This window comes from Streptomyces actinomycinicus (genome assembly GCF_016741775.1).
Lineage (GTDB): Bacteria > Actinomycetota > Actinomycetes > Streptomycetales > Streptomycetaceae > Streptomyces > Streptomyces actinomycinicus.
The window spans coordinates 113685-171355 of the sequence record NZ_JAERRK010000017.1; the positions used below are offsets into that span (position 1 = coordinate 113685).

A 57671-nucleotide genomic window follows, 5' to 3' on the forward strand; every position below is an offset into this window, starting at 1 on the left:
ACCGCGACCAGCGCGAGGATCCGCGGATCGCCGTCCTTGCTCCTGATCGCCGCGTCGGTGACGCCGTCCAGGGCCGAGTACGACGACGGCAGGTAGACGAAGACCGCGACCGCGACCAGCGCCAGGGAGATCACCGCGGAGATGAAGAAGCCGCGGTTGATCGCCGTCATGCCGCTGCGGTCGGCGCGCCGCGGGGCGACCGCGAAGATGCCGATCATCGCCGTGAGCACGCCGATGGCGGGCACCAGCAGCGGGAACGCCAGTCCGGAGTCGCCGAAGGCGGCCTTGCCGAGGATCAGTGCGGCCACCAGGGTCACGGCGTACGACTCGAAGAGGTCGGCCGCCATGCCCGCACAGTCGCCGACGTTGTCGCCCACGTTGTCGGCGATGGTCGCGGCATTGCGCGGGTCGTCCTCCGGAATGCCCTGTTCGACCTTGCCGACCAGGTCGGCGCCGACGTCGGCGGCCTTGGTGAAGATGCCGCCGCCCACACGCATGAACATCGCGATCAGGGCGGCGCCGAGGCCGAAGCCCTCCAGCACCTTCGGAGCGTCGGCCGCGTACACCAGCACCACACAGGAGGCACCCAGCAGGCCGAGGCCCACCGTGAACATGCCGACGACGCCGCCCGTGCGAAATGCGATCTTCATCGCGGTGTGCGAGACGGTGGTGAGATCCTTTTGCGGTTCACCTTCCGCCGGAGTGGCTTCCCGGGCCGCCGCGGCGACCCGGACGTTGCTGCGCACGGCGAGCCACATGCCGATATAGCCGGTGGCCGCCGAGAAAACCGCTCCGATCAGGAAGAACAGCGACCGTCCGGCACGCTGGTTCCAGTCGTCCGCGGGCAGCAGCAGGAGCAGGAAGAACACGACGACGGCGAATACGCCGAGCGTGCGCAGCTGCCGGGCCAGATACGCCTTGGCGCCTTCCTGGACCGCCTCGGCGATCCGTTTCATGCTTTCGGTGCCCTCGCCGGCCGCCAGCACCTGACGCACCAGGATCCCGGCGACCACCAGAGCGGCCAGGGCGACCGCCGCGATGACGGCCACGAGGATCCGGTTGTCGTCGGTCAGGACCGCGGCCGCGAGGGATGTGGGACGGCCAAACTGATAGGGGGTAGAAAGCCCCGCCATTCGTCCTCCTTGACGCTTGGGCTGAGCTCAAGATGTGGACGGATTGTAGGTAGCCGCGAGTGATCTAAACAGGGGACGGTAAACGGAATCAGCCTTCTTGTGCTCTTCAGCAAATGATCGAGTCGCGCCACGGAACCCGAAAGAGGTAATGCCTTAAAAGCATTGACGACCGCATTGACGCTTGATCAAATTATCACGCTATTGATCGTGAATTCCTTCACGAATAGCGGGAGGGTCCGGAAAACGCGACAAGGGCCCTGCTCAGCAGGGCCCTTGCGGAGAGTGCGCGGAGACGGGGCGTCGGCTCAGACGAGCGCCGTGGCCGGCGGGGTCGTCGGCCAGGTCATGCGGATCAGGCCGCCGTTCTGCCCGGTGGTGACCTCCACGTCGTCGACGAGGCCGCTGATGACCGCGAGGCCCATCTCGTCCTCCTCGACCTCGGCGTCGCCGTCCTGCCCGGCGGACGTGTCCCCGCCCGGAACGGCGTGCGGGGCCTCGTCGCCGACCTCGATGGAGAACTGTTTCTCCTCTTCGATCAGCGCCACCTTCACGGGTGCCGTGACGCCGCTGATCTGGTGCAGTCCGACGGCACGGGAGCATGCCTCGCCCACGGCGAGCCGCAGCTCGTCCAGGACGGCCTCGTCCACTCCGGCCCTGCGCGCCACCGCTGCCGCCACCAGCCGGGCGGTCCGGACGTGCTCGGGCAGCGCGCTGAAGCGGAGTTCGACGGTGGCCATGCATCCCCCTCGCGACTACGGGCGTGCGGTCGGGGGTGGGGCCGCCGAGCGCCCGCACCCCCTGGTGTAGTTCTGTGCCGGCACCGATCACGGACCGGACGGGACCGCCCGGCGGCCGGGCCCCGCAGGAGCCCGGCGCCGGCGACCGGTCCGTCGTCAGTCGGTGGCCGCCACTGCTTCCTCGACCGAGGTGTGGATCGGGAACACCTTGGTGAGGCCGGTGATGCGGAAGATCTTGAGAATGCGCTCCTGGTTGCAGACCAGGCGCAGCGAGCCCTCGTGGGCACGCACTCGCTTCAGGCCACCGACCAGCACGCCGAGCCCGGTGGAGTCGAGGAAGTCGACGCCCTCCATGTCGACGACGAGGTGGAAATTGCCGTCGTTCACCAGCTCGACCAGCTGCTCGCGCAACTTGGGCGCGGTGTATACATCGATTTCGCCACCGACCTCGACGACCGTACGATCGCCGACGGTACGGGTCGACAGGGACAGGTCCACGGATCCTCCAGCACCTTGCTATCGAGCGGTCGCCCCTCGGGCACCTCGGCTTGCGGCCCCCGGGACGCATCGCCAGCCGCGATGGCATTCAATCACTTACCGGCAGGCGTGCACGACGCCTTGGCTCCATTGTCCGTCACGCCGGTGACACACTCGGTGCCGATGGCCAAGAATCACCGATCCGATCGATCCCCGGCTGACCCGGTCTCCCGCCCGTCTCCGGGCACGGTCCTGGACCGGCTCGCCTCCGGGCCGAGCCGGTCTGCGCGCATCACTCATACGGAGCACTTGCCCCCGCGCACGGGCCGCCATGCCGTCTGGCCTGATCGGATTCGGTCCGAAGTGATCGCAGCCGTTCAGGCATGCGGCATCGAGCACCCCTGGGCGCACCAGGCACTGGCCGCCGAGCACGCCCTGGACGGCGATTCGGTGGTCGTCGCCACCGGCACCGCCTCGGGCAAGTCCCTCGCCTACCTCGCGCCCGTCCTGTCCACCCTTCTGGACGGCTCCGAGGCTCCGAACGGCCGAGGCACCACCGCCCTCTACCTGGCTCCCACCAAGGCACTCGCGGCGGACCAGTGCCGTTCGGTGAAGGAACTTTCACAACCTCTCGGCACATCCGTACGGCCGGCCGTGTACGACGGCGACACCCCGTTCGAGGAACGCGAGTGGATCCGCCAGTACGCCAACTACGTCCTCACCAACCCGGACATGCTGCACCGCGGCATACTCCCGTCCCACCCACGCTGGTCCTCCTTCCTGAAGTCGCTCCGGTACGTCGTCATCGACGAGTGCCACACCTACCGCGGCGTCTTCGGCTCGCACGTCGCCCAGGTGCTGCGCCGCCTGCGCCGCCTGTGCGCCCGCTACGGCTCCTCCCCCGTGTTCCTGCTGGCCTCGGCGACCGCCGCCGAGCCCGCGGTCGCCGCCCGGCGGCTGACCGGCCTGCCGGTCGTGGAGGTCGCCGACGACGCCTCCCCGCGCGGGGAACTCATCTTCGCCCTCTGGGAGCCCCCGCTCACCGAACTGCAGGGCGAGAAGGGTGCGCCCGTTCGGCGTACCGCCACCGCCGAGACCGCCGACCTGCTGACCGACCTGACCGTGCAGGGCGTCCGCTCGGTCGCCTTCGTACGCTCCCGGCGTGGCGCCGAGCTGATCTCGGTGATCGCCCAGGAGAGACTCGCCGAGGTGGACCGATCCCTGGCCCGGCGTGTCGCGGCCTACCGCGGCGGCTACCTCCCCGAGGAACGCCGCGCCCTGGAACGCGCCCTGCACTCTGGGGAACTCCTCGGCCTCGCCGCCACCACGGCCCTGGAGCTGGGCGTGGACGTCTCGGGCCTGGACGCGGTCGTGATCGCCGGCTACCCGGGCACGCGCGCCTCCCTGTGGCAGCAGGCGGGCCGCGCGGGCCGCTCCGGCCAGGGCGCCCTCGCGGTCCTGGTCGCCCGCGACGACCCGCTGGACACCTTCCTCGTCCACCATCCGCAGGCCCTGTTCGACCGACCGGTGGAATCGACGGTCCTCGACCCCGACAATCCGTACGTCCTCGCCCCGCACCTCTGTGCCGCCGCCGCGGAGATCCCGCTGACCGAGGAGGACCTGGATCTCTTCGGGCCCGCCTGCACGGACGTGCTGCCGCAGCTGGAGGCCGCGAAGCTGCTGCGCCGGCGGACGCGGGCGTGGCACTGGACGCGCCGGGAGCGGGCCGCCGACCTGACCGACATCCGCGGGGCCGGCGGGCGTCCGGTGCAGGTCGTGGAGGCCGACACGGGCCGGCTGCTCGGCACGGTCGACGCGGGCGCCGCGCACTCCACGGTCCACGAGGGCGCGGTCCACCTGCACCAGGGCCGCACCTACCTGGTGCGCCGGCTGGACCTGGAGGACTCGGTGGCCCTGGTCGAGCAGGCCGACCCGCCGTACTCGACGGTGGCCCGCGACACCACGTCGATCTCCGTCCTGGAGACGGACACCGAGATCCCCTGGGGCGACGGACGCCTCTGCTACGGCTCCGTCGAGGTCACCAACCAGGTGGTCTCCTACCTCCGCAGACGCCTCATCACCGGCGAGGTCCTGGGCGAGACGAAACTCGACCTCCCTCCTCGTACGCTGCGCACACGCGCGGTGTGGTGGACGGTCACGGAGGACCAGCTGGACGAGGCCCGGATCATCCCGGAGATCCTCGGCGGCTCCCTGCACGCCGCCGAACACGCCTCGATCGGCATGCTGCCCCTCTTCGCCACCTGCGACCGCTGGGACATCGGGGGCGTGTCGGTCCCCCTGCACCCCGACACGCTCCTGCCGACGGTCTTCGTCTACGACGGCCATCCCGGCGGCGCGGGCTTCGCCGAGCGTGCCTTCCACACCGCCCGCGCCTGGCTCTCCGCCACCCGCGAGGCCATCGCCTCCTGCGAGTGCGAGGCCGGCTGCCCCTCCTGCATCCAGTCCCCCAAGTGCGGCAACGGCAACGACCCGCTGCACAAGAGGGGCGCGGTACGGCTCCTCACGGTGCTGTTGCGGGGGGCGCCGGAGGAGGAGCCGGAGTACCGGCAGACGGAGGAATCCGCTTCGGAGCAGGGGCCAGGGAGCCATCCGACGGAGGAAGCAGTTCCGGCACAGGGACCAGGGAGCCATCCGACGGAGGAACCAGCTCCGGCACAGGGGCCAGGGAGCCATCCGAGGGAGGAACCAGCTCCGGCACAGGGGCCAGGGAGCCATCCGACGGAGGAACCAGCTCCGGCACAGGGGCCAGGGAGCCATCCGGCGGAGGAAGCAGTTCCGGGGGAGGCGCCCCGTCCTTGAGTGTGGGCGTCAGGGGCCCCGCCGGACCCGCTCTCGCCCGCACCTCGGCCGCGAACGGCCCCCTTCCCGCGGCCACGGTCACCTCGGAGATCTCGCCCATGACCGCGCAGCGCACCAGCCGCACATCCTGGGCCACCGCCAGCCCCTCGGCCCGGGCGCAGGCCGCCGCCCCGCCCTCGGCCCAGTGGTCGGCCGCCGCGAGCGCCGCCAGATCCGCGCCGCCGGCCGCCCGGTGCCGGACGACGACGGCCTGGCCGAGGGCGAGCACCGCGCCGAACACCACGCACAGCACGGCGACGGCCCCCAGACTCCAGACGGTCGCCGAGCCCTGGTCCGAGCCCCACCGCCGCCCCCGCCCCCGCTTCGGGCCCCCGGGCCTGCCGCCGCGCGGCCCCGCCCGGCCCGGCTCGTCCGCGCGCCTCATGGACCGCCTCCCCCGGTCCCCACCGTGTCCTCAGCCAGCGCCACGGCCTCCTCCCGTACCTCGAACGGCAGCCCGCTCAGCACCGGTGGTCTGGCCACCACCGTCACCCGGACCCGGTCGCCCTCGCGTGCGACGCTCACCCGCGCTCCCCGCGGTGCGCCGTCCCGGGCCACCGTCACCACCGCGTCGGCCGGATCCTGCCGGGCGGCGGCCCGGGCGCCCGTGCGGGCGGCGTCCACGCACTGGATCTGTGCCGCCACCACGAGCAGCCCCCAGACCAGCGCCATGGTGAACGCCACCAGCACGGACAGCACCACGGCCGTCTCCGCGGTCACGAACCCGCGGTCCCGGTCACGCCGGTCACATGCGCGCACTGAGGGCCTTCTTCACGATGGCCTGCAGCTCCGCCCGGACCTGGCCGCTGGTGACGACCTCGTAGAGCAGCAACGCGAACCCGACGGCCGCGATGATCCCCATCGCGTACTCGGACGTCACCATTCCGGCGTCCTGACGGCACGCCCGGCGCATGCGCAGCGCGCCTGCCCTGAACTTCCTGAACATCTCAACCCCCGTGGGTCTCGGATTCGTTGTCGATCGATTTCGGTACTCGGCCGATGTCCGCGTGCGGTGCTCCTCCCGTTCGCCTCACCTCCCTCCCAGCACCCCGCCCGCCAGTCCGATCACCACGGGCAGCACGCCGAGGGCGATGAACGCGGGCAGGAAGCACAGCCCGACCGGCGCGGAGATCAGTACGGCCGCCCGGCGCGCCCGGGCCGTCGTGGCGCGGGCCCATTCCGCCCGTGCGTCCGAGGCGAGGCGGGCCACCGGCCCGGCCGCGGGCAGACCGGACTCGTCCGCCCGCTCCAGCAGCCGCGCCAGAGCACCGGCGCCGGGCAGCGTCGCCAAGCCGCGCCAGGCGTCAGCCGGTTCGCCGCCGAGCCGGACCTCCGCCGCACCCCGTGCGAGCGCCTGCCCGACGGGCCCGCCGAGGGCCTCTCCCACCGCATGAGCGGCGATCACCGGTCCGGCACCGGCTGCGATACAGGCAGCCAGCAGGTCGGCGGCGAGGGGGAGTTGGCGGGCCGCAGGGGTCGTGTCGGCCGCCGCCGTCTGCCCGGCCGAGGTCTGCCGTTCCCGCCACCGCCACAGCGCCACGCCCACACCGAGCCCCAGCAGAATTCCGGTGAACCCGCCGACCAGCACCCCTGCGCCGAAGGCCGCGCCCGCCGGTGGCAGCCAGCGCCGTACAACACCTGGCACGGTGAACGACGCCCCGGACGGAGGGAGTTCGAGACCCATCAGCTCGGCCATCCGGCGCCGTGCCCGCCGCCGGCGCCGGACCAGATCCAGTCGCCGGACACCCCAGCCGAGGACCAGCACGACGATCCCGGCCATCCCCAGCCTGTGGACGACTTCCCCGCTCATACCCGCTGCCCTTTCCGCATCTTTCGGACTTTCCGCCCATCCCGGCCCCATCGACCACCACACCGACCACGCCCTCGGCCACCCATCACCCCGCCGCCCTCGTCGTCGCCGTCACCCTCGCCCTCGCCCTCGCCGTCGCCGTCACGGTCGCGGTCGCGGTCGCCCACACGGCACCACTCACCCCCTCCACGCAGCCACCGCTCACTCCCCCTCCGCCCCGCTCACAGCCACCGCTCACTCCCCCTCCGCCGCCCGCACGATCCGTGCGGCCCACCACATCCCCGCGGCCTCGAACACCGCCCCGGCCACCAGGCAGCCGAGCCCGGCTCCGCTGTGCAGCAGGACCCGCAGCGGGTCGGCGCCCATGGCCGCGCCGAGGAGGAGGCCGAGGGCGGGCAGGCCGGCGAGCAGCACCGCGGTGGCCCGGGCACCCGCCAACTGGGCGCGCAAATCGGCACGCTGGTCCCGCTCGGCCCGCAGTGCTCCGTCCAGCCGGTCCAGCCCGGCGGCGAGTCCGGCGCCCTGGTCCACGGCGACCCGCCAGCACGCGGCGAGTCCGAGCAGGCCCTCGGCCCCCGGCTGCCGGGCCGCCACGGCGAGCGCGCCGGGCACGTCCCCGCCGAACCGTGCCGCCGCGACCACGGCCGCCTGCGCGTCGCCGAGTCCGTCGGAGTCCCGCGCGGCCCGCAGCAGCGCCTCACCGGGCTGCCGTCCCACCCGCACCTCGCCGGCGAGCGCACCGCACAGGGTGATCACCGCGTCCGCCCGCCGGTCCCGGGCGTGCCGGGCCCTGCGGGTCAGCCGCATCCGCCGCAGCACCGGGACTCCGGCCGCCCCCGCGGCAACCGGAATCACCGAGGAACCCAGCAGGCCGATCGCCAGCCCGGCGACGAGCGCCCACCACTCGGGTCCGCACCGCCCGCGTACCCGCCGCAGCTCGGCGAGGGCTTGTTCCCAGGCGGGCGGCCCGGCCGGCACCGCTCCTCCGCCGGCGAGCAGCAGCCGCGCCCGCCGCATCCCGTAGTGGCGCCCGCCCAGCAGCCAGACCAGCGCGCCGAGACAGACCAGCGCGGTCCCCGTCGACGTCCCACCGCTCACGTCGTCCACCCCTCCCCCTCGTCCCCCGACTCGTCGGCGGTGCCGAGCAGTTGCCGCAACCGCTCCCACCCCCGCTCCCGCACGAACTCCCGCTCGCCCCAGCACAGAGCCGGCACCGTCCGCACCAGCCCGTCGGCGTCCCGCTCCAGCACATGCACCTCGGCGATCCGGCGCCGCCCGGACCGGTCCCGTACGAGATGCACCACCACGGAGAGGGCGGCCGCCAACTGGCTGTGCAGCGCGGCCCGGTCCAGTCCGGCGGCCGTGGCCAGCGCCTCCAGCCGGGCCGGCACGTCCGCGGCGGCGTTGGCGTGAACCGTGCAGCACCCGCCTTCGTGTCCCGTGTTGAGGGCGGCGAGCAGATGCACGACCTCGGGTCCGCGCACCTCGCCCACGACCAGCCGGTCCGGTCGCATCCGCAGTGCTTGCCGCACGAGGTCCTCCAGGGTGACCAGCCCGGCGCCCTCCTGGTTGGCGGGCCGGGTCTCCAGCCGGACGACGTGCGGGTGGTCCGGTCTCAGCTCGGCCGAGTCCTCGGCGAGCACGATCCGCTCGCCCGGTCCGACGAGCCCGAGCAGGGCGCTCAGCAGGGTCGTCTTGCCGCTCCCGGTGCCACCGCTGACGAGGAAGGACAGCCGGGCCGCGAGGAGCGCCCGCAGGATCCGGTCGCCGCCGGGCGGCACCGTGCCGGCCGCGACGAGTTCCTCGACGGTGAAGGCCCGGGGCCGTACCACCCGCAGGGCCAGGCAGGTGCAGCCGACGGCGACCGGGGGCAGCACCGCGTGCAGCCGGGTGCCGTCGGGCAGCCGGGCGTCCGCCCACGGCCGGGCGTCGTCCAGCCGGCGTCCGGCCACGGCGGCCAGCCGCTGCGCGAGGCGTCGTACGGCCGCCGCGTCGGGGAAGGAGACGGGGGTCAGTTCCAGGCCGCCTCCGCGGTCCACCCAGACCCGGTCCGGGCCGGAGACCAGGACGTCGGTCACCTCGGGGTCGGCGAGCAACGGCTCCAGGGGGCCGGTGCCGACGAGTTCGGACCTCAGGTGCTCCGCCGCGCCGAGGACCTCGGCGTCACCGAGCACCCGGCCCTGTTCGCGCAGGGCCTGGGCCACGCGCGCGGGGGTGGGTTCGGCGCCGCTCTCGGCGAGCCAGCGGCGGACGCCGTCGAGCAGGGCCGCGCCGTCGGTCCGGTCGAGGCCGGGGAGGGTCATCGGGCGCCTCCCGCGTCGGCCATGGCGCGCTCCCAGAAGTTCACGCAGAAGCGGGCGAGCGGGCCGCGGCCGGTGCCGGCCGGGGGTTTCGGGCCGCCTCGGGGGCGCAACAGGGCCGGTTCGACGGGCACCTCGCCGGCCAGCGGCAGCCCGAGCAGCCGTGCCACCTCCCGGTCGTCCAGGCCGGGCGGGTACGGCCCGCGGACCACCACCCGCAGGTCGCGCACGACCATGCCGACGGCCGAGGCGACCCGTCCGGCGGCGGCGACGGCGCGCAGTTCGGCGGGGACGACGACCAGGGCCAGGTCGAGCTGGGCGAGTGCTTCGGCGACCCCGTCGTCCAGGCGCCGGGGCAGGTCGACCACGACGGTGCCGCCGCGCCGCCGTGCGGCGGCCAGCACGGCGCGCACCGCCTGGGCCGGAACGGCGACGCAGTCGCCGCGGTCCCAGCTGAGCACGCGCAGGGAGTGCAGTTCGGGCAGCGACTCCTCCAGGGCGCCGCCGCCCACCCGGCCGCGGGAGGCGGCGAAGGCGGGCCAGCGCAGCCCTTCGGCGCTCTCGCCGCCGAGGAGTACGTCGAGTCCGCCGCCGAGCGGATCGGCGTCCACCAGCAGGGTGCGCAGTCCTTCACGCGCGGAGGTGACGGCGAGCGCGCACGCGAGCGTGGACGCGCCGGCCCCGCCCCGCCCGCCGATCACTCCGACGGTGAGCGCGGGGCGGCCGATTCCCTCGGCCACGTCGGCGATGCGGTCGACCAGCCACTGCTCGCCGTCGGGGAGCATCAGGACATGGTCGGCGCCGATCTCGACGGCTCGTTTCCACACCCCCGAGTCGTCCTGATCCCGGCCCACCAGCACCACTCCGGGCCGGCGCGCGGCCCCGCGCACCCGGCGGGCGGCGTCGTCACCGACCAGCACGAGCGGGGCCGCCTCCCAGCCGTCCCCGGATTCCGGTACGCCGTGATGGACCTCGGGCGTGGCGCCCGCCGCGGCGCACAGGCGCAGCAGGTCGTCCAGGATCACGGCGTCCTCGGTGACGATGAGCGGCCGTCCGGGCCGGCCTCCGGTGCCGGGTGGCGGGTCGTGGGTGACGGTTCCGGTCACGGGTGTTCCCCCCTTCGCTGCGTGGGCCGCGCAGCCCCTGCGGCCCCGCGATTCCCAAAGGTGTGAAGAACCGGCAAGCGGCTCCATATGAACGGCCGATAGGAACCGGCCATACGCGCCTCGGCAATCGGAACCGGCCATGAACTCGGCCCGGCCGGGGCGCACTGGAATCACGGTGCAGCGATCCGCGAAATAATGTGGATCTTGGTTGAAAACTGTGGACAAGCCGGGCCCTGTGAATATCTCCATCACCCATACCGGTGACCCTTGTACTGATACGCGTGCGACTTCCACAGAGCAGCGTGGCGATTACACTGCGTAACAGATCATGGACATGCCGAAGCCGCGGACAGCGGGGCACAGGGCCGGCCACAGGACCGCACGAAGAAAGAGGAGGAGCCGGAAAACCCGTCCGGACATGCGACGACCCCCGCCGGGGGGGAGAGCGGGGGTCGTCCCCACGGCCGACTCGGGGGGGGGAGGAGTCGGGCCGGGTTAGCACGGTCGCGAACGATCCGTGACTTCCATGGTGTACCCGAGAGCCCTCTCAGGCAAACCCACGCGCCACACCTTACGCCGAATGGTGGGCGCCTATGCTCAAGGGCGTGGAAAACCACTCCTTGCCCCGCGCAGCAGCCTTCTTTGACCTGGACAAGACGGTCATTGCGAAGTCGAGCACGCTCACCTTCAGCAAGTCCTTCTACCAAGGCGGGCTGATCAACCGCAGGGCCGCGCTGCGTACCGCATATGCCCAGTTCGTCTTCCTGGCCGGCGGCCTGGACCACGACCAGATGGAGCGCATGCGCGAGTATCTGTCCGCACTGTGCCGCGGCTGGAACGTCCAGCAGGTGCGCGAGATCGTCGCCGAGACGCTGCACGAGCTGATCGACCCGATCATCTACGACGAGGCCGCCTCGCTCATCGAGGAGCACCACACGGCCGGCCGCGACGTCGTGATCGTGTCCACCTCGGGCGCCGAGGTCGTCGAACCGGTCGGCGAGCTGCTGGGCGCGGACCGCGTGGTCGCCACCCGCATGGTCGTCGGCGAGGACGGCTGCTTCACCGGCGAGGTCGAGTACTACGCCTACGGCCCGACCAAGGCCGAGGCCATCCGGGAACTGGCCGTCTCCGAGGGATACGACCTCGACCGCTGCTACGCCTACAGCGACTCGGCGACCGACCTGCCGATGCTCCGGACGGTCGGGCACCCGCACGCCGTGAATCCGGACCGGGCCCTGCGCCGCGAGGCGCTCGCGCACGGCTGGCCGGTGCTGGAGTTCCGCCACCCGGTCCCGCTCAAGAAGCGGCTGCCCGCGCTCTCGGTGCCGCCCCGCCCGGCACTGGTCGCGGCGGCGGCCGTAGGAGCGGCAGCGGCGACCGCCGGCCTCGTCTGGTACGCCAGCAAGCGCCGCAGCACGGCCTGAGCCGCAGCCGTTTCACCCCGTTTGAGCGTGTAAGTAAAGAAGTGCGGGCAGGGGTTCCGCTTGCTCCCCGCTCGCGGTACAAAGAACTTAGGCCCGCGAGACCAAAGGACATCCGAGAGGATCCCCTACCACTACGCAGTTGGCCCCACGGACCCAGCATGAACATCGGGCACCCACGCGACGTCGACCCGTCGATTACGGGCCAGCCGCACCAGGTGACGGGCAAAGCATCCCGGCCTGATGGGCACATATCGAGGACGCTTGGTAACCGGGTGATCATGCCAGCGGCGGTACGAGAAATCGTACCGCCGCAACCCGTTTCCGGGGTCCGCCCTTCCGGACCACCCTCCCCGGGTCCGCCCTTCCGGGGTCCGTCCTGACGGGGGCCTTCAACTCCGAGGTCCGCCCTGACGGGGTCCCTCCTCAGGCAGCGCCGCGCTGCAGGGCCTCACACACCGCCGTCGACTCGCGCACGCCCAGCTCGATCGCCCGGCCGCAGTGCGCGATCCATGCCGCCATGCCCTCGGGGGTGCAGGAGACGTATCCGTCCAGCGCGGCCAGGTAGGAGGCGCGGCCCAGTTCGGCGTGCCCGACCTCGGCCGGACAGACCGCCTTCGGGTCCAGGCCGCTGCCGATCAGCACGATCCGCTCGGCCGCACGCGCCACCAGGCCGTTGTGGGACGCGAAGGGACGCAGCGCGAGCAGCTCGCCGTGCACCACCGCGGCCGTCACCAGGGCGGGCGCGGAGGTGCCGGCGATAATCAGGTCCGCGAGGCCCTCCAGCCGCCCCGAGACCTCCTCGGCGGCCGGCAGCGGCAGCTCGACCAGCGGCTCGTCCACCGCCTCGCCCGCCTGACGCGGCCGGCCGACCTGCTCCTCCTTGCCCGCCGCGGCCACCAGATGCAGCCGGGCCAGCACCCGCAGGGGCGACTGGCGCCAGATGGACAGCAGCTGTCCCGCCTCGGCGGTGAGCCGCAGGGCCGCCCCCACCACACGGGCCTCCGGGTCGGCGCTGAAGTCGGTGCGCCGCCGCACCTCCTCCAGGGCCCAGTCGGCGCCGGACAGCGCGGCCGAGCCCCGGGCGCCGCGCAGGGCCGCCTCGGAGGTGATGGCGTTGCTGCGCCGGCGCATGATCCGGTGCCCGTAGACCCGGTCCACGGCCTTGCGCACGGACTCCACGGACTCGGCCACGCCGGGCAGCGCGCCCAGGGCCGCGAGCGGATCGGCGTTCGCGCCTGTCGTACTCATGAGTACGACCCTACGCATCCCGTCGGCGGACCCCACGAAGGAGTGGTCTTCTTCACTCTCGTGTGACACGTACAGCTATCACACCACTACGCTTGGTGAACATGAAAATTGCTTTCGTCGGGAAGGGCGGCAGTGGCAAGACCACGCTCTCCTCCCTCTTCATCCGCCACCTCGCGGCGGCCGGCGCTCCGGTGGTCGCCATCGACGCCGACATCAACCAGCACCTCGGCCCCGCCCTCGGCCTCCATGAGACGGAGGCGGCGGCACTGCCCGCCATGGGCGAGCGGCTGCCGCTGATCAAGGACTACCTGCGCGGCAGCAACCCGCGCATCGCCTCCGCCGCGACGATGATCAAGACGACCCCGCCCGGAGAAGGCTCGCGGCTGGTGCAGGTGCGGGAGCCCAACCCGGTCTACGACGCCTGTGCGCGCCCGGTGGAACTCGACGGCGGAGCCGTCCGTTTGATGGTCACGGGCCCCTTCACGGACGCCGACCTGGGGGTCGCCTGCTACCACTCCAAGACGGGAGCGGTGGAGCTGTTCCTGAACCATCTCGTCGACGGTCCCGACGAGTACGTCGTGGTCGACATGACGGCCGGTTCGGACTCCTTCGCCTCCGGCATGTTCACCCGGTTCGACATGACGTTCCTCGTCGCCGAGCCGACCCGGAAGGGGGTCTCCGTCTACCGCCAGTACAAGGAGTACGCCCGCGACTTCGGCGTCGACCTGAAGGTCGTCGGCAACAAGATCCAGGAACAGGACGACGTCGACTTCCTGCGCGCGGAGGTCGGGGACGACCTGCTCGTGACGGTCGGGCGCTCGGACTGGGTGCGCGCCATGGAAAAGGGCCGCCCACCCCGGTTCGATCTCCTGGAGGAGCCCAACGCCCGTGCGCTGCAGACCATGCGGGCCGCGGCGGACGCCACCTACGAACGGCGTGACTGGGAGCGCTACACCCGCCAGATGGTGCACTTCCACCTGAAGAACGCCGAGTCCTGGGGCAACGAGCGCACCGGGACCGACCTGGCAGCGCAGGTCGACCCCGGCTTCGTGCTCGGAGAGGGCGTGGCAACCCCTGCCTGACGCCTACGCCTTGTCCGCCGGCGCCCCGGGCACCCCCCTGGGCGCCGGGGCCGGCCGGCCGGACAGGAAGGACGCCCAGCCCTGCCGGGGCGCCTCGCCCACGTTCAGGGTGCGCAGTTTCGCCAGGACGCGCGGGTCCTGGGCGTCCAGCCAGTCGGCCAGTTGACGGAAGGAGACACACCGCACGTCAGGCTTGCCGCAGACCTCCTTCACCACGTCCTCGACGGCCCGCATGTAGGTGCCGCCGTTCCAGGACTCGAAGTGGTTGCCGATGATCAGGGGCGCACGGTTGCCGTCGTAGGCCCGGTAGAAGCCCTTGAGGAGACCGTCACGCATCTGGTCGCCCCAGTAGTCGAACATGTCGGGGTCGCCCTGGGTCTCGGTGCCGGACTGGTTGACCATGAAGTTGTAGTCCATGGTCAGTTGCTCATAGGTGTGGCCGGGGAACGGCACCAGTTGCATCGACAGATCCCACAGGCCCCGCTTCTTCTCGGGCCACACCTGGTCGTCGACCCCGCTGGAGTCGTAGCGGAAGCCCAGCTCGCGGGCGGCCTTCATGAAGTTCTTCTGCCCTTCCAGGCAGGGGGTACGGCCGCCGATCAGCTCCTTGTCGTAGTCGAAGGGCAGCGGGTCGGCCTTCAGCCCGGCGTTGGACTTCCAGGACTTGACGAACTTCTTGGCCTGGGCGATCTCGCTCTTCCACTCGTCCACCGACCAGGTGCCGACCCCGCCGTCGGGTCCGCAGAAGTGACCGTTGAAGTGGGTGCCGATCTCATTGCCCTCCAGCCAGGCCTGCCGTACCTGCTCGAGGGTGTCGGCGATGCCCTGCTCGTCGTTGAAGCCGATGTCGGAGCGGCCCGGCGAGTGCTGCGGCGGCTTGTAGAGGTCACGTTTCTCCTCCGGCAGCATGTACACGCCGCTGAGGAAGTACGTCATGGTCGCGTTGTTCTCCTTGGCGACCTTGCGGAAGTGCGAGAACAGCTTCTGGCTGTCCTCGCCCGCACCGTCCCAGGAGAACACGACGAACTGCGGTGGCTTCTGACCGGGCTTGAGCCGCTCGGGGCTGGACAGATTCGGCTGGGAGCCGGTGTACGCCGTCGATCCGTCGCCGATCGGCCGGAACACGCTCCCCGGCGCCGGTGCCCCCTGCTGCGGGCCGGACGCCCCTTCCTTCGTGCCGTCGGAGCCGGTCGAGCAACCGGCCAGCGACGCCGCACAGGCCGCGGCGACCATGGCGCCGACGGCGATCCTCTGGGTGGCGGCCATGTTCCGCCCACCTTCTTCCTTCTCTCAAGGAGACGCTGACGAGGGCCGTTTCAGGTGATGTGCCGGGCTTGTCCCGACAGCGCCGCCAAGGTCGCACGGGACGGAGAAGGAATTAGTACGACAAGCCGATGAAATGCTCGCTTCACCCCGGCGAGTGATCGTGCAACCCATTTGCCCCGAAAAACTATGCTTTGCCTTTACTTCGCATTACGGTTCTTTTACCGAACGTGATCCATCCCGCCACTGCACGCCGTGACCCACGGCCGCGACCGAGCCCCGCCCCATCACCGCGGGTTCCACCCAGTCCGCGACCGCGCCGCCCCGGAGGAGACGGGAACATGTCCGCCTGCGCACCCCCACACACCCACCCCCACCCGCCGCACCGTCCCGCCCCGGGACCCCGCCGCTTCCCCCTCGAGGGAGCCGATCTGTCCGCGGCCGTCGCGGTCTTCCTGATCGCCCTGCCTCTCTCCCTCGGCATCGCCCTCGCCACCGGCGCCCCGCTCCAGGCCGGCCTCGTCGCGGCCGCGGTCGGCGGAATCGTCACCGGCCGGTTCGGCGGCTGCCCCTTGCAGGTCAGCGGCCCCGCCGCCGGGCTGACCGTGGTCACCGCCGACCTGATCCACCGTTACGGCTGGCGGGCCACCTGCGGCATCACCGTCCTCGCCGGCCTCGCCCAGCTCGCCCTCGGCTGCCTGCGGGTGGCACGCGGCGCGCTGGCGGTCAGTCCGGCCGTGGTGCACGGCATGCTCGCCGGCATCGGCATCACCATCGCCGTGGCCCAGCTGCACATCGTCCTCGGCGGCAGCCCGGACAGCTCCGTCCTGGCCAACCTGCGTGCGCTGCCCGCCCAGTTGGCCGATCTGCACCCGGCTGCCGTGTCGATGAGCGTGCTGACCCTGGCCCTGCTGCTGGCCTGGCCCCGCCTGCCCGGCCGTGTGGGACGGATGCTGCGCGTGGTGCCGGCCGCGCTCGTCGCCGTCGCCGGAGCCACCGCGACCGCCGCCCTCGCCGGGCTGACCCTGCCCCGGGTCGACCTGCCGTCCTGGCGCAGCCACGCGCTGGCCGGGCTGCCCGAGGGCCCGGTGTCCGGTGTCGTCGCCGCCGTGCTCACCACGACCCTGGTGTGCAGCGTCCAGTCGCTGCTCGGCGCGGTGGCCGTGGACAAGCTGCTCGCCGCCCGCCCCGGCCCGCAGTCCCGCGTCCGCCGCTCCGACCTGAACCGCGAGCTGCTGGGCCAGGGCGCCGCCAACATCGTGTCCGGGTCGCTCGGCGGGCTGCCGGTCGCGGGGGTCGCGGTGCGCAGCACCGCGAATGTGAACTCAGGGGCGGTGAGCCGGAACTCCACGATGCTGCACGGCGTTCTCGTAGTAGTCGCCGCGCTGCTGATGGTCCCGGTCCTGGAGGAGATCCCGCTCGCCTCCCTCGCCGCCCTGGTGATGGCCGTCGGCATCCAGATGGTGTCCCTGCACCACATCCGCACGGTGACGCGCCACCGCGAAGTGCTGGTCTACGTCGCGACCACACTCGGCGTGGTGTTCCTCGGCGTCCTTCAGGGCGTACTCCTCGGGGTCGCCGTGGCAGTCGCCGTCGCCCTGCACCGCCTCACCCGCACCCGCATCACCCACGACGAGAAGGAAGGAGTGCATCGTGTACGCGTCCGAGGCCAGCTGACCTTCCTCGCGGTGCCCCGGCTCAGCAGAGCCCTGCATCTCGTACCCCAAGGCGCCCACGCCGTCGTGGAGTTGGACGGATCGTTCATGGACCACGCGGCGTACGAGTCACTGCAGGACTGGCGCAGCACGCACACCGCACGAGGAGGTACGGCCGAGCTGGCGGGCCGGCGTGGCGGAATCCGGACCAGCGAGCAGGTCCCGGCGACCGAGTGCCAATGCCGTCCCTGGACACCCTGGCGCAATCACCAGTCCTGCTTCGCCGGCTCCGCCGCCGCCCCGGCAGGGCGGGAAGCCGCCCATGAACTGGCCCGTGGCATCAGCTCGTTCCAGCGGAACACCGCACCGCTGGTACGGGAGGAACTGGCGCGGCTCGCCCGGGAGGGCCAGCGTCCGTCCCAGCTCTTCCTCACCTGCGCCGACTCCCGGCTCGTCACGTCGATGATCACCGCCAGTGGTCCCGGTGACCTGTTCGTCGTCCGCAACATCGGCAACCTGGTGCCGCCGGCGGGCGAGGAGCACGGTGACGACTCGGTGGCCGCCGCCATCGAGTACGCGGTGGACGTACTCGGGGTGCGCTCCATCACCGTGTGCGGTCACTCCGGGTGCGGGGCGATGCAGGCCCTGCTGGCCACCGGCGCCGGGGACGGGGGCACCCCGTTGCAGCGGTGGCTGCGGCACGGGCTGCCGAGCCTCGCGCGGAGCGCGGGCGAGCGCCACGGCAGGCCCCGGCTGGCCGGGCGGGAACCGGCGGACGCGGTGGAGCGGCTGTGCCTGGCCAACGTGGTCCAGCAGCTGGCGCATCTGCGGGCCCACGGTCCGGTCGGAAGGGCGCTGGCCAAGGGCGAACTGGAGCTGCACGGCATGTATTTCCACGTGGGTGAGGCCCAGGCGTACCTGCTCGCGGAGACGGAAGGAGCAGCGGGGTTCGAACGCGTCACGGAGGGCGCGGCCGGAGGTGTCCGGCAGGACGTGGGCGGGGATGTCCGCCAGGACGTCGACGGAGGTGATGGTCAGGACGTCGACGGAGGTGTCGGGCAGGAAGTGGGCGGAGGCGTCGGGCGGGGCGTGGGCACGGTGGAGGAGGCGCGCGGGGGGAGGTGAGGAGGCGCGCGGGCGGGGGTGTGCAACCAGCCGCAGAAAGGTCTAAACCAATTTTCCGGTCGACCCTTGTCATCGGCCCCCCGCGTCTGATGAGCTGTGGCCTGGGACACAACGGACACCCTTGGAATGGGAGATGTCGTGAGCAACGAGAGCCTGGCCAACCTGCTCAAGGAAGAACGCAGGTTCGCGCCGCCCGCCGACCTGGCCGCGCACGCCAACGTCACCGCGGAGGCGTACGAACAGGCCAAGGCTGACAGGCTCGGCTTCTGGGCCGAGCAGGCCCGCCGGCTGACCTGGGCCAAGGAACCGAACGAGACGCTGGACTGGTCGAACCCGCCGTTCGCGAAGTGGTTCAGGGACGGCGAGCTGAACGTCGCGTACAACTGCGTGGACCGGCATGTGGAGGCCGGGCACGGGGACCGCGTCGCCATCCACTTCGAGGGTGAGCCCGGCGACAGCCGCGCGATCACCTACGCGGAGCTGAAGGACGAGGTCTCCAAGGCCGCCAACGCGCTGCTGGAGCTGGGCGTGCGGAAGGGCGACCGGGTCGCCATCTACATGCCGATGATCCCGGAGACCGCGATCGCGATGCTGGCCTCGGCCCGGATCGGCGCCGCGCACTCGGTCGTCTTCGGCGGCTTCTCGGCGGACGCGCTCGCGACCCGCATCCAGGACGCGGACGCCAAGGTCGTCGTCACCGCCGACGGTGGTTACCGGCGCGGCAAGCCGTCCGCGCTCAAGCCGGCCGTCGACGAGGCGGTCGAGAAGGCGGGCAACGTCGAGCACGTGCTCGTGGTACGCCGGACCGGGCAGGAAGTGGTCTGGAACGGCGAGCGGGACGTGTGGTGGCACGACCTGGTCGGGCGCCAGTCATCCGAGCACACCCCGGAGGCGTTCGAGGCCGAGCACCCGCTGTTCATCCTCTACACCTCCGGCACGACGGGGAAGCCGAAGGGCATCCTGCACACCTCCGGCGGCTACCTCACCCAGGCGGCGTACACCCACTGGGCGGTGTTCGACCTCAAGCCGGAGACGGACGTCTACTGGTGCACGGCCGACGTCGGCTGGGTGACCGGGCACTCGTACATCGTCTACGGGCCGCTGGCCAACGGCGCGACGCAGGTCATGTACGAGGGCACGCCGGACACCCCGCACCAGGGCCGCTTCTGGGAGATCGTGCAGAAGTACAAGGTCACGATCCTCTACACCGCGCCGACCGCGATCCGGACGTTCATGAAGTGGGGCGACGACATCCCCGCCAAGTTCGACCTGAGCAGCCTGCGTGTCCTGGGCTCGGTCGGTGAGCCGATCAACCCCGAGGCCTGGGTCTGGTACCGCAAGCACATCGGCGCCGACCGGACGCCCGTCGTGGACACGTGGTGGCAGACCGAGACCGGCGCCATGATGATCTCGCCGCTGCCCGGCGTCACCGAGGCCAAGCCCGGTTCGGCGCAGCGCCCGCTGCCCGGCATCAGCGCGACCGTCGTCGACGACGAGGCGAACGAGGTGCCGAACGGCGGCGGTGGCTACCTGGTGCTGACCGAGCCGTGGCCGTCGATGCTGCGCACGATCTGGGGTGACGACCAGCGGTTCATCGACACGTACTGGTCCCGCTTCGAGGGCAAGTACTTCGCCGGTGACGGGGCGAAGAAGGACGACGACGGGGACATCTGGCTGCTCGGCCGGGTGGACGACGTGATGCTGGTCTCCGGGCACAACATCTCCACCACGGAGGTGGAGTCGGCGCTCGTCTCCCACCCCTCGGTCGCCGAGGCGGCCGTCGTGGGCGCCGCGGACGAGACCACCGGGCAGGCCATCGTCGCGTTCGTCATCCTGCGCGGTACGGCCTCGGAGGACGACAAGCTCGTCGGCGAGCTGCGCAACCACGTGGGCGCCACGCTCGGCCCGATCGCCAAGCCCAAGCGGATCCTGCCGGTGGCGGAGCTGCCGAAGACCCGCTCCGGCAAGATCATGCGGCGTCTGCTGCGCGATGTGGCCGAGAACCGCCAGCTCGGCGACGTCACCACGCTGACGGATTCCACGGTCATGGACCTCATCCAGACCAAGCTGCCCGCCGCCTCCAGCGAGGACTGAGCACCCGGCGGCGGCGGAGCGCCCGGCGAGGACCGGGCGCCCGGCCGCGGCTGAGCGCCCGGAAGGACTGAGCGGCACCCCACGGGGCACCCGGCGAACGCGCCGGGTGCCCCGTCTGTGTCTACGGTGAAGCTCAGCGGATCCGGTCGGCGCGACTTTTAGGTAAACTAAACAAAGCGTCCGCAACGCGATGACACAGGTGCGCCGGGAAGTCTGGTCGGCATGTGAGTTCCGCCTACCCACCGGAGGTCTCCCGTGACCGCGCCCCGCACCCGCAGCACAGCCGCCCGCAAGGTCCTGGGACGCCTGTCCCTGCCCGAGCGGACGTTCGTGGCGGACGCGCTGCGCACCGAGACCGTCGGCGGCGTCCTGCTGCTGCTCGCCGCCGTGGCGGCACTGGTGTGGGCGAACATCCCCGCCCTGCGCGACAGCTACGCGAGCGTCGGTCACTTCCACCTCGGCCCCGGCGCCCTCGGCCTGCACCTCTCCGTCGCCCACTGGGCCGCCGACGGCCTCCTCGCGGTGTTCTTCTTCGTCGCCGGCATCGAACTCAAGCGCGAGCTGGTCGCGGGTGACCTGCGCGACCCGAAGGCGGCCGTGCTGCCCGTCGTGGCGGCGCTGTGCGGAATGGCCGTACCGGCGCTCGTCTACACCCTGACCAACCTCACCGGCGGCGGCTCCACCCAGGGCTGGGCGGTGCCCACCGCCACGGACATCGCCTTCGCGCTCGCCGTGCTCGCGGTCATCGGCACCTCCCTGCCCAGCGCCCTGCGCGCCTTCCTGCTCACCCTCGCGGTGGTCGACGACCTCTTCGCGATTCTGATCATCGCGGTCTTCTTCACCGAGCGGCTGAACTTCGCCGCGCTCGGCGGAGCCGCCGCCGGACTTGCGGTCTTCTGGCTGCTGCTGCGCAAGGGGGTGCGCGGCTGGTACGTGTACGTGCCGCTCGCCCTCGTCATCTGGGCCCTGATGTACAACAGCGGCGTGCACGCCACCATCGCCGGCGTCGCCATGGGACTGATGCTGCGCTGCACCACCCGGGAAGGGGAGGAGCACTCGCCGGGTGAGCACGTCGAGCACCTGGTGCGGCCCCTGTCGGCCGGACTGGCCGTACCGCTGTTCGCGCTGTTCAGCGCCGGTGTGTCGATATCCGGCGGGGCGCTCACGGACGTCTTCACCAAGCCCGAGACGCTCGGCGTCGTACTCGGCCTGGTCGTCGGCAAGGCGGCCGGCATCTTCGGTGGCACCTGGCTGACGGCACGCTTCACCCGCGCACAGCTCAGCGAGGAACTGGCGTGGGCCGACGTCTTCGCCGTGGCGTCGCTCGCCGGGATCGGCTTCACCGTCTCGCTGCTCATCGGCGAGCTGGCCTTCGCGGGCGACGACGTGCTGACGGACGAGGTGAAGGCGGCCGTCCTCACCGGGTCGCTGATCGCGGCGGTGTGCGCGACGGTCCTGCTGAAGCTGCGCGACGTCAGGTACCGCAGGCTGTGCGAGGAAGAGGAGCGCGACGAGGACCTCGACGGCATTCCGGACGTCTACGAGCAGGACGACCCCGCATATCACCTGCGCATGGCGCGGATCCACGAGCGCAAGGCCGCAGAACACCGGCGCCTCGCCGCCGAGCGGGCGGCCGAAGCACGCCACGGGCTTGCGGAAGTGCCGGGCGGGGCAGGCGAGGAGGGCGACCGTCCGGCATGATCTGACGAGACGGTACAAATCAAGGCGGCCGCACGAGCAGCACGGCCGGACGGACGGCCACGCGGCAGGACGGCCGGACGGACGGTCACGCGAGCCCACCGGCCGGCCAAAGGTTCGTACAAGCGTCACGACCGTCCAAAACTGCACATTTGTAGCACGAGACACCTCTAAGGGAGAACGCGATGAGCGCACCCGACGGCAGCCCGGTCGGCGCCGAACGCAGCATCGGCCAGCTGTTCGCCTCGGCGACGACCGAATTGTCGGCGCTGGTGCACGACGAGATCGCGCTGGCCAAGGCCCAGCTGAAGCAGGACGTGAAGCGCGGCGCGACCAGCGGCGGCGCCTTCTCGCTGGCGGGCGCGGTACTGCTGTTCTCCCTGCCGATGCTCAACTTCGCGCTGGCGTACGGCATCCGCACCTGGAGCGGTTGGAACCTGGCGGTCTGCTTCCTGCTGTCGTTCGCGGCCAACGTGCTGGTCGCCGGGCTCCTCGGGCTCATCGGCGTGGTGTTCGCGAAGAAGGCCAAGAAGAGCCAGGGCCCGCAGAGGGTTGCGGCCTCCATGAAGGAGTCGGCGAGCGTCCTGCAGAACGCCAAGCCGCATCCGCGCCCGGAGCTGCCCGAGGACCGCGGCCCCGCGGCCATCGAGGCTGTGGCACGCTCGTCGTCATGACGGACCCAGCCGCCCTCTCCCCCGTACGGATCGACCTGCCGGACGGGACGCCGGTCACGCACCGGGACGTCGCGGCCAACGGCGCGCGCTTCCACATCGCCGAACTCGGCGACGGCCCGCTGGTACTGCTCCTGCACGGGTTCCCGCAGTTCTGGTGGACCTGGCGGCACCAGCTGACCGCGCTCGCGGCCGCGGGCTACCGGGCGGTGGCGATGGACCTGCGGGGCGTCGGCGGCAGCGACCGCACGCCCCGCGGGTACGACCCCGCCAACCTCGCGCTGGACGTCACCGGTGTGATCCGCTCGCTCGGCGAGCCGGACGCCGCGCTGGTCGGCCACGACCTCGGCGGCTATCTGGCGTGGACGGCGGCGGCCATGCGGCCCAAGCTCGTCCGGCGCCTCGCCGTGGCGTCGATGCCTCACCCGCGGCGCTGGCGCGCGGCGATGCTCCGGGACGCCCGGCAGACCGCCGCCAACTCCTACATCTGGGGCTTCCAGCGGCCGTGGCTGCCGGAGCGTCAACTGACCGCGGACGACGGCGCGCTGACCGGCCGGCTGATCCGGGAGTGGTCCGGGCCGCGACCGCCGGAGGACGCGGACGTGGAGACGTACCAGCGGGCCATGTGCATCCCGTCCACCGCGCACTGCGCGATCGAGCCGTACCGCTGGCTGGTGCGTTCGCTGGCCCGCCCGGACGGCGTGCAGTTCTACCGCAGGATGAAGCGTCCGGTGCGGGTGCCGACGCTGCATCTGCACGGCTCGCTGGACCCGGTCACCCGGACGCGCAGTGCGGCCGGTTCGGGCGAGTACGTCGAAGCGCCGTACCGCTGGCGGCTGTTCGACGGTCTCGGCCACTTCCCCCACGAGGAGGACCCGGCGGCCTTCTCGACCGAACTGATCAGCTGGCTGAAGGATCCGGAGCCCGACCGGTGAGGCTGCGGTGGACGTCACCCGGACGTGTGACCGTACGGTGACGGACCGATGCGTGGAGTACCCGGTTCCTGAACACTTGTCCCCCGAACGGCCACATGCCTGCCGCATAGGCCAATTGGGGGGCGCCCAGGCGGTTATCGACCTTCGGGTGGGGGCACACGTCGGGGTATGGGCTGGACGCACGACTACAGTGACGCACCCCGCAACCGCCGCTCGGCCTCAGGCCTGAGCACGCCTCAGCGAGGCACACCGCAGCTCGCGGAAGCGGACCTGCGGGTGGGAATTCCGCGCATCCTGCGCCGCCGGGCCCGCTGGGTCTCGGTACGCCTGCGTCACCCGCGCGGCTGAGCACCACCGCACCCTTACAGGGCGCAGCTGTCCGTGCCCACCTGCTCGTTGGCCGTGCGGCCCTTCTCGATGTCGGGCCGGATCTCGTCCGCCGTCAGGGCGTAGCCGGTGTCCGCGTCGTCGAGGGACTTGGCGAACACCACGCCGTACACCTTGCCGTCAGGGGTGAGCAGCGGGCCGCCGGAGTTGCCCTGGCGGACGGTCGCGTACAGGGAGTAGACGTCGCGGCGGACCGTGCCACGGTGGTAGATGTCCGGGCCGTTGGCCGTGATGCGGCCACGCACCCGGGCGGCGCGCACGTCGTAGGAACCGTTCTCCGGGAAGCCCGCGACGATCGCGCCGTCACCGCCGGTCGCGTCCCGCTGGGTGAACTTCAGGGCGCTCGCCCTGAGGTCCGGTACGTCGAGGACGGCGACGTCCCGTTTCCAGTCGTACAGGACGACCTTCGCGTCGTACTTGCGGCCCTCACCGCCTATCTGTACGCGCGGCGCGTCGACTCCGCCGACCACGTGCGCGTTGGTCATCACCCGGCGGTCGGCGAAGACGAAGCCGGTGCCCTCCAGGACCTTGCCGCAGCTCTGGGCGGTGCCGGTGACCTTGACGATGGAGCGCTGGGCGTGGAGGGCGACCGCGCTGTGGGCGAGGGCCGGGTCGGGCGGCTGGACGTCCTTGATCGGCTCGTTGGAGAACGGGCTGAAGACCTGCGGGAAGCCGTTCTGCGCGAGCACCGAGGAGAAGTCCGCGAACCAGGTGTCGGCCTGCGCGGGCAGCGCCCGGGAGACCCCGAGGAGCACCTTGGAGCCGCGGACCTCCTTGCCGAGGGTCGGCAGGGTGGTGCCGGCCAGGGCGGAGCCGATCAGCCAGGCGACCAGCAGCATCGCGACGACGTTGACGAGCGCGCCGCCGGTGGCGTCCAGGGCGCGGGCCGGGGACCAGGTGATGTGGCGGCGCAGCTTGTTGCCGAGGTGGGTGGTCAGGGCCTGGCCCACGGAGGCGCAGACGATGACGACGACCACGGCCACGACGGCGGCGGTGGTGCCGACCTCCGCCTTGTCGGTCATGGCGTCCCAGATCACCGGCAGCGTGTACACGGCGACGAGACCGCCGCCCAGGAATCCGATCACCGACAGGATGCCGACGACGAAGCCCTGGCGGTAACCCACCACCGCGAACCACACGGCCGCGACCAGCAACAGGATGTCCAGCACGTTCACCGCTTCAGGCCTCGCCTACTCACTTCGGTCCCCCGCGGCCCCGCCGGGGGCGGGGGCCCGTCCCCCGGACAACACAGCACGGGGATCACCCTGTCATGCGTGCCAGTCGAGCGGGACCTGCTTCTGCCGGTCCCAGGGGCGCTCCCAGCCCGCGTAGTGGAGCAGGCGGTCGATCACTCCGGCCGTGAAACCCCAGACCAGAGCCGATTCGACCAGAAATGCCGGGCCCCGGTGGCCTCTGGGGTGGACGGTGGTGGCGCGGTTGGCGGGGTCCGTGAGATCCGCCACGGGAACGGTGAAGACCCGCGCGGTCTCGTTCGGGTCGACGACGCCGACCGGGCTGGGCTTGCGCCACCAGCCGAGCACCGGGGTGACGACGAAGCCGCTGACCGGGATGTAGAGCCGGGGCAGCACGCCGAAGAGCTGCACGCCGGAGGGGTCGAGTCCGGTCTCCTCCTCGGCCTCGCGCAGCGCGGCCCGCAGCGGGCCGTCGCCCTGCGGATCGCCGTCCTCCGGGTCCAGCGCGCCGCCCGGGAAGGAGGGCTGGCCGGCGTGCGAGCGCAGGGAACTCGCGCGCTCCATGAGCAGCAGTTCGGGGCCGCGCTGCCCCTCGCCGAACAGGATGAGCACGGCGGACTGCCGCCCTGAGCCGTTCTCCGGCGGCAGGAAACGGCTCAGCTGGATCGGCTGGACCGTCTCGACGGCCCGCACCACGGGCTCCAGCCAGCCCGGCAGCCCCTCCTTGCTGAGCGCCACCGGTCCGCCCTGTGTGTCACTGGCCCTCGTCATCGCCACCCCCGTCGCTCTGCCCCGTCCAACGCCCGAGGGCCCCGAGATCGTTCCGTCACGCGGCCCCCAGCGGCGGTGCCGCCCTGCCGCCCGCGTCGAGGTAGGCCTGCGGGGGCTTGAGGCGCTGTCCCGGGAAGCCGCCCTTCTCGTACTTCAGCAGCTTCTTCGCCTTCTCCGGGTCGGTCTCGCCCTCGCCGTAGGCCGGGCAGAGCGGGGCGATGGGGCAGGCGCCGCAGGCGGGCTTGCGGGCGTGGCAGATACGGCGGCCGTGCCAGATGACGTGGTGGGACAGGTCGGTCCACTCGCTCTTGGGGAAGAGCGCGCCGACGGCGGCCTCGATCCGGTCGGGGTCGGTCTCGCCGGTCCACCGCCAGCGCCGGACCAGCCGCTGGAAGTGCGTGTCCACGGTGATCCCGGGCCGGCCGAAGGCGTTGCCGAGGACGACGAAGGCCGTCTTGCGGCCGACGCCGGGCAGCTTCACCAGGTCCTCGAGCCTGCCGGGCACCTCGCCGCCGAACTCCTCGGAGAGGGCCTTGGAGAGCCCTATGACCGACTTGGTCTTGGCCCGGAAGAAGCCACAGGGCCGCAGGATCTCCTCGACCTCCTCCGGATCGGCGGCCGCGAGGTCCTCGGGGGCGGGGTACCTGGCGAAGAGCGCCGGGGTGGTCTGGTTGACGCGCAGGTCGGTGGTCTGGGCCGACAGCACGGTGGCGACCAGCAGCTGGAAGGGGTTCTCGAAGTCCAGCTCGGGGTGGGCGTACGGATACACCTCGGCCAGCTCGCGGTTGATGCGGCGGGCGCGGCGCACGAGAGCGGTGCGGGACTCGCCCGTGGGGGGCTCGACGGCGATCTTCTCGACCGCAGCCGTCTTCTTCACGACCGCAGCCGTCTTCTTCACCACCGGAGCCGTCCTCTTCGCACCCACGGCCTTCTTGGCAGGCACGGTCTTCTTGGCGGCGGCCTTCCTGGCGACCGGTTTGTCGGGATCGGCCTCCTTGGCGGCGACCTTCTTCACGGGCTCGGCCTTCTTCGCGGCGGCCTTCTTCACGGGCTCGGCCTTCTTCGCGGCGGCGGCAGTCTTTTTAGCCGATTTGCCCGTATTATTACTTCCTCCAGCAGCGTGTTCGCCCACAGCGGAATCGCGACGTACAACCACCCGCCCAGCCCCCTTGGCCTGTGCTCTCACCGGCGATTTGGACACCCGGCCAGCCTAGAGCCAGGCACCCGCATCCGCCCCGGACCCGGGATACCGGTCCCCGATTGGACCCCTGACGCTTACCCCGGGACACCTGTGCGGCATCCTTGTGACAGATCACACTGTTTGGACCGTCCGGCAAAATGGGGAACACGGTCCCCTGGCACACCGGGGGAAAGATCCCCTGAGCAGGTCGACAAGGAGAGAACTCGTGGACGACGTTCTGCGGCGCAACCCGCTCTTCGCGGCTCTCGACGACGAGCAGGCCGCGGAGCTTCGCGCCTCCATGGGTGAGGTGACCCTCGCACGCGGCGACTCCCTGTTCCACGAGGGCGACCCCGGGGACCGGCTGTACGTCGTCACCGAAGGCAAGGTCAAGCTGCACCGCACCTCACCCGACGGACGCGAGAACATGCTCGCCGTCGTCGGCCCCGGCGAGCTGATCGGCGAACTGTCGCTGTTCGACCCCGGCCCGCGCACGGCCACCGCGACCGCGCTGACCGAGGTCAAGCTGCTCGCCCTGGGACACGGCGACCTCCAGCCCTGGCTGAACGCCCGCCCCGAGGTGGCCGGCGCCCTGCTGCGCGCCGTCGCCCGCCGTCTGCGCAAGACCAACGACGCCATGTCCGACCTGGTCTTCTCCGACGTCCCGGGCCGCGTGGCGCGCGCCCTGCTGGACCTCTCGCGCCGCTTCGGCGTGCAGTCCGAGGAAGGCATCCACGTCGTCCACGACCTCACGCAGGAGGAGCTGGCCCAGCTGGTCGGCGCCTCCCGCGAGACCGTGAACAAGGCACTCGCGGACTTCGCCCAGCGCGGGTGGCTGCGCCTGGAAGCGCGGGCCGTGATCCTGCTGGACGTCGAGCGGCTGGCCAAGAGGTCGCGCTGACCCACCCCGGGGCCCCGCCCCGAAGCCCCGCTCCGGCCTCGCCTCGCGACGCCGGACGGGGCTTTCTGCTGCCGCCACGGCCGCCGTACGTCGCCCGGGCCGGACCCCGCGTCGCCCGGATCGAACCGCGCGTCACCCAGACCGAACCGCGCGTCACCCGGACTTGAGCCCCGGCCGCCGCGGCACCGGCCCGGTTAGATCAGCCCGTGCTCGCTGAGGTAGTCCAGCTGGGCCCGTACCGACAGTTCCGCCGCCGGCCACAGGGAGCGGTCCACGTCGTAGTAGACGTGGGCGACGACCTCGGCCGCGGTGCGGTGACCGTTCTCGACCGCGGTCTCCACCTGGGCGAGCCGGTGGGCGCGGTGGGCGAGGTAGAACTCGACTGCTCCCTGGGCGTCCTCCAGGACCGGCCCGTGGCCCGGCAGGACGGTGTGCACGCCGTCGTCGACGGTGAGGGACCTCAGGCGGCGCAGCGAGTCCAGGTAGTCCCCGAGACGGCCGTCGGGATGCGCCACGACCGTCGTACCGCGACCCAGGACGGTGTCGCCGGTCAGCACCGCCCGGTCGGCCGGGAGGTGGAAGGACAGCGAGTCAGCGGTGTGCCCCGGCGTCGGTACGACCCTCAGCTCCAGGCCGCCGACGGAGACGACGTTCCCGGCGGCCAGGCCCTCGTCGCCGAGCCGCAGCGCCGGGTCGAGGGCACGCACGCGCGTACCGGTCAGCTCGGCGAACCGGGCGGCGCCTTCGGCGTGGTCGGGGTGGCCGTGGGTGAGCAGGGTCAGGGCTATGCGCTTGCCGGCCCGCTCGGCCGTGTCGACGACGTTGCGCAGATGGCCTTCGTCCAGGGGACCCGGGTCGATCACCACCGCCAGGGCGGAGTCGGGCTCGGCGACGATCCAGGTGTTGGTGCCGTCCAGGGTCATCGCGGAGGCGTTCGGCGCGAGGACGTTGACGGCCCGTTCGGTGGCCGGGCCCGAGAGGACCCCGCCCCGGGGCTGGCCCGGCAGGGCAGCTGCGTCGGTCATGCGGGACCTCCCCCGGTCGTCTCGGCAGCCGTGTCCGCCGTCGTCCGCACGCTCGTCCGCCCAGCCGCCCCTTCGGCTGTCTTCCCCGCCGTCCCTTCGGCTCCCTCGACAGCCATCCCCTCAGCTGTCTCCCCAGCCATCCCTTCGGCTGTCTCCCCAGCCATCCCTTCGGCTGTCTCCCCAGCCATCCCCCCGGTCGTCTCCGCCGTCGGGACGTGCTTGGTGAACTCGTCGTGTCCGGGCCAGGACAGGACGATCTCGCCGGCCTCGAGACGCGCGCGGGCCAGCACCGGGGTCATGTCGCGCGCGGGCGCGGCGGCCAGGGCCTCGGCGGCGGTGGCGTACGGCAGCAGCTGGCGCAGGGTGGCGATGGTGGGCGGCATCATCAGCAGCTCGCCCTTGTCGTAGCCGGCGGCGGCCTCCTCGGGGCGGATCCACACCGTGCGGTCGGCCTCCGTGGAGGCGTTCCGGGTGCGCTGCCCCTCGGGGAGTGCGGCCACGAAGAACCACGTGTCGTAGCGGCGGGCCTCGAACTCCGGGGTGATCCAGCGGGTCCAGGCGCCCAGCAGGTCCGAGCGCAGCACCAGGCCGCGCCGGTCCAGGAACTCGGCGAAGGACAGCTCGCGCGCGACCAGGGCGGCGCGGTCGGCCTCCCAGTCGTCGCCTGTGGTGTCGCCGACGACCGACTCCGGACCGGGCCCGGCGAGCAGCACGCCGGCCTCCTCGTAGGTCTCCCGCACGGCGGCGCAGACGATCGCCTGGGCGCCCGCCTCGTCGACGCCGAGCCGCTCCGCCCACCACGCGCGCGCGGGGCCGGCCCAGCGGACCTGGCGGTCGTCGTCCCGCGGATCGACACCGCCCCCGGGATACGCGTACGCGCCCCCGGCGAAGGCCATGGAGGCGCGTCTGCGCAGCATGTGGACGACCGGACCGGAGGAGGTGTCCTTCAGGAGCAGCACGGTGGCCGCACGCCGAGGGGATACCGGGGTGAGTGTGCCGTCCGCGAGCGCGCGGATGCGGTCCGGCCACTCCGGGGGGTACCACTGACCGTTCGCCATGGCCGGAGGCTATCCCGTGTAGGGCGAATGTTCGAGAGGTACCGAGGTCAGGGCCCCGGCGCGGGGCTACGGGACCAGCTCGACCTGGATCTCGACCTCGACCGGGGCGTCCAGCGGCAGCACCGCGACGCCGACCGCGCTGCGGGCGTGCACGCCCTTGTCACCGAGGACCTCGCCGAGCAGTTCGCTGGCACCGTTGACGACGCCGGGCTGCCCGGTGAAGTCGGACGCCGAGGCGACGAAGCCGACGACCTTCACCACGCGCGCGATGCGGTCCAGGTCACCGACGACGGACTTCACGGCGGCCAGGGCGTTCAGCGCGCAGGTGCGGGCCAGCTCCTTGGCCTCCTCCGGCGTGACCTCGGCACCCACCTTGCCGGTGACCGGCAGCTTGCCCTCCACCATCGGCAGCTGGCCGGCGGTGTAGACGTACACGCCGGACTGCACGGCCGGCTGGTACGAGGCCAGCGGCGGTACGACCGCCGGAAGGGTCAGGCCCAGTTCGGCCAGCTTGGTCTCGACCGTGCTCACGCCTGCTTCTCCCGCTTCAGGTAGGCCACCAGCTGTTCGGGGTTGTTGGGCCCGGGTACGACCTGGACGAGCTCCCAGCCGTCCTCGCCCCAGGTGTCCAGAATCTGCTTCGTGGCATGGACGAGCAGCGGCACGGTTGCGTATTCCCACTTGGTCATGGGCCGACTGTAGCTGCTGTGACGCACGGGACAGGTGGCCGACCGCGACCGGTGTTATCCACAGCCTCCCGCGTGGCTGTCCGCCGGACTGGTTAGTCTCGAAGGCGTGAGCAGGCTCCAGGTCGTCAGCGGCAAGGGCGGGACCGGAAAGACGACGGTCGCCGCCGCCCTCGCGCTGGCCCTCGCGACCGAGGGGAAGCGGACGCTTCTCGTGGAGGTCGAGGGTCGGCAGGGCATCGCACAGCTCTTCGAGACGGAGGCGCTTCCCTATGAGGAGCGCAAGATCGCGGTCGCGCCGGGCGGCGGCGAGGTGTACGCCCTCGCCATCGATCCCGAACTGGCCCTTCTGGACTACCTCCAGATGTTCTACAAGCTCGGCGGCGCGGGCCGCGCGCTGAGAAAGCTCGGCGCGATCGACTTCGCCACCACCATCGCGCCCGGCCTCAGGGACGTCCTGCTGACCGGCAAGGCGTGCGAGGCGGTGCGCCGCAAGGACCGGTCGGGGAAGTTCGCGTACGACTACGTCGTCATGGACGCCCCGCCGACCGGCCGCATCACCCGCTTCCTGAACGTCAACGACGAGGTGGCGGGCCTCGCGAAGATCGGCCCGATACACAATCAGGCACAGGCCGTGATGAGGGTGCTGAAGTCGCCCGAGACGGCGGTGCACCTGGTGACGCTGCTGGAGGAGATGCCGGTCCAGGAGACCGCCGACGGCATCGCGGAGCTGCGTGCGGCGCGGCTGCCGGTGGGCAGGGTCATCGTGAACATGGTCCGCCCCGAGGTGTTGGACGCGGCGGATCTGGAACTCGTACGGACCGTGGGGCGTTCATCGGTTGCACAGGCGCTCTCGGCCGCCGGTCTGGGCGGGGCCCGGCGGGGCGGGAACGCGGAGAAACTGGTCGACCCGCTGCTGGCACAGGCCGCCGAGTACGCCGAGCGGTACGCGCTGGAGCAGGAGCAGCGCGCGGTCCTCGGCGAGCTGGGTCTGCCGCTGAACGAACTGCCGCTGCTCGCCGAGGGCATGGACCTCGCGGGCCTGTACGAACTCGCCACCGAGCTGCGGAAGCAGGAGTTGTCATGAGTCCGGACCGGGCGGGGGCGCGGGAGGCGCCCAGCGAGCTGAAGACGGCCGGGGAACCGACGACGGCCGGGGAACCGACGACGGCCGGGGAACCGACGACGGCCGGGGAACCGACGACGGCCGGGGAGCCGAGGACGGCGGAGGCGCAGGAGGCGGCCCGCCGTCTCTCCCCCGCGCGCGTGCTCGACATCGACCTGCTGCTGGACGACCCGAAGACGCGGATCGTGGTGTGCTGCGGCTCGGGCGGGGTCGGCAAGACGACGACCGCGGCGGCCCTCGGCCTCCGGGCGGCCGAGCGGGGCCGCAAGGTGGTCGTGCTGACCATCGACCCGGCCAGGCGGCTGGCCCAGTCGATGGGCATCGACTCCCTCGACAACGTGCCGCGCAAGGTGAAGGGCATAGAGGACCAGGGAAAGGCATCGCGGGGCGACACGGCCGAGGAGGACGGCGGGCGGCCGGCGGCCGGTGAGCTGCACGCCATGATGCTCGACATGAAGCGCACCTTCGACGAGGTCGTCGAGGCGCACGCGGACCCCCAGCGGGCGGCCACGATCCTGGCGAACCCCTTCTACCAGTCGCTCTCGGCGGGCTTCGCGGGCACGCAGGAGTACATGGCGATGGAGAAGCTGGGCCAGCTGCGGGCCAGGGACGAGTGGGACCTCATCGTGGTGGACACCCCTCCGTCCCGCTCCGCGCTGGACTTCCTGGACGCACCCAAGCGCCTCGGGTCGTTCCTGGACGGCCGGCTGATCCGCCTGCTCACCGCCCCGGCCAAGCTGGGCGGACGCGCGGGCATGGCCTTCCTCAACGTCGGCATGTCGATGATGACGGGCACGCTGGGCAAGTTGCTGGGCGGTCAGCTGCTGAAGGACGTGCAGACCTTCGTGGCCGCGATGGACACCACGTTCGGTGGTTTCCGTACGCGCGCGGACGCCACCTACAAGCTGCTCCAGGCACCCGGCACCGCGTTCCTGGTGGTGGCGGCCCCGGAGCGGGACGCACTGCGCGAGGCCGCGTACTTCGTGGAGCGGCTGGCCGCGGAGGACATGCCGCTGGTGGGTCTCGTGCTCAATCGGGTCCACGGCAGCGGCGCCGGCCGGCTGTCGGCCGAGCGGGCGCTCGCCGCCGCGGAAAATCTTGAGGACCCCCGCATTGTGGATCAGGGGGACGGGAAAGCTGGACTTCGTAACTCTCCCGACACGTACGGCAGTTCACAACCTCCCGCATCCGAGGCCGCAGGCACCGCGACCGAGGAAGGCTCCCCCGCCGACGCGGAGCGCTCTGTCGACCAGCTCACCGCGGGCCTGCTGAGGCTGCACGCCGAACGCATGCAGCTGCTCTCGCGCGAGCAGCGCACGCGTGACCGCTTCACCGCCCGCCACCCCGAGGTGGCGGTGGTCGAAGTGCCCGCACTGCCCGGCGACGTCCACGACCTCGCGGGCCTGCGCGACATCGGGGACAGACTGGCGGCCGGACGGCCGGAGCACACGTAGGCACGCACATGGCATGCGTGGACGCACACGGCACACGTGGGCGCACAGGGCGGACGTCCGCGCGGAGGCGCGGGCGACTGCCAGAAGTGGTGGGGCTTCCGGGCTCTGGCGGGACCAGGCCGGAGCGATGTGCCCCTGGCGTGTGCCGGAGGGCGGTGCCCTCAGCTCACCGCCGCGTAGTTCTCGTACACCTCGTCGCTGTCGAGTGGCACGATGCCGACGCCCCGCTCGTACTCCGAGCGGGCGGTTTCCAGCAGCCTGCGCCACGAGGTCACGGTAGGCCGCCGGCGCAGCAGTGCGCGGCGCTCCCGCTCCGTCATGCCTCCCCAAACGCCGAATTCGACGCGGTTGTCCAGCGCGTCTGCCAGACACTCGGTGCGTACCGGGCATCCGGTGCACACCGCCTTGGCCCTGTTCTGCGCTGCTCCCTGAACGAACAGTTCATCCGGATCGGTAGTGCGGCAGGCAGCCTGCGCACTCCAGTCGGTTACCCAGCCCATACCGGCGCCGTCCTCTCCCGAATCGAGGCTCCCCCACGGCGGCAGCGGCATATTCACCGCCGCCAGTTGAGGACGTTACGGAAGGTGGGGACAGCGCAACACCCCCTTCGGGCCCAATCTTGAATGGCCCGAACGGACTATGGGTAAGCGGCAGATCACCCGCGGGAGTGAGCTGGCGACATGCGCGACCATCCCGGCAAACCGGGACAGCTGTGGTGCGCCACACCGGGCGCCAGGCGACACACGAGGCGGATTCGGACACGTCCCCCTCAGGCAGCGGGCACGTCGTCTTGCGTTTTCCTGGCCGCGTCCGGAACGATTCGGGGTCGCCGGACGTATGCATACGTGACCGCACTGCTGTGACAGTTGAGAGCAGCTTAGGCCAAGGCCTGCGCGCGTGTCCGGCGAATGGGAACGTAGGCGTGCTGCTTTGCCGTGCCGTGACGCGGACCGGCACAACCCGGCGGCTCCCGGGCGGGACATCACGATCCGGCAATCGGAACATCCCGAGAAGCGGTCGCTCCATCGGAACGCTCAACAGTACGGATTAGGCTGCCCTCATGCCAAAGAAGCGCTCGGGCGGTGGTCTGTCGACCATGCAGCAGGCCACCAAGTTCCTCGGTGTCAGTGTGCTCGCCGGTGCCGTCATGGCGGGCATCGCGCTGCCTGCGGCCGGCGTGCTGGGCCTCGCGGCCAAGGGCTCGGTCAAGGGATTCGACGAGATCCCGGCCAACCTGAAGAGTCCCCAGCTGAGCCAGCGCACCACGATCCTGGACAACCAGGGCAACCAGATCGCGACCGTCTACTCCCGCGACCGTACGGTCGTCGATCTGAAGGACATCTCGCCGTACATGCAGAAGGCGATCGTCGCGATCGAGGACTCGCGCTTCTACAAGCACGGCGCGGTCGACCTCAAGGGTGTCCTACGCGCCTTGAACACGAACGCCCGGGAAGGTGGTGTCGCCCAAGGCGCCTCCACCCTCACCCAGCAGCTCGTGAAGAACTACTTCATCGAGGAGGCCGGTGACGACCCCACGAAGGTCGCCGAGGCCACCCAGCAGACACTCGGCCGCAAGATCCGCGAACTGAAGTACGCGATCCAGATCGAGGACAAGCTCGGCAAGAAGAAGATCCTCGAGAACTACCTGAACATCACCTTCTTCGGCGAGCAGGCCTACGGCGTCGAGGCGGCCTCCCAGCGCTACTTCTCCAAGCACGCCAAGGACCTGAACCTGCAGGAGTCCGCGCTGCTGGCCGGCATCGTGCAGTCCCCGAGCCGCTACGACCCGGTCAACGACGAGGCGGAGGCCACCAAGCGGCGCAACATCGTGCTGCAGCGCATGGCGGAACTCGGCAACATCTCCCAGCGGGAGGCCGACCAGGCCAAGGAGAAGCCGCTCGGCCTGCACACCAGCCGCCCCAAGAACGGCTGCATCACCGCGACGAAGAGCGCCGGCTTCTTCTGCGACTACGTCCGCGACATCCTGCTGACCGACCCGGCCTTCGGCAAGACCAGGGAGAAGCGGGCCAAGCTCTGGAACCAGGGCGGCCTGACGATCCGGACCACACTCGACCCGCAGGCCCAGCGGTCCGCGCAGGCCTCGATAAAGGACCACGTCTACAAGAGCGACGCCGTGGCCACCGCCGCGACCATCGTCGAGCCCGGCACCGGCAAGATCCTCGCCATGGGCCAGTCGCGTCCGTACGGCGTGAACACCAAGAACCACGAGACGACGATCAACCTGTCCGTGAACCAGGACATGGGCGGCGGCGCGGGCTACCAGCCCGGTTCGACGTTCAAGCCGATCGTCGCCGCGGCGGCCATCGAGGGCGGGAAGTCCCCGGGGCAGGAGTACTCGTCCCCGTACGAGATGCCGTACCCGAGCCCGGTGAACGCCTGCAACGGCAAGGTCTGGCGGAACAACCCGAACAAGCCGGAGAAGCTGAAGAACGAGAACGAGTCCGAGCGCGGCCCGTACGCCATGGAGGAGGCGACCGCGAAGTCGGTCAACACCTACTACGTGCAGCTGATCAGCGACATCGGCATCTGCCCGGTCATCGACATGGCCAAGAAGATGGGCGTGGCCCGCGCCGACGGCCGCAAGATCGACCAGGCTCCCTCGATCGCGCTCGGCACCCAGGAGATGTCCCCGCTCACGATGGCGAGCGCGTACGCCGCCTTCGCCTCGCGCGGGATGTACTGCACCCCGATCGCCATCGAGTCGATCACTCAGAAGGTCGGCAGCGAGCACAAGTCCCTGGCGGTGCCGAAGTCGACCTGCTCGCGGGCGATGTCGGAGAACACCGCCGACACCATCAGCACGCTCCTGAAGGGCGTGGTCGAGGACGGCACGGGCCAGGAGGCCGGTCTCGGCAGCCGGGCGAGCGCGGGCAAGACGGGTACGACGGACGAGCGCTTTGCGGCCTGGTTCGTCGGCTACACCCCGAACATGGCGGGCGCGGTGTGGGTCGGCGACCCGCAGCACAAGCGCCGGATGGTCAACATCACCATCGGTGGTGTCGGACACGACAAGGTCTACGGCGGCCAGGTGCCGGGCCCGATCTGGCGCGACATGATGAACGGCGCCCTGGAGGGCAAGCCCGCGCCCGAGTTCAATCTGGTCGACCTCCCCGAGGACACCCACGAGGGTGATGATCAGGGAAAAGGCGACCGGGGGGAGAACGGCGGGACCAACGGGGACCCGGGACAGGTGATCGGAGGACTGATCGGCGGCCTGACCAACGGGGGCACCGGTGACGGTGGCACCGATGGCGGCACCCCGGGCGGCGTGACCGGCGGCGACACCGGCGGCACCTTCCCGACGCCCACGTTCTCCATCCCCGAGAACTTCATCCAGGGCCAGGGCAACGGCGGCAACAACGGCAACGGCATCGGGGGCCGCCGGGGTTAGCGACTCCGCGCAGCGCCGGAAGCGCCGGAAGCCGACACGACAGCGGGGCCGCACCTCTCTCGGAGGGAGGTGCGGCCCCGCGGCCGTCTCAGCGGAACCGAACCGAGCCGGACCGACCTAGCCGGACCGACCTAGCCGGACCGACGGAGCTGTGGCTGTACCGGCGCATCGGCGTGACGGCGTGCGGTGCACCGGTGTACGGCACAGCGGTGCCTCTGGGTGACAGCGTGCGGTGCACCGACGTACGGCAAAACCGTGCACCGGGGTGACTGCGTGCGGTGCACCGGCGCACCGGTCAGGGAGTCTCAGCCCTGGAGGAGCTTCTTCACCACCGTTGCGACCCGGCCGCCCTCGGCCTGGCCGGCCACCTTCGGGTTCACGATCTTCATGACGGCACCCATGGCCCGCGGCCCCTCGGCACCGCTCGCCTTGGCCTCCTCCACGGCCTGGGCGACGATCGCCTCCAGCTCGTCGTCGGAGAGCTGCTTGGGCAGGTACTCGGCGAGCACCACACCCTCCGCCTTCTCCCGCTCGGCCTGCTCGGCACGACCACCCTGCGCGAAGGCGTCGGCGGCCTCACGGCGCTTCTTCGCCTCGCGGGTGATCACCTTGAGGACCTCGTCGTCGGACAGCTCCCGCTTCTCCTTGCCCGCGACCTCCTCCTTGGTGATCGCGGCGAGCGTCAGCCGCAGCGTCGAGGAGCGCAGCTCGTCGCGCTCCTTGATCGCGGCGTTGAGGTCGTCGTGCAGCTTCGACTTGAGCGTGGTGGTCATGGTCACGATTGTCGCAGGTGCACTGCCGCCCGTGCCCGCTCATTTATCCGGCGGCCGTTCTCGCGTATCCGGCGGCCGTTCTCGCGGCGGTCAACCGGTCTGACACGATGGACACATGCGCGCGCGATACGGAGTTCCCCTGGGAATCGTGGCGGCCGGCGCCGCCGGCCTGGTGTATGCAGCGGGTTTCGAGGCCCGCTCCTTCCGCCTGCGACGGGTCACCGTCCCCGTCCTGCCCCCGGGCATGCGCCCGCTGCGCGTCCTGCAGGTCTCCGACATCCACATGGTGGGCGGGCAGCGCAAGAAGCAGCGCTGGCTGCAGTCGCTGGCCGGCCTGCGCCCGGACTTCGTGATCAACACGGGTGACAACCTGTCGGACCCGGAGGGCGTCCCCGAGGTCCTGGACGCGCTCGGTCCCCTGATGGAGTTCCCCGGTGCGTACGTCTTCGGTTCCAACGACTACTACGGCCCCAAGCTCCGCAATCCCGCCCGCTACCTGCTGGAGAAGGCGAGCGGACGCCACGGGCTGAACGGCAACGCGCCGGCGGTCGGCGCGATCCACAATCCGTGGGAGGACCTGCGGGACGGGTTCGACGCGGCGGGCTGGCTGAACCTGACGAACACCCGGGGGGCGCTGAAGATCGAGGGCGTCTCCATCGAGCTGACCGGCCTGGACGACCCGCACATCAAGCGGGACCGGTACGCGCGGGTGGCCGGCGGGCCCTCGGAGTCGTACGACTTCTCGCTCGCCGTGGTCCACGCCCCGTACCTGCGGGTACTGGACGCGTTCACCGCGGACGCCTATCCGCTCATCCTGGCCGGCCACACCCACGGCGGCCAGCTGTGCATCCCCTTCTACGGCGCCCTGGTCACCAACTGCGACCTGGACACGGACCGCGTGAAGGGCCTCTCCACGCACACGTCCGAGGGCCGTACCTCCTACCTCCACGTCTCAGCGGGCTGCGGCACGAACCGCTACACCCCGGTGAGGTTCGCCTGCCCGCCGGAGGCGACGTTGCTGACGCTGGTGGGGCGGGAGTAGCGCGGACCGGGACGGCAGACGGCGGGGGAGCCGGGCGACAAGGGCTGGGGGCACGTAACCGCCTGGCGCGGACCTGGACGGCAGACGGCGGGGGAACCGGGCGGCAGGGGCCGGGGGCACGTAACCGCCTGGCGCGGACCTGGACGGCAGACGGCGGGGGAACCGGGCGGCAGGGGCCGGGCGGACGTAACCCGCCTGGCCCAACCCACGTGGCTGTGCCCCTTCCACGTTCCTAGCGTGAGGAGCATGACCGCTCCGATACCCAGGGAGATCCCGGACCTGCCCGCGGTCCCCGGTCCACCCCTGCTGCTCCCCGCGCCGGTGCCGGCCACCGCGGTGGTGCCGCCGATCCGCCACCCCCTGACCGCGGTGTTCCGTCTCGTGATCGCCGTGACGGCGGCCGGCGGCGTCGCCCTGGAACTGCTCCTGGGCAGCCCGGCCCGCATCCTGAGCTACTTCAGCGTCCAGGCCAACGTCCTGGTGGCCATAGTCATGCTCATGTCGGCGACGAGGGCCTGGCGGGCCCGCCGCCCGCTCCCGTCCGCCGTGACAGGCGCCACGCTCCTCTACGCCGTGATCACGGCCCTCGTCTACCACCTGCTCCTGGACCACACGACGCCCCCCTTCTCCATGACCGGAGCGACGACGGTCCCCGAGCGCTGGCACGCCCAGTGGGCGGCACTCCAGGTACTCCACACGCTGGTCCCGGCGGCGGCCGTTCTGGACTGGCTCCTCCTCACCCCAAGGGCCCGTCTGCGCCTCCGCCAGGCCGCGGCCTGGCTGCTCTACCCCTTGGCGTACCTGGTCTTCACCCTGGGCCGGGCCGCCTTCTTCCCCCCGACCAGCCCGTCGCGCTACCTCTACCCCTTCCTGGACGTGACGGCCCACGGCTACCGCAGCACCCTCGCCAACGCCCTCCTCCTCGGCCTCGCGATCTACGCCCTGGCCGTCCTCTTGGTAGCCCTCGACCACACCCGCCCGGCCCCGTCCCGCCACCGCCGCTAAACCGGATTTCGTCTACAGCCACCGGTGGGCTAAAGTAAACGTCGTCGCCGCGAGAAGCAGCGACATCGGGGTGTAGCGCAGCTTGGCAGCGCGCTTCGTTCGGGACGAAGAGGTCGTGGGTTCAAATCCCGCCACCCCGACAGCCAAGTAGCAGGTCAGAGAGCCCTTACCGATTCGGTGAGGGCCCTCTGGCTTTGCTGCGTGTCTACCTGCGTGACTACAGCCAGGAACCAATGTGGCGACGCGGCTACGCCACCCCTGGGGCAGTGAAGGAGACTGTGATGCCCCCTCGCCGTGCCTACTCCCAGAGCCGTACGGCGTAGTAGACCGCCTGCAAGGTGCGTGCCGCTACGGCGCTGACGTCACGCAGCCTCTTGATGTTCCGGATGAGGCGAACCGCCCTGATCTGCTTCCCGGACAAGCCCCCCCCCCTCAATCCGTGTGATCTATACGGTTGGAAAGCAGGACCTCAGCAGCGCCATACCACCGGAATGGCTGCGCACCGCCTCGCCAGAGGAGGGAAGCGTGGTCACCGATGTCATCGGCAGTGACGTACCGGGGAACCTGTCGTGTCGGCCATCCCGGGTAGACACCCACGCCTCGTGCGGCTATCCAGCCGACCCTGGTCTGGTCAGGGTCAACAACGAACAGATCGCCGTATCCAGCAGGCAGAGAGAACCTGTCGACACCCAACACAGACCACCGGCTCCCTTTAGAGGTTTCCCGGAAAGACACCTCAATGACCTGAGGGCCCGTGTGGCTGAAGAGAAACGCGTGAGCAGAGCCGACTTCCCGCGTGTCACCGCCGTCGCATGGAAGCCACGGAACCGGATCACCAGGCGAGTCGGGATCCCAGTCGTCTGGCCATCCATACCGCCCGTAGGCATACCTGCTGGACCAGGACGGCGGGAGGGAGGCGTCGGCGGGATGCCGCGGCCCGTTGAATGCCTGGACCAAGAGACGGTGATAGCTCATGTCGCCCGTCGCCCGTCGCCAGCGTCACACGTGTCCGCTCGGGACCTGCTGTGCAGTGGATCAGACCCCACTCGCCTGGACTCGGTGCGAGAGCCTGCCGCGCGCAGAGGGCTGCATAGCTGAGGCCCTGCCGCACTGCGAACGCACGCGTCACTTCCGAGTGTTCATGTGGAACGAGTCTGCCGATGTCGATGGACATGCGGAAACCGGCCCTTCGCTCAAGCGGCACCGTTTCGGCGCCGGCGATGTCGTAGAGCTTGACCCGGGCGTGGCCGTCACCGCCACCGACCCGAACAGCGAAGCGCCAGCTGCATCACGATGAGCAAAATGACATGTGACCTGGACCTTTATCACCTATCACGGAGCCCCGAGAGGGATTCTGCAGGGCGGTTCGTAGCTTTACTTCACCCGGACGTGTGTACGACCGCCGTCTCCCAACCCTTAGGTTCTTTACTCCTCCGTGACAAGGCGGCTCTGAGGACGCCATCGCCTCCGAAAGAGAGGAGCGCCCATGGTCTGCGAACCTCGACTTGGCACCGGGCCGCCGACCCGAAAGCGGTAGCGGTGGCCCCGCGGCACGCCATGCCTATCGGTTCGTGTCAGTACTGAAGATTCCATCCATGACCACGGCCCCGGTCTGGATCACGGGCCGGATCTGCTTCCGGTAGACCTCCTCCGTCACGGCCGTTCCGGAGTGGCCGACGAGCCTGGAGATCACTTCCAGTGGGACACCCCGGTCGGACAGCAGGGACACGAAGCCGTGCCGGAGCTCCCGGGGCGTCCACTCATCGGCGTTGATCCCGTCTATGCCCTTGAGCGCCTGGCGGAAGGCGCGGCGGACGTCGGCCGCGTCCAGCGGCTTGCCGACGGCCGAGGAGAAGACCAAGCCGTGTTCCTCCCACTCCGCATCAGCGGCGAGCCGGTCCCAGCCCTGATCCTCGAATTGCTGCCACAGGGCATCCACGCAACGGGCTGGCAGGGCGAGCGTGCGCCGAGACTTCCGGGTCTTGGTGTCCCCACTCCTCCGTACCGACCGCCAGACCGCGATGTGCGGAGGCTGCGGCGGGTCGAGGTCCGGCCGGCCCTTCAGGAAGACGTGGTCCCAGGTGAGCGCCCGCAGCTCCTCGGTGCGGGCCCCGGTCAGCAGGGCGACGACGATGTACGCGTACATCGAGGTCCCTTCGGCGCCCTTGAGCACGGCCTCGGCCTGGGCGAAGGTGAGCGCCTTGGACGGACGCCCCGCCTGCCCCCGGGGCACGAGCACAGCTCGACGACGTTGCGCTTCACCTTGTCCCGCGCCATGGGCCGCTTGACCGCACGGTTGAGACAGGAGTGGATTCCCTGGAGCGTGCGCGTGCTGAGCGTCTTCGCTTTGGTGGCCAGCCAACGGTCTACGTCATCCGCGCTCAGCTCACGCAGCTTTCGCGCGCCGAGCGATGGAATCACGTGCTTCTCGCTCAAGAGCCTCACGGTCTCGGTCTCGACGGTGCTGCGGTCGAGGCCGGCTAAGCCGTACGCCAGCCAGTCCGTCACAGCGTCCTTGACCGTGTAATTGGTGGGCGCGATGGCGAGGCCGTCTTCGTGGTCCCGCAGCACCTCCTTTAGCTTGCTCTTCGCCTCGGTCTTGGTCGTGCCACTCCCCCGCTTCACGATCCGCTTGCCGCTCGGGTCGAACCCAAGGTTCGCCGTGGCGATCCACCGCTGTCTCTTCTCGTCCCAGTGCAGACCGCCATCCCCACGGCTACGACGCTTGGTCATCAGGCGGCCTCCGCCAGCTGACTCTGGATGAAGTCGCGCACCGCGTCGGCCGGGATGCGGCGAGCGCCGTCAACCTTGAGTTGAACCCACGGTGCCATCGCTGCCACGACGGTTTTCGAGATCGCATGTCAGTTGACGTCAGAGCCCGCCCGCCCAAAGGGCTTTGATGATTGCCGCAGGCACCAATGCGAGCTCGCGGTTCTACTGGTCATCGCCGTGCACTCACGGCAGTTGAGGGGTCAATCACGCCCACTAGGCCATAAGTGGACACAACACACACCGGTCGCTACGGTCGAATTACAGGCGCCGCAAGTGCAGGAGTGTCCCCGGCGCGCATGGGGAAGTTGGCGTCGCAAGCCGGAATCCACCGGCCCGCATGGTGCCCACCGCATCGCGGTGTAGATACCGCTCCAGGGACAATCCACCCACGGGATCTGCCCTGGCCAGGTCGAGGCGCCATGTGGGCGTTCCATCTCGAAGGAGAGGAAAGCTATGCGCACGAAGCGAATCATCGCGGTCATGGCGGGCCCCCTCGCCGCAGCGGCACTGACGTTCTCGCCAGCGCTGACGGCTCAGGCGGCAGCCGCCACCCAAGCGCCGGCGGCATCCGCCCCGCAGGCCCCCGAAGCCCAGAGCCCGGGCAAACGGGGTACGGCAGACGGGACAGCAGCCGGGACTAAGGATGGCAAGCAATGCGATTGGGGAAAGAGGGATAACCCCGAAGCAAAGAAGAGCGTCTACAAGAAGGCGAGGGACTACCAGACGTACGAGGCTGCCTATGAGGCGGCCTATACAAAGGCCTACGAAGCCGTCGACAACGCCTGCGACCCGAACGAAGACTAGCGTTCATTGCCCGCAGGGGTGGCGGACACCCCCCGGATTCCGCCACAGGCGGGTGCCACGGAGGAGTGTAGTCGTGCCACTCTCGGGCCAGAACGGACGGGGACTCACGGGGACTCGGCGGCAACAACGGTGAACACACGCGAACTTGCCCCAGGACAGGTCTTCGCAGATCACGCTAGTAACCGCCCAGCCTCGCTCCTAACGCGGTGCTCCTTTGGCTGGATCACCGACCGCTACGGCAGCGGCAAGGTGACCACGGAGTCGGTTAGCTGCCTCAAACGTCATCTCTGGAAAAAGCGCCGCTTGCCCGCCTGCTCCGTGCCGGCGACGAGGCCCGTTCTGAAGCAAGATCCTCGTAGTGTCGGCATCGGGAAGACGGCCCCCGAGGCCGTTGGCGACGAGGCCAGAGATCTGGAAGCGCACAAGTTGATGACTAGACATGGAAGCATCCTGGCGCTCTTCAGCCCTCAAGTCAGGTACTTGACCGTTTGCCCAGGATCAGTGCCAAACTGACCGCAAGCGATCGCAGTTTCCCAAGCTGGGAGCCTTGATCGGTCGAGGCCCACGACGGTTCTCGACGTGCTCACCCGCGTACGCCCGGTTCACTCGATGCACCCGGCTATGCGCCCTGCCCCTGTGTAGACAGGGTGGCTCAGGCTGGATGCCCGGATCCCAGGCGGACCAACGGGAGGGGAAGGGGACATGGGTGAGTGGAAGCAGGAGAAGTGCGGTTGGCCGACGGACCGAGGCAGCTGCCGCAACAAGACGATGAAAGGCACGTCGCGTTGCTACCACCACCAAGGTGACTGGACGAAGCGCGGCCAGGCCGAGCTGAAGAAGAAGGCGAACAAGCGCCGCAAGAAGTAGGCGGGACTCGCGGGGTGAGTGTCTAACTGCGTGACAACACCGACGAACATCGGCGGACGAGCGCGGACGGTTGCGGACCATCAGCGCTGATGAGCGGCAGATCAGCCCGAGGTCAGCGCTCCTTGCGATTTACTTCGGGACGAAGCAGTCCAGAGTTCAAGGCACGCAAGCCAGCAGGCGTAATGCTGCTTCGCGAGTCCGACGCTCCTCGGTCAGGCCAGCGCAGGCATGAAGCCGCCGCAGGCGGTCCCCGAGGACAACAGGGCAGACCAGTCGAGTGCCTCAGGCAGGTGGCCCAAAGACAGAACGACTGCTCCGCCGGCCTGCTCGGCATCCGCGCACCAGTCGCCCATGTCACTCGGTGTCGTAGCGTCGTCGGCTCCGCCGACCACCGGCACGGCGATAGTGGGGACAACGAGCCCGTGGTCTCCAGGTCCGTCTACGACGCACAGGGTAAGTCGGGGAACGATGTTCCAGCCCTCGCACAGGGGCACCGCCCCGTCCGGCGCGCTCAGGAGCGGCAGGGCATCGTGGACAGGCGCGTCGGCCAGCAGGAGCACGGGCGTAGCACCACGGACGAATAGAGCGTTCTCAGGATGCAGCAGCACGGACCCACTCTCGCAGGACGGCGCATCGGGACGGCAATAGGGTGCCGAAACGGCCAACGAGCATGCGTCCGCCACGGTCATCGAACCAATGCCTGCATCCATCGTTGACATCAACAACCTCAGACCTCGGCATACCTCCTGGGCAACGGCATACAGCGCGCGACAGCAAAGTGCCGAGTTCACAGAAGCCTGATCGAACTCCTTAATGCGGTGGCGACTCGGCAGCGCCATCGACGGCAGTGACGGCAGCGTTGACGGCAACGACGGCGGACGCCAGCAGCACTCGGCGGCCTGGCACGGTAGCAACGGAGTGCCGGCAGGCCGTGCCGCCAAGGCTTGCCCGCATCTTCTAAGCGCCGGGTCACACCCTGGTGCTGGTTACGCCTGGTGGGGCTGGGCCGACCGGCCGGGTGAACCTTGGAGGTCTGCCCGTTGCCGTAGCTGTTCTGCTGACATCCACCGCGGACGGCACCTGTGCACGAGGCGGGCCCCCGCGGGACTGGGTGGAGAACGAACTCCTAAAGCGGTGCTCGTCGCCCGCCATGGTGTCTGTGCAGGCCCCCTCGCCTCAGCCCTGCTTCCCCCAGATGTCCCCCGCCAGTACGCGGCGCACGGAAATCCGCAGGTCAGACAGGTCAGAGTGGACCCGCTGTAAATCTATCGCTTTGCGTGGGGCGTCTCCCGGCCGTCTGAGGGCGTGTAGGGATGCCGCTGCCTTAGGCGTGAGCGACCTCGATTACCGGGAGCCAGTCCGTCGCTGCGTGCTCCGATGGGCCATGTGCTTAAGAGGAGGCACGTGGCGGGCCGAGAAACTCGGGGGAGTGCAGCCCCCAGCCCCGTGCCTCCTCCCTGGGCATCAGAAGTAGCTGCTATACACCTCCCTGACCACCGTCCACAGAGCGCGAGCGCTTAGTGAAGCAACGATCCGCTTGGCGAGCTCTGCCGCTAGCTGTGCCCGACGGGTGGACGACTTGTCCCCCATATCCACACCTCCCCTTTTCTAGGATCTCGACCACCCGCAGGCGGCCCTCCCCCCGGATGGGGCGTGTGGACAAGTCCTAAGGTACCGGGATGTGTTGGATTGCAACACGGATTCAGCAGCAATGGGTCAGATGACCGAGATATTGTTCAAGGTCGGGGATGCAGGAGCTGCGGGGTACGTGTGGGGCGGGCGCTGCGCCACGCGGCGAAAGGGCAGGCCGTGGCACTCGTGCTGCGCGGACTGTAAATCTGCCACCTAGGGGTAACAGCGGCGGGGTCAGTGCGGCTCGTAGGCTCCCCTCATCGCGTATGGCTGGGCCGTCGTGGGGGCCAAACGGGAGGTGAAACGGCGAAGCCGCAGAAGGACCGCCCCGGACCGTAGCGGACCGCAGTGCAGGTAGCCAGCTGACCCAAGAGCTTTCCGACCAGGCCGCGACACGCATCGATCCCGTTCGGGACGAAGAGGTCGTGGGTTCAAATCCCGCCACCCCGACAGCCAAGTAACAGGCCAGAGGGCCCTTACCGATTCGGTGAGAGCCCTCTGGCTTTGCTGCGTGTCTACCTGCGTGACCATCGATTTCCGAGTGTCTACATGCGTCGAGGGTCAGCGCCGAAGATCCCGTGCCTGGCCACGGCGCCGGTCTGGATCACGGGCCGGATCTGCTTCCGGTACACCCCCTCGGTCACGGCCGTACCTGAGTGTCCGACGAGCCGCGGGATCTCCTTCAGCGGGACCCCCCGGTCGGACAGCAGAGACACGGCGAAGAGAGCCGCCTCAGCAGACTCTCGAGGGCAGCCCTGATGGCGCACCCGAAAACGGCGGCCCGGACCTGCTCGCGGAGTGGCGAGTCCGTCGGCCAGGCATCTTTGGTGCCCTAGCCTGTCTTCTTCCGCGTTGCGAGGCGGCCATCTGCCAGGCGCGTCGCACTTCAAACCATTTCCGCAGTTCAGTCCAGGGTCGCGGGGCCTGGTAGTCGCCGTTCTACCTTCACGGCACTTCATTCGACACCCGCCTGACGCGGGGCCCAGTCATGTGCCCAGTTGGGAAGTGTGCGTCCGCCCACGCCCACGCGAGAGGGGACGCACGGCCGGCGCTGGCAGGTCACCTCATGGCCATCGGACCATCGTCGCAGCTAAGCCACGCCTGCCCAAAGCCGAGCGCCCATCCGAGTTGCTCGGGACGAAGAGGTCACTGGGTTCCGTAGGCGCCCCGCGTCCGCCTGGGCGTTGTCAGTGGCTGCCTTTAGCGTGATGGACTCGACGACGAGATGGAGTTGGGCAGACCATGGGGATCAGTTCACCGCTGAAGAACCCGGAGATCTGGCGCTACCGGCGGGGGGACTTTGCCGACCGGAGGCTCATCAATCGGGACTACGGGACGTCCGTCCACGGTGGGATCGCGCCCTCGCCAACTAGTTCACACATCGTTCTTTACGCCCAAGCCCCAGACCGCGGAGGGTATGCCGCCGGTTGGCGGGAAGACGGGCTCTACGAATACAGGGGCGCAGGCTCCCTTGACGAGCGCACAGGACGGCCAGCCGCTGGAGGTGCGAGCTTCAGCCGCCCCGGCAACAACACCTTGCTCACCTCTTGGCGCAAGGGCCGGCCTTTGCAACTCCTGGAGAGACAGGCTCGGGGCCCAATGCCATTCCGCTACGTCGACTCCTTCATCCTGCATGACTGGTTCGAGAAGGACGTAGGCGACGGGGCTCACGTCCCCATCTTCCTGCTTCGGCCCGTGGAGGAGGCAACGCACGCACCGCACCAGTCATACTGCGTCCGCCGCAACGAGCAAGTTCAGTTGATTCCGGTCGAGCGGCATTCTCTGCTCAGTGCCTTGCGTGACGGCTCAGTCGACCCTCGAAGCATGCGCCCAGAGGCTCGTCTGGAGAAGAGTTTCTGTCTCTTCATGCTGCAACAGGGTTATCCTGTTTGGCGTTTTGAGATTCGGCACACAGTGGGCTGCCACCCCCTCTATACAGATGTCTGGGTCGGCGGCGTCAATCTCCTCCTGGAGACGAAGGCAAAGGCCGACAGGGAACACGTTCGCCAGGCTGTGGCCCAAGTCATCGACTACACCCGGTTTCTGAGCAACCCGTACAGAGCGGTTCTCGTCCCTGAACGACCGGAAGGAGATCTTCTGAAGCTTGCTCATACCCAGCGAGCAGCCGTGATCTGGCCCGGGCCGCGCGGCGACTGGGAGTCCAGCGCCATGTGGCTCAGCCGTCTCGGCGTCACCTACCGGCGATGAATTGCGCTATTCGGGACGAAGGGGTCGTGGTTCACCCGCCACCCCCTACAGTGAGGTACCAGGTCAAGGGCCTGATCCGCAGTGCGGGTCGGGCTCCTGAGTGGTTTCTGAAGTCGCTTTGGGAGCCAACTGGGAAGTGATCCGCTCGAACGGCGGCGGCCTGTCCTAGGTCACGGGCTCTGATGGGTCAGTTCACCGGTTGCCGACAACGTCGCTGGACGGACCGGAACTCGACAAGGTGGCCGACGACCAGCGGCAGTTTCTGGAACTGCTGGATCGATCCCGGGCACAGTGGAGTCGGGAACCGACCCCGCGCCGGCTTTCTGCCCGAGACGCGCCGCCTGCGGCGAGACGGAGCGTGCAAACGGGCAGCAGTCCACGAGTCGCCGATGCATCGAGCAGCCAACGCTGAAGCGGGGCGGTTCAACGCCGCTAACCTGAGTCGTCCGTACGACGCATGGAGGTGGCCTTGAGGCCGCAAGAGGTGATACCGCCGCAACGCCTGGGCCATCTCGACCGCGATTCCCGGGGATACCCAGTGATCGCAACAGTCGGGCGTGGCGCAGAAGGGGCAGACTTCGGGGCGATCAATGAGCGGCGAAAGCTCGTGCTGGCCACCTTCGACTGGTGCGCTGTATGCGGGCTTCCATTCGGGGACGAAGCCCGATGGCAGGTGGCCCCGACCCTCGGCGACGCGCCTCTTCCCGAGGAGGTCGGGCTCTCCGAGGCGCCCGTGCACGAGATCTGCGCCGTGTACTCCGCACAGGTATGCCCATTCCTGTCATCCCAAGGTGCACGTCTGGGAGATGACATGCGCCGCGGTACGCGACGGGAGGAGACCGTGCAGGTCGTCGGATACAGTCGCACCAAGTCGGTCGAGGTGTTTCGTTCCTCGCTCCAGGACGACCTCTTCGTCCTGCACTTCGTCCACGACAAGGTGATCGACTCCTTTACCTACAGCAGCCCCGAGGAACTCAACGAGCGGTACCAGGCTCTCCTGGCCGTAGAGCGGCCCATCAGCGTCTCGGCCGCAGAGCAGGACCTCATCGTCCGGTTCAACGCGACGAGCACCCCTGACGAGCCAACCGGTGACCCGGGTGCGGTAGTGGTGGGTGCCGCCGTCATGATTGGCGCGGCCTTCGCGCCCGACGTCTTTCGCGTTCAGGGGATGCGGCCCTTCAGCGCCCGAGACTCGTACGGCTTCATGGCTCGACGGCTCCTGGAACCAGACGGGCTCGCTGACGCGGCGGCGACCTTTCCCGATGCGTCTGGCAAAGCGGCAGCACAGTGGCTCCTGGACAGGGGTGATGACGTCCCTGCTGTGGTGTCGCTCTGGCGAGATCTTGGAAGACAGCAGGTATCCGGTCGCACGCTTCCCCAGCCGAGGCCCGCCGGCCCGGGCCGCAGCGTCGGCAAGAACGCGCCCTGCCCTTGCGGATCAGGGCGCAAGGCTCGTCGATGCCACCCTGCCGGGATGCCTGAATCGCCGTAACCGGCCCGCACGCTCCACGGAGCGGCCAGCGGATGCGGTGCCGAGGTCCGTGCCGCTGTACGCCCAGTTGCCGTCACCGCCGTGCTCTCGGTGCTTCACAGGCCGAGTCGGTACGGGAGCATGCAGACCACCACGTCGGTGCGGGCGCGCAGGACCGTGGCGAGGAGGAGGCCCGCTGGTTCTGGAGGATCTCGTAGCGGCGGTGGGGGGTTACAGGCCCACGTCGCGGGCGCGGAAGTCCGCGAGGGACTCGCGGCGGACCAGGAGGCGGGCCAGGCCGTCGCGTACGGCGACGACCGGGGGGCGGCCGACCAGGTTGTAGCCGGACGCCATGGAGAGGTGGTAGGCGCCGGCCACGGGTACGGCGAGCAGGTCACCGGGGCGGATGTCGGCGGGGAGTTCCGCGTCGGCGGCGAGGATGTCGCCCGCCTCGCAGTGCCGGCCCGCCACGGTCACCCGGGCCGGGGCCGCGGTGCTGTGCCGGCCGACGAGGCGGGGTGCGTAGCGGACGCCGTAGAGGGCCGGGCGCGGGTTGTCGCTCATGCCGCCGTCCACGGCCACGAAGACGTGGTCCCCCGTGTGCTTCACCGACAGGACGCGGTACAGGGCGACGCCCGCGGGGCCGACGACGGCCCGCCCGGGTTCGATGATCAGGCGGGGGACGGGCAGCCCGGCAGTCGTGCAGGCGTCGGTGAGTTCGGTGCGGACCCTGCAGGCCAGTGCCGTCAGGTCCAGGGCCTCGTCGCCGGGGCGGTAGGCGATGCCGTGGCCGCCGCCGAGGTCGAGTTCGGGCAGGACCAGCGCGTGCTGCTCGTACAGGCGGGCCATGAGTCCGACCAGGCGGCGTACGGCGACGAGGTACGGCTTGACGCTGGTGATCTGTGAGCCCAGGTGGCAGTGCAGGCCGGTGAGTTCGAGCTGCGGCTGGTCGAGGATGCGGGCGATGGCGTGCTGGGCGTAGCCGTCGGCGATGGAGAGGCCGAACTTCTGGTCGTCGGTGCCGGTGCGGATCTTCTCGTGGCCGCCGGCGCTGATCCCGGGCACGACCCGGACCATGACCTTCTGGTGGCCCCCGGGACCGACCGCGGCGGCCAGCCGGGTGATCTCGGCGGGACTGTCGATGACGATCCGGCCGACGCCGAGGCGCAGGGCGGTCTCCAGGTCGCGCGGGGACTTGGCGTTGCCGTGCAGCACGATCCGCTCGGGCGGGAAGCCGGTGGTGACGGCGAGTTCGAGTTCGCCCGCGGAGCACACGTCCAGACCGAGCCCTTCCTCGTTCACCCAGTGGGCCACAGCCCGGCACAGGAACGCCTTGGCCGCGTACAGGATCTCGGCGTCGGGGAAGGTGTCCCGGTAGGTACGGCAGCGGTCGCGGACCTCGGCCTCGTCCAGGACGTAGGCGGGGGTGCCGAAGCGGTCGGCGATCTCGGTGAGCGGTACGCCGCCCACGGCGAGCCCGGCCGGGCGGGGCTCGGTGACGGATGCGGGCCACACCGCCGACTCGGCGGTCGTGGGGGTGGGTTCGTGAACCGTGGTCATCGTGTCTGTCCCTCTCAGGCGGTCCGCAGTGCGGGCATCCCGGCCGGGACCGAGGTGACCGGTGCGGGGGCCGGGGCGGTGAACTGCGGGTCCACCGTGACGGTGGTGACACCGAGGGGCGCGGCCAGCGCGCGCAGTGCGGGCTCGGCGAGGCGGATCCACCGCTGGCCGGGGCCGAGGGTGGTGGTCAGCCGGTGCTCGGTGGTGAAGCCGACGGCGGTGCGTTCACCGAGCGGGTTGCGGAAGAGGCGGGCCGCACATCCGAAGGTGCCCGGCCGGACGGGGACGTACAGGGGTCCGGCCGGGGTCGGATCGGAGGGCTCGGGGTCTTCGCCGTAGCGGAGTTGTGCCATGAGGTCTCCCGGAAGGAAGGAGAGAGTCGTCTGTGGAGCCCCGGCGACGGGGAGGCGGGCCGGGGCTCGTCCACCGACGGTATGCCCGGCGTCCGGGGACGGCAGACCGGCTTGACGCGATGCTGACGGTCGTCAGGGCGAGCTTGACGGGATGCTGACCTACGCGCCGGAGCGCAATGGTGACGGGGCGTAAGAAGGGTGTCAGGAAGGGAGCCGTGGGCTGTCCGGGGGCGCCGGGCAGGGCGTGCTGGACGGGATCCCATGAGGTTCGGATCCCCGGCCGCGGCCGTCGTGGTCGGCGACTGTGGGCGGCCGGCGCGGGAGCGGCTGCTGGAGGCGGCCGGCGCGGGAGCGGTTACTGGAGGCGGCCGGCGCGGGAGCGGCTGCTGGAGGCGGCCGGCGCGGGAGCGGTTACTGGAGGCGGCCGGCGCGGGAGCGGTTACTGGAGGCGCTGTGCACGGGGTTCGGCGACACGGCCACCGCCGTACCGGGACAGACGCTGATCGTCCGGGGCGCCCGAGGCCGTTGGCCGGCCGTCCCTGGAACCACTTCGGGTCGGGTTCCGCCGGCGCCCCGCCCCGGCCGTCCCTGGAACCACTTCGGGTCGGGTTCCGCCGGCGGCCCGCCCCGGCCTTCTCCGGTCCCGTACGGCGGCTTGCCGGGAACGAGCCGTGCCGAACCCGCGCACGCCGGGTCCTGGGCGGCGTGGCGGCGGGATCTAGGCTTCTTCCTGGAGGAGATTCGCTTCGTCTGCGCGGTCTGTTGAATCATGAAGGAAGCCACGTTGAACTTCTGGTCGATCTATCAGCACGGCTTCGCGCGCATCGCCGCGTGCACGGGCCACACCGTCATCGCCGACCCGCAGGCCAACGCCGAGGCGGTCCTGCGCCAGGCGCGCCGGTGCGCGGACGAGGGCGTCGCCGTCGCCGTCTTCCCCGAGCTGGGCCTGTGCGGGTACTCCATCGAGGACCTGCTGCTGCAGGACGCGCTGCTCGACCGGGTCGAGGAGGCCGTCGGGACGGTCGTGGCCGGGTCGGCGGAGCTGCTGCCCGTGCTGGTCGTCGGCGCCCCGCTGCGCCACCGCCACCGGATCTACAACTGCGCGGTGATCGTGCACCGCGGCCGCGTCCTCGGTGTCGTACCGAAGTCGTACCCGCCGAACTACCGGGAGTTCTACGAGCGCCGGCAGATCGCCGACGGCCACGACGAGCGGGGCGGCACCATCCGGGTCGCGGGCGCCGAGGTGCCGTTCGGGGTGGATCTGCTGTTCTCGGCCGAGGACGTCCCCGGGCTCGTGCTGCACACGGAGATCTGCGAGGACATGTGGGTGCCGGTGCCGCCGAGCGCCGAGGCCGCGCTCGCCGGGGCGACCGTGCTGGTCAACCTCTCCGGCAGCCCGATCACGGTCGGCCGGGCCGAGGACCGCAAACTGCTGTGCCGCTCGGCGTCCTCCCGTTGTCTCGCCGCCTACGTCTACGCGGCGGCCGGTCTCGGCGAGTCGACCACGGACCTGTCCTGGGACGGGCAGACCATGATCTACGAGAACGGGATGCTGCTGGCCGAGACCGAGCGCTTCCCGCTCGGCGACCAGTACGCGGTCGCCGACGTCGACCTCGACCTGCTGCGGCAGGAGCGGCACCGGATGGGCACCTTCGACGACAACCGCCGGGCCCACGGGGCGCGCACCGGCGCCTTCCGGACGGTCTCCTTCGAGCTGGACCCGCCGGTCACCGACCTCGGGCTGCGGCGGCGCGTGGAGCGGTTCCCGTTCGTGCCCGCCGACCCCGAGCGGCTCGCCCTGGACTGCTACGAGGCCTACAACATCCAGGTCGCCGGCCTCCAGCAGCGGCTCGCGGCGATCGGCGGCCCCAAGGTCGTCATCGGTGTGTCCGGCGGTCTCGACTCCACGCACGCGCTGATCGTCGCCGCCCGGGCGATGGACCGCGCGGGCCGGCCGCGCAGCGACATCCTGGCCTTCACCCTGCCCGGCTTCGCCACCAGCGACCACACCAAGGACAACGCCCACAAGCTGATGCGTGCGCTCGGCGTCACCGCCGCGGAGCTGGACATCACGCCGACCGCACGGCTGATGCTGCAGGAGATCGGCCACCCGTTCGCCTCCGGCGAGCCGGTGTACGACATCACCTTCGAGAACGTGCAGGCCGGCCTGCGCACCGACTACCTGTTCCGGCTCGCCAACCAGCGCGGCGGCATCGTCCTCGGCACCGGTGACCTCTCCGAGCTGGCGCTCGGCTGGTCCACGTACGGGGTCGGCGACCAGATGAGCCACTACAACGTCAACTCCGGTGTGCCCAAGACGCTGATCCAGCACCTGATCCGCTGGGTCATCAGCAGCAAGCAGTTCGACGACGAGACCGCAAAGATCCTGGCCGCGATCCTGGACACCGAGATCAGCCCGGAGCTGGTGCCGGGCGAGGAGATGCAGTCCACCGAGTCGAAGATCGGCCCGTACGCGCTGCACGACTTCACCCTCTTCCAGGTGCTGCGCTACGGCTTCCGCCCCTCGAAGATCGCCTTCCTGGCCTGGCACGCCTGGCACGACCCGGAGGCCGGCGCCTGGCCGCCCGGCTTCCCGGAGGCCGACCGGGTGGCCTACGACCTGGCCGCGATCCGGCACTGGCTGGAGGTGTTCTGCCGCCGCTACTTCGCGTTCTCCCAGTTCAAGCGCTCGGCCATGCCGAACGGGCCGAAGGTCTCGGCCGGCGGTTCCCTCTCCCCGCGCGGCGACTGGCGTGCCCCCTCCGACGGCAACGCCGAGGCGTGGCTCAGGGATCTCGCCCGGTTCGACTTCGAGAGCGCGGGCGCCGGCCGGTAGCCGGGGCCCGCGGACTGCTCCGGCTCAGTTGTTCCAGGTCTCGTCGTACGGGTCGCGCGGGACCGGTACCGGTTTCGCGGAGGTGACCTCCAGGTACGGGACCGGGCCGTCGTTGACCGGGTCGTGGGTCAGGCGGGGCGTGAACCTGCCCGTCACCTCCAGCCAGGCGTCCGGGCGCAGGACCGGCGGCAGGGTGCCGGTCAGGGCGATCTTCACCGGCTGGGCGTCCGCCGCGCAGCAGTTGAGGGCCATCCGGACCAGGTACGGGTGGCCCGCTCGGTCCAGCGCGAGGAAACCGGTGACGCGGACCGCGCGGCCGTGCAGCGAACGGCCGTGGCCGTAGGCCGCACGGGAGGCGTAGTCCACGACCGACAGCGGCACCGGATCGCCCGCGGGCAGCGCGCCGTACGCGTACGGCTTCTGCAGGGCCGTGCCGGAGCGCAGGGCGCTGTAGGAGCCGAGGGCCGGCGGGGCGATCAGGATCAGGGCGAGCAGGGGGAGCACCAGGAGCCAGGAGATCCGGGGCTCGGGGTGGTGGTGCCGGTCCGGGCCCCGCCGGGCCCGCCGGCGCTCGTACCAGGCCGTGGCCAGCGCGGCCACGACCAGGACCGCGCCCGAGGCGAGCAGCAGCGGTTGCAGGGCCGCCTTGACGTACCGCAGGTACAGGTCGGTGGTGCCCGCGTGCAGCAGGGCGCCGCCGAGCAGGAACAGGACGGCCGCCTGGGCCTGCCGGTTCACAACAGCACCGCCCCGGTCAGCACGGCGCCCGTGACGGCCAGCGTGAAGGTGGCGGGGGCGAAGCGGAGCGCGAAGGCCCGGCCGAAGGTGCCGGCCTGCATCGCGAACAGCTTGAGGTCGATCATCGGTCCCACCACCAGGAACACCAGCTTGGCCGTCGGGGAGAACTGGGTGAGGGAGGCCGCGACGAACGCGTCTGCCTCCGAGCAGATGGACAGCAGGACGGCCAGTACGGCCAGGGCGAGGACGGAGAGGAGCGGGGTGCCGGCCGCCGCGCCCAGCCAGTGCGCCGGGACCGCCGCCTTCAGCGTGGCCGCGGCCATCGCGCCGAGCACCAGGAAACCGCCGGCGTGCACGGTGTCGTGGCGTACCGCGTTCCAGAACGTCTCCCCCTTGGTCGCGCCCTCGTGGGTGCCGTGTTCCGGCGGGCGCAGCCAGTCCGTGCGGCCCAGGCGCTGCCACAGCCAGCCCATCGCGCAGGCCACGAGCAGGCTCGCCAGGAACCGGCCCAGGACCATCTCCGGGTGTCCGGGGAAGGCGACGGCGGTGGCGGTCAGCACGACGGGGTTGATCGCGGGCGCCGACAGGAGGAAGGCGAGCGCGGCTGCGGGGGCCACGCCCCGCCGGACCAGGGCGCCCGCCACCGGCACCGACGCGCACTCGCAGCCCGGCAGCACCGCGCCCGCGACCCCTGCCACGGGCACCGCCAGAGCGGGGCGGCTGGGCAGGGCGCGGGCGAAGAAGGACGCCGGGACGAACACCGCGATCGCCGCCGACAGCAGCACGCCGAGGACCAGGAAGGGCAGCGCCTGCACGGTCACCGCCACGAACACCGTCATCCAGCTCTGCATCAGCGGGGTGCCGAGGAGCCCGCGGATCGGGGACTGGGCGAGCACGGCCAGGAGCAGCGTCAGCACCAGCAGCAGAGGCGAGTCGAGCCTCGGGGTCTGCCGGCCGGGCGGGGGCACGGGCTGCCGTTCGTCCGCGCCGCGCGGGGGCACGGGCTGCCGTTCGTCCGCGCCGGACGGGGGCACGGGCTGCCGTTCGTCCGCGCCGGGCGGGGGCACGGGCTGCCGTTCGTCCGCGCCGGGCGGGGGCACGGGCTGCCGTTCGTCCGCGCCGGGCGGGGCGTCCTCGGTGATGGCCACGGGTGGTTACCTCCGGCTGCTGCTCTCCCTCCCCTTCACTACGCGAGCCGTCGCACGGGCGTTCAGGCCGTTGCTGGAACCACGCATCTCCTTGGGGCACTCTTTCCCCTTGTGGCGAGCGTTCCGAATCAAGGGGGTCCCGGGGCCCCGCCGGCGCACATGGTGGTGTGCGGTGACGACGGACTCGCGCACCGGCTGGCCGCCGAGTTGCGCGGGGTCCACGGCGAGCAGGTCACCCTCGTCGTACCGCCGAACGAACGCACCGCCCGGCCCCCGGTGGTCGGACGGGCGCGGTCCGCGTCCGCGGCGCTGTTCGACCGGGTGGTCAACGCGGCGGTGGGCACCGTCGGCCGCGCAGGCAACGGTCAGCCCTCCGGCACCGTGGGCGGCCAACGGCCGGACGACGCAGGGGTGTTGGAGGCCGTCGAACTGACCGAGGAGGTGCTCGCCGAGGCCGGGGTGGGCCGCGCCACCGCGCTGGCGCTCGTGCACGACGACGACGAGACGAACATCCGTGCCGCCCTCACCGCCCGCCGGCTCAACCCCCGTCTGCGGCTCGTACTCCGGCTCTACAACCGGCGGCTGGGCCAGCACATCGAGGAACTCCTCGACCAAGCGGCCGCGTTGGCCACCGGTGACGGCACGGCCGGAGCCGGTGAGGCTTCCACCACCGTGCTGTCCGACGCCGACACCGCCGCGCCCGCGCTGGCCGCCACCGCCCTCGCCGGCACCAGCAAGGTCGTCCAGACCGAGGGGCTGCTGCTGCGCGCCGTGGAACGGCCGCTGCCCGCGTACGGGCCGGACGCCGGCCCCGGGCTGCACACCCTGGCCCTGCTCTCGGGTGGTGACCCGGACGGCGGCGGCGAACAGCAGCCGCGGCTGCTGCCCGACGACGCGGAGGTGCGGCAGGCCGCCGGGCGGCAGGCCGTGGTGCTGGAGCACGTGTCCTCCTCCGGCGGCACGGAGTCCGCCGCGCCCGCCCGCGCGGTGGCCGGCGTACCGCCGCTGGCCTCGCTGTTCTCCCGCCGGCTGCGCTGGTCCGTGGCCGGCCTGGTGGGCTGTGTCGTCGCCCTCGCCGTCGCCCTGTGGCTGGTGACCGGGATCCATCCGCTGCGGGCGTTCTACGTCACCCTCCTCGACCTGTTCGCGATCGACGACCCGGCGCTCGGCGCGTCCCTCGGCCGCCAGCTGCTCCAACTTCTCTCCGCGCTCGTCGGGTTGCTGCTCCTCCCGGTGCTGCTGGCCGCCGGGCTCGAGGCGCTCGGCACCTTCCGCACCGCCTCCGCCCTGCGCAAGCCGCCCCGTGGTCTGAGCGGACACGTGGTGCTGCTCGGGCTCGGCAAGATCGGTACCCGCGTGCTGACCCGGCTGCGCGAACTGAACGTCCCCGTGGTGTGCGTCGAGTCCGACCCGGAGGCCCGCGGACTCGCCACCGCCCGGCGGCTGCGGGTCCCGGTGGTGCTCGGCGACGTCACCCAGGAAGGCGTCCTGGAGGCGGCCAAGATCCACCGGGCGCGGACGCTGCTGGCGGTGACCAGCGCCGACACCACCAACCTCGAAGCCGTGCTGTACGCGCGGACCGTACGGCCCGATGTGCGCGTGGTGCTCCGGCTGTACGACGACGACTTCGCCACCGCCGTCTACCGCACCCT

At 70.7% G+C, this 57671-nt stretch carries 46 protein-coding genes, 1 tRNA gene and 3 pseudogenes (2 of these 50 cut by a window edge); 22 read left to right on the forward strand and 28 right to left on the reverse strand.

Features of this window, described 5'->3' with window-relative positions:
• The 3 genes from JK359_RS27510 to bldG all read right to left on the reverse strand — a co-directional run.
• Window positions 1-1133: the 5' portion of a sodium-translocating pyrophosphatase gene (locus JK359_RS27510; RefSeq protein ID WP_201841064.1), read on the reverse strand. It extends 1273 nt beyond the left edge of the window; 1133 of the gene's 2406 nt are visible here — the first part of the coding sequence; the start codon lies at window positions 1131-1133; its stop codon lies off the left edge, out of view.
• A gap of 305 nt (window positions 1134-1438) precedes the next feature.
• The gene (locus JK359_RS27515) at window positions 1439-1870 is read right to left on the reverse strand and encodes an ATP-binding protein (protein ID WP_201841066.1); all 432 of its coding nucleotides are present in this window, start codon (window positions 1868-1870) and stop codon (window positions 1439-1441) included.
• Window positions 1871-2026: 156 nt separating this feature from the next.
• Window positions 2027-2368 (reverse strand): anti-sigma factor antagonist BldG, encoded by a 342-nt coding sequence (gene bldG, locus JK359_RS27520; RefSeq protein ID WP_010986038.1) that lies wholly within the window; start codon window positions 2366-2368, stop codon window positions 2027-2029.
• A gap of 81 nt (window positions 2369-2449) precedes the next feature.
• Between bldG and sftH the strand changes: the two genes are divergently transcribed.
• Window positions 2450-5167 carry a DEAD/DEAH box helicase gene (gene sftH, locus JK359_RS27525; protein ID WP_236678530.1) on the forward strand — a complete coding sequence of 906 codons (2718 nt, stop codon included), beginning with the start codon at window positions 2450-2452 and terminating at the stop codon, window positions 5165-5167.
• On the opposite strand, the pseudogene JK359_RS27530 reads toward sftH, so the two are convergent.
• From JK359_RS27530 to ssd, 7 genes and pseudogenes are all read right to left on the reverse strand, one after another.
• Window positions 5148-5591: pseudogene (locus JK359_RS27530) on the reverse strand (Rv3654c family TadE-like protein); the annotation flags it as partial. The gene sftH and the pseudogene JK359_RS27530 sit on opposite strands and share 20 nt — an antisense overlap.
• Window positions 5588-5926, reverse strand: a complete 339-nt coding sequence (locus JK359_RS27535; protein ID WP_201841068.1) for a TadE family type IV pilus minor pilin — start codon at window positions 5924-5926, stop codon at window positions 5588-5590. The pseudogene JK359_RS27530 and the gene JK359_RS27535, both read right to left, overlap by 4 nt.
• Window positions 5927-5951: 25 nt before the next feature.
• Window positions 5952-6152, reverse strand: coding sequence for a DUF4244 domain-containing protein (locus tag JK359_RS27540; protein ID WP_201841071.1), 201 nt, complete (start codon window positions 6150-6152; stop codon window positions 5952-5954).
• Between the two features lie 84 nt (window positions 6153-6236).
• Window positions 6237-7016, reverse strand: a complete 780-nt coding sequence (locus tag JK359_RS27545) for a type II secretion system F family protein (RefSeq protein WP_201841073.1) — start codon at window positions 7014-7016, stop codon at window positions 6237-6239.
• A 234-nt stretch (window positions 7017-7250) separates the two neighbouring features.
• Window positions 7251-8114, reverse strand: a complete 864-nt coding sequence (locus JK359_RS27550) for a type II secretion system F family protein (RefSeq protein ID WP_201841076.1) — start codon at window positions 8112-8114, stop codon at window positions 7251-7253.
• Window positions 8111-9319, reverse strand: a complete 1209-nt coding sequence (locus JK359_RS27555) for a TadA family conjugal transfer-associated ATPase (RefSeq protein WP_201841078.1) — start codon at window positions 9317-9319, stop codon at window positions 8111-8113. The genes JK359_RS27550 and JK359_RS27555 overlap by 4 nt, the downstream gene beginning before the upstream one ends.
• Entirely contained in the window at window positions 9316-10422 is a 1107-nt protein-coding gene (gene ssd, locus JK359_RS27560; protein ID WP_201841080.1) for a septum site-determining protein Ssd, read from the reverse strand. The genes JK359_RS27555 and ssd overlap by 4 nt, the downstream gene beginning before the upstream one ends.
• 593 nt (window positions 10423-11015) lie before the next feature.
• Here ssd and JK359_RS27565 point away from each other — a divergent pair.
• Entirely contained in the window at window positions 11016-11846 is an 831-nt protein-coding gene (locus JK359_RS27565; RefSeq protein WP_201841082.1) for an HAD family hydrolase, read from the forward strand.
• A 423-nt stretch (window positions 11847-12269) separates the two neighbouring features.
• Here JK359_RS27565 and JK359_RS27570 read toward each other — a convergent pair whose 3' ends face one another.
• Entirely contained in the window at window positions 12270-13094 is an 825-nt protein-coding gene (locus JK359_RS27570) for a Fic family protein (protein WP_201841084.1), read from the reverse strand.
• Window positions 13095-13195: 101 nt separating this feature from the next.
• Here JK359_RS27570 and JK359_RS27575 point away from each other — a divergent pair, with 101 nt between their 5' ends.
• The gene (locus JK359_RS27575; RefSeq protein WP_201841086.1) at window positions 13196-14176 is read left to right on the forward strand and encodes an ATP-binding protein; all 981 of its coding nucleotides are present in this window, start codon (window positions 13196-13198) and stop codon (window positions 14174-14176) included.
• A gap of 3 nt (window positions 14177-14179) precedes the next feature.
• On the opposite strand, the gene JK359_RS27580 is transcribed toward JK359_RS27575, so the two are convergent.
• A complete protein-coding gene (locus JK359_RS27580) occupies window positions 14180-15442 on the reverse strand; it encodes a polysaccharide deacetylase family protein (protein WP_201841088.1) in 1263 nt (420 codons plus the stop codon).
• 338 nt (window positions 15443-15780) lie between these two features.
• Between JK359_RS27580 and JK359_RS27585 the strand changes: the two genes are divergently transcribed.
• The 6 genes from JK359_RS27585 (at window position 15781) to JK359_RS39360 (ending at window position 23965) form a co-directional block, all read left to right on the forward strand.
• On the forward strand, window positions 15781-18219 hold the full coding sequence (locus JK359_RS27585; protein WP_236678531.1) for a SulP family inorganic anion transporter: 2439 nt from the start codon (window positions 15781-15783) through the stop codon (window positions 18217-18219).
• Between the two features lie 138 nt (window positions 18220-18357).
• The gene (acs, locus tag JK359_RS27590) at window positions 18358-20313 is read left to right on the forward strand and encodes an acetate--CoA ligase (RefSeq protein ID WP_201841091.1); all 1956 of its coding nucleotides are present in this window, start codon (window positions 18358-18360) and stop codon (window positions 20311-20313) included.
• A 255-nt stretch (window positions 20314-20568) separates the two neighbouring features.
• A complete protein-coding gene (gene nhaA, locus JK359_RS27595; protein ID WP_201841094.1) occupies window positions 20569-22014 on the forward strand; it encodes a Na+/H+ antiporter NhaA in 1446 nt (481 codons plus the stop codon).
• Window positions 22015-22196: 182 nt separating this feature from the next.
• Window positions 22197-22685, forward strand: a complete 489-nt coding sequence (locus JK359_RS27600; RefSeq protein ID WP_201841097.1) for a phage holin family protein — start codon at window positions 22197-22199, stop codon at window positions 22683-22685.
• Window positions 22682-23617 (forward strand): alpha/beta fold hydrolase, encoded by a 936-nt coding sequence (locus tag JK359_RS27605; protein ID WP_201841099.1) that lies wholly within the window; start codon window positions 22682-22684, stop codon window positions 23615-23617. Before JK359_RS27600 ends, JK359_RS27605 begins: the two co-directional genes overlap by 4 nt.
• Before the next feature lie 168 nt (window positions 23618-23785).
• Window positions 23786-23965, forward strand: coding sequence for a hypothetical protein (locus tag JK359_RS39360; RefSeq protein WP_236678533.1), 180 nt, complete (start codon window positions 23786-23788; stop codon window positions 23963-23965).
• A gap of 14 nt (window positions 23966-23979) precedes the next feature.
• On the opposite strand, the gene JK359_RS27610 is transcribed toward JK359_RS39360, so the two are convergent.
• From JK359_RS27610 to nth, 3 genes are all read right to left on the reverse strand, one after another.
• On the reverse strand, window positions 23980-25179 hold the full coding sequence (locus tag JK359_RS27610; protein ID WP_201841101.1) for a MarP family serine protease: 1200 nt from the start codon (window positions 25177-25179) through the stop codon (window positions 23980-23982).
• 93 nt (window positions 25180-25272) lie between these two features.
• Window positions 25273-25968, reverse strand: a complete 696-nt coding sequence (locus JK359_RS27615; protein ID WP_201841103.1) for an NUDIX hydrolase — start codon at window positions 25966-25968, stop codon at window positions 25273-25275.
• A 55-nt stretch (window positions 25969-26023) separates the two neighbouring features.
• Window positions 26024-27100: an endonuclease III gene (nth, locus tag JK359_RS27620; RefSeq protein WP_201841105.1), complete on the reverse strand. Its 1077-nt coding sequence runs from the start codon at window positions 27098-27100 to the stop codon at window positions 26024-26026.
• A gap of 274 nt (window positions 27101-27374) precedes the next feature.
• On the opposite strand from nth, the gene JK359_RS27625 reads away from it, so the two are divergent.
• Entirely contained in the window at window positions 27375-28049 is a 675-nt protein-coding gene (locus tag JK359_RS27625; RefSeq protein WP_201841107.1) for a Crp/Fnr family transcriptional regulator, read from the forward strand.
• 194 nt (window positions 28050-28243) lie between these two features.
• On the opposite strand, the gene JK359_RS27630 is transcribed toward JK359_RS27625, so the two are convergent.
• The 4 genes and pseudogenes from JK359_RS27630 to sp36 form a co-directional block, all read right to left on the reverse strand.
• Window positions 28244-29074, reverse strand: coding sequence for an MBL fold metallo-hydrolase (locus tag JK359_RS27630; RefSeq protein WP_201841109.1), 831 nt, complete (start codon window positions 29072-29074; stop codon window positions 28244-28246).
• A 182-nt stretch (window positions 29075-29256) separates the two neighbouring features.
• Window positions 29257-30132 (reverse strand): annotated as a pseudogene (locus JK359_RS27635) (NUDIX hydrolase); the annotation flags it as partial.
• A gap of 66 nt (window positions 30133-30198) precedes the next feature.
• On the reverse strand, window positions 30199-30663 hold the full coding sequence (locus tag JK359_RS27640) for a RidA family protein (RefSeq protein ID WP_201841112.1): 465 nt from the start codon (window positions 30661-30663) through the stop codon (window positions 30199-30201).
• Window positions 30660-30821: a Sp36 family protein gene (sp36, locus tag JK359_RS27645; RefSeq protein WP_003975360.1), complete on the reverse strand. Its 162-nt coding sequence runs from the start codon at window positions 30819-30821 to the stop codon at window positions 30660-30662. Before sp36 ends, JK359_RS27640 begins: the two co-directional genes overlap by 4 nt.
• Window positions 30822-30855: 34 nt before the next feature.
• Here sp36 and bagA point away from each other — a divergent pair, with 34 nt between their 5' ends.
• Window positions 30856-31905, forward strand: a complete 1050-nt coding sequence (gene bagA / locus JK359_RS27650; protein WP_307788298.1) for an ATPase BagA — start codon at window positions 30856-30858, stop codon at window positions 31903-31905.
• Complete coding sequence (gene bagB / locus JK359_RS27655) at window positions 31902-33398, forward strand: ATPase BagB (RefSeq protein ID WP_236678534.1); 1497 nt, start codon at window positions 31902-31904, stop codon at window positions 33396-33398. Before bagA ends, bagB begins: the two co-directional genes overlap by 4 nt.
• A 161-nt stretch (window positions 33399-33559) precedes the next feature.
• On the opposite strand, the gene wblA is transcribed toward bagB, so the two are convergent.
• The gene (wblA, locus tag JK359_RS27660) at window positions 33560-33898 is read right to left on the reverse strand and encodes a transcriptional regulator WblA (protein ID WP_201841212.1); all 339 of its coding nucleotides are present in this window, start codon (window positions 33896-33898) and stop codon (window positions 33560-33562) included.
• A 560-nt stretch (window positions 33899-34458) separates the two neighbouring features.
• Between wblA and JK359_RS27665 the strand changes: the two genes are divergently transcribed.
• The gene (locus JK359_RS27665; RefSeq protein WP_201841117.1) at window positions 34459-36810 is read left to right on the forward strand and encodes a transglycosylase domain-containing protein; all 2352 of its coding nucleotides are present in this window, start codon (window positions 34459-34461) and stop codon (window positions 36808-36810) included.
• Window positions 36811-37115: 305 nt separating this feature from the next.
• Here JK359_RS27665 and JK359_RS27670 read toward each other — a convergent pair whose 3' ends face one another.
• Window positions 37116-37583, reverse strand: a complete 468-nt coding sequence (locus JK359_RS27670; protein WP_201841120.1) for a GatB/YqeY domain-containing protein — start codon at window positions 37581-37583, stop codon at window positions 37116-37118.
• A gap of 115 nt (window positions 37584-37698) precedes the next feature.
• Here JK359_RS27670 and JK359_RS27675 point away from each other — a divergent pair, with 115 nt between their 5' ends.
• The 3 genes from JK359_RS27675 (at window position 37699) to JK359_RS27685 (ending at window position 39770) form a co-directional block, all read left to right on the forward strand.
• Window positions 37699-38625, forward strand: a complete 927-nt coding sequence (locus JK359_RS27675; RefSeq protein ID WP_201841123.1) for a metallophosphoesterase — start codon at window positions 37699-37701, stop codon at window positions 38623-38625.
• A 246-nt stretch (window positions 38626-38871) separates the two neighbouring features.
• Complete coding sequence (locus JK359_RS27680; protein WP_201841125.1) at window positions 38872-39630, forward strand: Pr6Pr family membrane protein; 759 nt, start codon at window positions 38872-38874, stop codon at window positions 39628-39630.
• 66 nt (window positions 39631-39696) lie between these two features.
• Window positions 39697-39770 (forward strand) — tRNA-Pro (locus JK359_RS27685).
• Window positions 39771-39928: 158 nt separating this feature from the next.
• On the opposite strand, the gene JK359_RS39945 is transcribed toward JK359_RS27685, so the two are convergent.
• Together JK359_RS39945 and JK359_RS39365 are read right to left on the reverse strand one after the other, a co-directional pair.
• Window positions 39929-40051 (reverse strand): hypothetical protein, encoded by a 123-nt coding sequence (locus tag JK359_RS39945; protein WP_269139049.1) that lies wholly within the window; start codon window positions 40049-40051, stop codon window positions 39929-39931.
• A 1140-nt stretch (window positions 40052-41191) separates the two neighbouring features.
• Window positions 41192-42363, reverse strand: a pseudogene (locus tag JK359_RS39365) (site-specific integrase).
• Window positions 42364-42855: 492 nt separating this feature from the next.
• Between JK359_RS39365 and JK359_RS27695 the strand changes: the two are divergent.
• The gene (locus tag JK359_RS27695; protein WP_201841127.1) at window positions 42856-43206 is read left to right on the forward strand and encodes a hypothetical protein; all 351 of its coding nucleotides are present in this window, start codon (window positions 42856-42858) and stop codon (window positions 43204-43206) included.
• Between the two features lie 702 nt (window positions 43207-43908).
• The gene (locus JK359_RS27700) at window positions 43909-44073 is read left to right on the forward strand and encodes a hypothetical protein (RefSeq protein WP_201841129.1); all 165 of its coding nucleotides are present in this window, start codon (window positions 43909-43911) and stop codon (window positions 44071-44073) included.
• A gap of 212 nt (window positions 44074-44285) precedes the next feature.
• On the opposite strand, the gene JK359_RS39370 is transcribed toward JK359_RS27700, so the two are convergent.
• A complete protein-coding gene (locus tag JK359_RS39370) occupies window positions 44286-44912 on the reverse strand; it encodes a hypothetical protein (RefSeq protein WP_236678535.1) in 627 nt (208 codons plus the stop codon).
• A 2035-nt stretch (window positions 44913-46947) separates the two neighbouring features.
• On the opposite strand from JK359_RS39370, the gene JK359_RS40565 reads away from it, so the two are divergent.
• Window positions 46948-47913: an SRA domain-containing endonuclease gene (locus JK359_RS40565; protein WP_504739957.1), complete on the forward strand. Its 966-nt coding sequence runs from the start codon at window positions 46948-46950 to the stop codon at window positions 47911-47913.
• Window positions 47914-48451: 538 nt separating this feature from the next.
• Complete coding sequence (locus tag JK359_RS40225; RefSeq protein WP_201841133.1) at window positions 48452-49405, forward strand: YecA family protein; 954 nt, start codon at window positions 48452-48454, stop codon at window positions 49403-49405.
• Window positions 49406-49615: 210 nt separating this feature from the next.
• Here the strand turns inward: JK359_RS40225 and lysA are convergent, their stop codons facing one another.
• Complete coding sequence (lysA, locus tag JK359_RS27720; RefSeq protein WP_201841136.1) at window positions 49616-50944, reverse strand: diaminopimelate decarboxylase; 1329 nt, start codon at window positions 50942-50944, stop codon at window positions 49616-49618.
• Window positions 50945-50958: 14 nt separating this feature from the next.
• Window positions 50959-51297, reverse strand: a complete 339-nt coding sequence (locus JK359_RS27725) for an SAV_915 family protein (RefSeq protein ID WP_201841139.1) — start codon at window positions 51295-51297, stop codon at window positions 50959-50961.
• A 769-nt stretch (window positions 51298-52066) separates the two neighbouring features.
• On the opposite strand from JK359_RS27725, the gene JK359_RS27730 reads away from it, so the two are divergent.
• Window positions 52067-54133, forward strand: a complete 2067-nt coding sequence (locus tag JK359_RS27730; protein WP_201841142.1) for an NAD(+) synthase — start codon at window positions 52067-52069, stop codon at window positions 54131-54133.
• Window positions 54134-54157: 24 nt separating this feature from the next.
• Here JK359_RS27730 and JK359_RS27735 read toward each other — a convergent pair whose 3' ends face one another.
• Together JK359_RS27735 and JK359_RS27740 are read right to left on the reverse strand one after the other, a co-directional pair.
• On the reverse strand, window positions 54158-54871 hold the full coding sequence (locus JK359_RS27735; protein WP_201841146.1) for a TIGR03943 family putative permease subunit: 714 nt from the start codon (window positions 54869-54871) through the stop codon (window positions 54158-54160).
• A complete protein-coding gene (locus JK359_RS27740; RefSeq protein WP_201841220.1) occupies window positions 54868-55839 on the reverse strand; it encodes a permease in 972 nt (323 codons plus the stop codon). Before JK359_RS27740 ends, JK359_RS27735 begins: the two co-directional genes overlap by 4 nt.
• A 339-nt stretch (window positions 55840-56178) precedes the next feature.
• On the opposite strand from JK359_RS27740, the gene JK359_RS27745 reads away from it, so the two are divergent.
• A protein-coding gene (locus tag JK359_RS27745; RefSeq protein ID WP_201841223.1) for an NAD-binding protein crosses the window boundary here: on the forward strand, window positions 56179-57671 show its 5' portion. It continues 319 nt past the right edge of the window; only the first 1493 of its 1812 coding nucleotides appear in the window; it begins with the start codon at window positions 56179-56181; its stop codon lies beyond the right edge, outside the window.

Excerpts from the sequence above, each read along its gene's own strand:
- JK359_RS27515 (WP_201841066.1), bottom strand. The coding sequence starts at position 1,870 with ATGGCCACCGTCGAACTCCGCTTCAGCGCGCTGCCCGAGCACGTCCGG.
- sftH (WP_236678530.1), top strand. The coding sequence starts at position 2,450 with ATGGCATTCAATCACTTACCGGCAGGCGTGCACGACGCCTTGGCTCCA.
- JK359_RS27540 (WP_201841071.1), bottom strand. The coding sequence starts at position 6,152 with ATGTTCAGGAAGTTCAGGGCAGGCGCGCTGCGCATGCGCCGGGCGTGC.
- JK359_RS27545 (WP_201841073.1), bottom strand. The coding sequence starts at position 7,016 with ATGAGCGGGGAAGTCGTCCACAGGCTGGGGATGGCCGGGATCGTCGTG.
- JK359_RS27555 (WP_201841078.1), bottom strand. The coding sequence starts at position 9,319 with ATGACCCTCCCCGGCCTCGACCGGACCGACGGCGCGGCCCTGCTCGAC.
- JK359_RS27565 (WP_201841082.1), top strand. The coding sequence starts at position 11,016 with ATGCTCAAGGGCGTGGAAAACCACTCCTTGCCCCGCGCAGCAGCCTTC.
- JK359_RS27570 (WP_201841084.1), bottom strand. The coding sequence starts at position 13,094 with ATGAGTACGACAGGCGCGAACGCCGATCCGCTCGCGGCCCTGGGCGCG.
- JK359_RS27575 (WP_201841086.1), top strand. The coding sequence starts at position 13,196 with ATGAAAATTGCTTTCGTCGGGAAGGGCGGCAGTGGCAAGACCACGCTC.
- JK359_RS27580 (WP_201841088.1), bottom strand. The coding sequence starts at position 15,442 with ATGGCCGCCACCCAGAGGATCGCCGTCGGCGCCATGGTCGCCGCGGCC.
- JK359_RS27585 (WP_236678531.1), top strand. The coding sequence starts at position 15,781 with ATGTCCGCCTGCGCACCCCCACACACCCACCCCCACCCGCCGCACCGT.
- JK359_RS27600 (WP_201841097.1), top strand. The coding sequence starts at position 22,197 with ATGAGCGCACCCGACGGCAGCCCGGTCGGCGCCGAACGCAGCATCGGC.
- JK359_RS27605 (WP_201841099.1), top strand. The coding sequence starts at position 22,682 with ATGACGGACCCAGCCGCCCTCTCCCCCGTACGGATCGACCTGCCGGAC.
- JK359_RS39360 (WP_236678533.1), top strand. The coding sequence starts at position 23,786 with ATGGGCTGGACGCACGACTACAGTGACGCACCCCGCAACCGCCGCTCG.
- JK359_RS27615 (WP_201841103.1), bottom strand. The coding sequence starts at position 25,968 with ATGACGAGGGCCAGTGACACACAGGGCGGACCGGTGGCGCTCAGCAAG.
- JK359_RS27630 (WP_201841109.1), bottom strand. The coding sequence starts at position 29,074 with ATGACCGACGCAGCTGCCCTGCCGGGCCAGCCCCGGGGCGGGGTCCTC.
- sp36 (WP_003975360.1), bottom strand. The coding sequence starts at position 30,821 with ATGACCAAGTGGGAATACGCAACCGTGCCGCTGCTCGTCCATGCCACG.
- bagB (WP_236678534.1), top strand. The coding sequence starts at position 31,902 with ATGAGTCCGGACCGGGCGGGGGCGCGGGAGGCGCCCAGCGAGCTGAAG.
- wblA (WP_201841212.1), bottom strand. The coding sequence starts at position 33,898 with ATGGGCTGGGTAACCGACTGGAGTGCGCAGGCTGCCTGCCGCACTACC.
- JK359_RS27665 (WP_201841117.1), top strand. The coding sequence starts at position 34,459 with ATGCCAAAGAAGCGCTCGGGCGGTGGTCTGTCGACCATGCAGCAGGCC.
- JK359_RS27670 (WP_201841120.1), bottom strand. The coding sequence starts at position 37,583 with ATGACCACCACGCTCAAGTCGAAGCTGCACGACGACCTCAACGCCGCG.
- JK359_RS27675 (WP_201841123.1), top strand. The coding sequence starts at position 37,699 with ATGCGCGCGCGATACGGAGTTCCCCTGGGAATCGTGGCGGCCGGCGCC.
- JK359_RS27680 (WP_201841125.1), top strand. The coding sequence starts at position 38,872 with ATGACCGCTCCGATACCCAGGGAGATCCCGGACCTGCCCGCGGTCCCC.
- JK359_RS27695 (WP_201841127.1), top strand. The coding sequence starts at position 42,856 with ATGCGCACGAAGCGAATCATCGCGGTCATGGCGGGCCCCCTCGCCGCA.
- JK359_RS27700 (WP_201841129.1), top strand. The coding sequence starts at position 43,909 with ATGGGTGAGTGGAAGCAGGAGAAGTGCGGTTGGCCGACGGACCGAGGC.
- JK359_RS39370 (WP_236678535.1), bottom strand. The coding sequence starts at position 44,912 with ATGGCGCTGCCGAGTCGCCACCGCATTAAGGAGTTCGATCAGGCTTCT.
- JK359_RS40565 (WP_504739957.1), top strand. The coding sequence starts at position 46,948 with ATGGGGATCAGTTCACCGCTGAAGAACCCGGAGATCTGGCGCTACCGG.
- lysA (WP_201841136.1), bottom strand. The coding sequence starts at position 50,944 with ATGACCACGGTTCACGAACCCACCCCCACGACCGCCGAGTCGGCGGTG.
- JK359_RS27725 (WP_201841139.1), bottom strand. The coding sequence starts at position 51,297 with ATGGCACAACTCCGCTACGGCGAAGACCCCGAGCCCTCCGATCCGACC.
- JK359_RS27730 (WP_201841142.1), top strand. The coding sequence starts at position 52,067 with ATGAAGGAAGCCACGTTGAACTTCTGGTCGATCTATCAGCACGGCTTC.